46 protein-coding genes, 1 pseudogene and 1 riboswitch (1 of these 48 only partly in view) are annotated in these 57501 nt (G+C 67.8%); of the genes and pseudogenes, 21 read left to right on the top strand and 26 right to left on the bottom strand.

The features are described 5' to 3' along the window. The 3 genes in view from petA to ACN0SE_RS09725 are tightly spaced (at most 19 nt apart) and all read left to right on the top strand, a layout consistent with a single transcriptional unit that may run on beyond the window. Nucleotides 1-468: the 3' portion of a ubiquinol-cytochrome c reductase iron-sulfur subunit gene (gene petA / locus ACN0SE_RS09735; RefSeq protein ID WP_417524319.1), read on the top strand. It extends 96 nt beyond the left edge of the window; the window shows 468 of its 564 coding nt (coding positions 97-564); its start codon lies off the left edge, out of view; its stop codon occupies nt 466-468. 12 nt (nt 469-480) lie between these two features. Beyond that, nucleotides 481-1824, top strand: a complete 1344-nt coding sequence (gene petB, locus ACN0SE_RS09730; protein WP_417524318.1) for a cytochrome b — start codon at nt 481-483, stop codon at nt 1822-1824. A 19-nt stretch (nt 1825-1843) separates the two neighbouring features. Continuing rightward, nucleotides 1844-2638, top strand: a complete 795-nt coding sequence (locus tag ACN0SE_RS09725) for a cytochrome c1 (protein WP_417524317.1) — start codon at nt 1844-1846, stop codon at nt 2636-2638. A 144-nt stretch (nt 2639-2782) separates the two neighbouring features. Here ACN0SE_RS09725 and ACN0SE_RS09720 read toward each other — a convergent pair whose 3' ends face one another. Genes ACN0SE_RS09720 through thiB form a run of 3 tightly spaced genes read right to left on the bottom strand, consistent with a single transcriptional unit; the run spans nt 2783 to nt 5959 of the window. After that, entirely contained in the window at nt 2783-3475 is a 693-nt protein-coding gene (locus ACN0SE_RS09720) for an ATP-binding cassette domain-containing protein (RefSeq protein ID WP_417524316.1), read from the bottom strand. Further along, a complete protein-coding gene (locus tag ACN0SE_RS09715; protein WP_417524315.1) occupies nt 3468-4997 on the bottom strand; it encodes a thiamine/thiamine pyrophosphate ABC transporter permease ThiP in 1530 nt (509 codons plus the stop codon). Before ACN0SE_RS09715 ends, ACN0SE_RS09720 begins: the two co-directional genes overlap by 8 nt. Continuing rightward, on the bottom strand, nt 4973-5959 hold the full coding sequence (gene thiB / locus ACN0SE_RS09710; RefSeq protein WP_417524314.1) for a thiamine ABC transporter substrate binding subunit: 987 nt from the start codon (nt 5957-5959) through the stop codon (nt 4973-4975). Before thiB ends, ACN0SE_RS09715 begins: the two co-directional genes overlap by 25 nt. Before the next feature lie 36 nt (nt 5960-5995). Then, nucleotides 5996-6149, bottom strand: a riboswitch (TPP riboswitch). A gap of 92 nt (nt 6150-6241) precedes the next feature. Here thiB and aroC point away from each other — a divergent pair. Further along, nucleotides 6242-7357, top strand: coding sequence for a chorismate synthase (gene aroC, locus ACN0SE_RS09705; RefSeq protein ID WP_417524313.1), 1116 nt, complete (start codon nt 6242-6244; stop codon nt 7355-7357). A gap of 330 nt (nt 7358-7687) precedes the next feature. Here aroC and ACN0SE_RS09700 read toward each other — a convergent pair whose 3' ends face one another. Next, on the bottom strand, nt 7688-10489 hold the full coding sequence (locus ACN0SE_RS09700; protein WP_417524312.1) for a [protein-PII] uridylyltransferase: 2802 nt from the start codon (nt 10487-10489) through the stop codon (nt 7688-7690). Beyond that, entirely contained in the window at nt 10449-11651 is a 1203-nt protein-coding gene (locus tag ACN0SE_RS09695) for a penicillin-binding protein activator (protein WP_417524311.1), read from the bottom strand. The genes ACN0SE_RS09700 and ACN0SE_RS09695 overlap by 41 nt, the downstream gene beginning before the upstream one ends. 92 nt (nt 11652-11743) lie before the next feature. On the opposite strand from ACN0SE_RS09695, the gene rsmI reads away from it, so the two are divergent. From rsmI to ACN0SE_RS09675, 4 genes are all read left to right on the top strand, one after another. Next, nucleotides 11744-12619 carry a 16S rRNA (cytidine(1402)-2'-O)-methyltransferase gene (gene rsmI, locus ACN0SE_RS09690; protein ID WP_417524413.1) on the top strand — a complete coding sequence of 292 codons (876 nt, stop codon included), beginning with the start codon at nt 11744-11746 and terminating at the stop codon, nt 12617-12619. 18 nt (nt 12620-12637) lie between these two features. Continuing rightward, nucleotides 12638-13042 (top strand): YraN family protein, encoded by a 405-nt coding sequence (locus ACN0SE_RS09685; protein WP_417524310.1) that lies wholly within the window; start codon nt 12638-12640, stop codon nt 13040-13042. A 74-nt stretch (nt 13043-13116) separates the two neighbouring features. Then, nucleotides 13117-14052, top strand: a complete 936-nt coding sequence (gene gshB, locus ACN0SE_RS09680) for a glutathione synthase (protein ID WP_417524309.1) — start codon at nt 13117-13119, stop codon at nt 14050-14052. After that, complete coding sequence (locus ACN0SE_RS09675) at nt 14049-14948, top strand: alpha/beta hydrolase (protein WP_417524308.1); 900 nt, start codon at nt 14049-14051, stop codon at nt 14946-14948. The genes gshB and ACN0SE_RS09675 overlap by 4 nt, the downstream gene beginning before the upstream one ends. Here ACN0SE_RS09675 and ACN0SE_RS09670 read toward each other — a convergent pair. Continuing rightward, nucleotides 14914-16428, bottom strand: coding sequence for a YifB family Mg chelatase-like AAA ATPase (locus tag ACN0SE_RS09670; protein ID WP_417524307.1), 1515 nt, complete (start codon nt 16426-16428; stop codon nt 14914-14916). The genes ACN0SE_RS09675 and ACN0SE_RS09670 overlap by 35 nt on opposite strands. Before the next feature lie 78 nt (nt 16429-16506). Next, nucleotides 16507-17379 carry a glutathione S-transferase gene (locus ACN0SE_RS09665; protein WP_417524306.1) on the bottom strand — a complete coding sequence of 291 codons (873 nt, stop codon included), beginning with the start codon at nt 17377-17379 and terminating at the stop codon, nt 16507-16509. Nucleotides 17380-17588: 209 nt separating this feature from the next. Between ACN0SE_RS09665 and ACN0SE_RS09660 the strand changes: the two genes are divergently transcribed. The 6 genes from ACN0SE_RS09660 (at nt 17589) to ACN0SE_RS09635 (ending at nt 24075) form a co-directional block, all read left to right on the top strand. After that, nucleotides 17589-18467, top strand: a complete 879-nt coding sequence (locus ACN0SE_RS09660) for an RNA polymerase factor sigma-32 (RefSeq protein WP_417524305.1) — start codon at nt 17589-17591, stop codon at nt 18465-18467. Between the two features lie 65 nt (nt 18468-18532). After that, complete coding sequence (locus ACN0SE_RS09655) at nt 18533-19237, top strand: ChaN family lipoprotein (RefSeq protein ID WP_417524304.1); 705 nt, start codon at nt 18533-18535, stop codon at nt 19235-19237. Between the two features lie 76 nt (nt 19238-19313). After that, nucleotides 19314-20507 carry a bifunctional phosphopantothenoylcysteine decarboxylase/phosphopantothenate--cysteine ligase CoaBC gene (gene coaBC / locus ACN0SE_RS09650; RefSeq protein WP_417524303.1) on the top strand — a complete coding sequence of 398 codons (1194 nt, stop codon included), beginning with the start codon at nt 19314-19316 and terminating at the stop codon, nt 20505-20507. A 60-nt stretch (nt 20508-20567) separates the two neighbouring features. Continuing rightward, the gene (gene dut, locus ACN0SE_RS09645) at nt 20568-21005 is read left to right on the top strand and encodes a dUTP diphosphatase (protein ID WP_417524412.1); all 438 of its coding nucleotides are present in this window, start codon (nt 20568-20570) and stop codon (nt 21003-21005) included. Next, entirely contained in the window at nt 21005-22066 is a 1062-nt protein-coding gene (locus tag ACN0SE_RS09640; protein ID WP_417524302.1) for a HesA/MoeB/ThiF family protein, read from the top strand. The genes dut and ACN0SE_RS09640 overlap by 1 nt, the downstream gene beginning before the upstream one ends. After that, the gene (locus tag ACN0SE_RS09635) at nt 22063-24075 is read left to right on the top strand and encodes a M3 family metallopeptidase (RefSeq protein ID WP_417524301.1); all 2013 of its coding nucleotides are present in this window, start codon (nt 22063-22065) and stop codon (nt 24073-24075) included. The genes ACN0SE_RS09640 and ACN0SE_RS09635 overlap by 4 nt, the downstream gene beginning before the upstream one ends. A gap of 81 nt (nt 24076-24156) precedes the next feature. Here ACN0SE_RS09635 and ACN0SE_RS09630 read toward each other — a convergent pair whose 3' ends face one another. From ACN0SE_RS09630 to ACN0SE_RS09590, 9 genes are all read right to left on the bottom strand, one after another. Beyond that, a complete protein-coding gene (locus ACN0SE_RS09630; RefSeq protein ID WP_417524411.1) occupies nt 24157-25125 on the bottom strand; it encodes a TraB/GumN family protein in 969 nt (322 codons plus the stop codon). Nucleotides 25126-25156: 31 nt separating this feature from the next. Next, the gene (locus tag ACN0SE_RS09625) at nt 25157-25600 is read right to left on the bottom strand and encodes a hypothetical protein (RefSeq protein WP_417524300.1); all 444 of its coding nucleotides are present in this window, start codon (nt 25598-25600) and stop codon (nt 25157-25159) included. 29 nt (nt 25601-25629) lie between these two features. Next, nucleotides 25630-27114: a protein adenylyltransferase SelO gene (locus ACN0SE_RS09620; protein WP_417524299.1), complete on the bottom strand. Its 1485-nt coding sequence runs from the start codon at nt 27112-27114 to the stop codon at nt 25630-25632. Nucleotides 27115-27520: 406 nt separating this feature from the next. Next, nucleotides 27521-28036, bottom strand: coding sequence for a peptide-methionine (S)-S-oxide reductase MsrA (gene msrA / locus ACN0SE_RS09615; protein ID WP_417524298.1), 516 nt, complete (start codon nt 28034-28036; stop codon nt 27521-27523). After that, nucleotides 28033-28482 carry a peptide-methionine (R)-S-oxide reductase MsrB gene (gene msrB, locus ACN0SE_RS09610; protein WP_417524297.1) on the bottom strand — a complete coding sequence of 150 codons (450 nt, stop codon included), beginning with the start codon at nt 28480-28482 and terminating at the stop codon, nt 28033-28035. The genes msrA and msrB overlap by 4 nt, the downstream gene beginning before the upstream one ends. Before the next feature lie 94 nt (nt 28483-28576). Beyond that, the gene (xylB, locus tag ACN0SE_RS09605) at nt 28577-30028 is read right to left on the bottom strand and encodes a xylulokinase (protein WP_417524296.1); all 1452 of its coding nucleotides are present in this window, start codon (nt 30026-30028) and stop codon (nt 28577-28579) included. A 118-nt stretch (nt 30029-30146) separates the two neighbouring features. Next, nucleotides 30147-30920 carry an ATP-binding cassette domain-containing protein gene (locus ACN0SE_RS09600; protein ID WP_417524295.1) on the bottom strand — a complete coding sequence of 258 codons (774 nt, stop codon included), beginning with the start codon at nt 30918-30920 and terminating at the stop codon, nt 30147-30149. Continuing rightward, nucleotides 30920-31987 carry an ABC transporter permease gene (locus ACN0SE_RS09595; protein ID WP_417524294.1) on the bottom strand — a complete coding sequence of 356 codons (1068 nt, stop codon included), beginning with the start codon at nt 31985-31987 and terminating at the stop codon, nt 30920-30922. The genes ACN0SE_RS09600 and ACN0SE_RS09595 overlap by 1 nt, the downstream gene beginning before the upstream one ends. 294 nt (nt 31988-32281) lie before the next feature. Continuing rightward, entirely contained in the window at nt 32282-33301 is a 1020-nt protein-coding gene (locus ACN0SE_RS09590; RefSeq protein ID WP_417524293.1) for a sugar ABC transporter substrate-binding protein, read from the bottom strand. A 174-nt stretch (nt 33302-33475) separates the two neighbouring features. On the opposite strand from ACN0SE_RS09590, the gene ACN0SE_RS09585 reads away from it, so the two are divergent. Next, the gene (locus tag ACN0SE_RS09585; RefSeq protein ID WP_417524292.1) at nt 33476-34675 is read left to right on the top strand and encodes an ROK family transcriptional regulator; all 1200 of its coding nucleotides are present in this window, start codon (nt 33476-33478) and stop codon (nt 34673-34675) included. A gap of 3 nt (nt 34676-34678) precedes the next feature. On the opposite strand, the gene ACN0SE_RS09580 is transcribed toward ACN0SE_RS09585, so the two are convergent. The 4 genes from ACN0SE_RS09580 to ACN0SE_RS09565 all read right to left on the bottom strand — a co-directional run bounded on the left by ACN0SE_RS09580 (nt 34679) and on the right by ACN0SE_RS09565 (nt 39421). Beyond that, nucleotides 34679-36286, bottom strand: a complete 1608-nt coding sequence (locus ACN0SE_RS09580; RefSeq protein ID WP_417524291.1) for a GMC family oxidoreductase — start codon at nt 36284-36286, stop codon at nt 34679-34681. Next, nucleotides 36283-36729, bottom strand: coding sequence for a hypothetical protein (locus ACN0SE_RS09575; protein WP_417524290.1), 447 nt, complete (start codon nt 36727-36729; stop codon nt 36283-36285). The genes ACN0SE_RS09580 and ACN0SE_RS09575 overlap by 4 nt, the downstream gene beginning before the upstream one ends. Then, nucleotides 36729-37667: a phytochelatin synthase family protein gene (locus ACN0SE_RS09570; protein ID WP_417524289.1), complete on the bottom strand. Its 939-nt coding sequence runs from the start codon at nt 37665-37667 to the stop codon at nt 36729-36731. The genes ACN0SE_RS09575 and ACN0SE_RS09570 overlap by 1 nt, the downstream gene beginning before the upstream one ends. Nucleotides 37668-37906: 239 nt before the next feature. Next, the gene (locus tag ACN0SE_RS09565) at nt 37907-39421 is read right to left on the bottom strand and encodes a multicopper oxidase family protein (RefSeq protein ID WP_417524288.1); all 1515 of its coding nucleotides are present in this window, start codon (nt 39419-39421) and stop codon (nt 37907-37909) included. Nucleotides 39422-39599: 178 nt separating this feature from the next. Between ACN0SE_RS09565 and ACN0SE_RS09560 the strand changes: the two genes are divergently transcribed. The 4 genes from ACN0SE_RS09560 to ACN0SE_RS09545 all read left to right on the top strand — a co-directional run bounded on the left by ACN0SE_RS09560 (nt 39600) and on the right by ACN0SE_RS09545 (nt 45426). Beyond that, nucleotides 39600-42881, top strand: a complete 3282-nt coding sequence (locus tag ACN0SE_RS09560; protein ID WP_417524287.1) for an adenylate/guanylate cyclase domain-containing protein — start codon at nt 39600-39602, stop codon at nt 42879-42881. Continuing rightward, the gene (locus ACN0SE_RS09555; RefSeq protein WP_417524286.1) at nt 42878-43726 is read left to right on the top strand and encodes a class I SAM-dependent methyltransferase; all 849 of its coding nucleotides are present in this window, start codon (nt 42878-42880) and stop codon (nt 43724-43726) included. Before ACN0SE_RS09560 ends, ACN0SE_RS09555 begins: the two co-directional genes overlap by 4 nt. Then, on the top strand, nt 43723-44112 hold the full coding sequence (locus ACN0SE_RS09550) for a DUF3307 domain-containing protein (RefSeq protein ID WP_417524285.1): 390 nt from the start codon (nt 43723-43725) through the stop codon (nt 44110-44112). The genes ACN0SE_RS09555 and ACN0SE_RS09550 overlap by 4 nt, the downstream gene beginning before the upstream one ends. A gap of 108 nt (nt 44113-44220) precedes the next feature. Next, entirely contained in the window at nt 44221-45426 is a 1206-nt protein-coding gene (locus ACN0SE_RS09545) for an LL-diaminopimelate aminotransferase (RefSeq protein WP_417524284.1), read from the top strand. A 61-nt stretch (nt 45427-45487) separates the two neighbouring features. Here ACN0SE_RS09545 and ACN0SE_RS09540 read toward each other — a convergent pair whose 3' ends face one another. The 6 genes from ACN0SE_RS09540 to ACN0SE_RS09515 form a co-directional block, all read right to left on the bottom strand. Next, a complete protein-coding gene (locus ACN0SE_RS09540; RefSeq protein WP_417524283.1) occupies nt 45488-46588 on the bottom strand; it encodes a thiolase family protein in 1101 nt (366 codons plus the stop codon). Next, nucleotides 46585-47775, bottom strand: a complete 1191-nt coding sequence (locus ACN0SE_RS09535; protein ID WP_417524282.1) for a class I adenylate-forming enzyme family protein — start codon at nt 47773-47775, stop codon at nt 46585-46587. Before ACN0SE_RS09535 ends, ACN0SE_RS09540 begins: the two co-directional genes overlap by 4 nt. After that, the gene (locus ACN0SE_RS09530) at nt 47765-52525 is read right to left on the bottom strand and encodes a translocation/assembly module TamB domain-containing protein (protein WP_417524281.1); all 4761 of its coding nucleotides are present in this window, start codon (nt 52523-52525) and stop codon (nt 47765-47767) included. Before ACN0SE_RS09530 ends, ACN0SE_RS09535 begins: the two co-directional genes overlap by 11 nt. After that, entirely contained in the window at nt 52525-54345 is a 1821-nt protein-coding gene (locus ACN0SE_RS09525) for an autotransporter assembly complex protein TamA (protein WP_417524410.1), read from the bottom strand. Before ACN0SE_RS09525 ends, ACN0SE_RS09530 begins: the two co-directional genes overlap by 1 nt. An 86-nt stretch (nt 54346-54431) precedes the next feature. Continuing rightward, the gene (locus ACN0SE_RS09520) at nt 54432-55874 is read right to left on the bottom strand and encodes a cobyric acid synthase (RefSeq protein WP_417524280.1); all 1443 of its coding nucleotides are present in this window, start codon (nt 55872-55874) and stop codon (nt 54432-54434) included. Between the two features lie 67 nt (nt 55875-55941). Next, complete coding sequence (locus tag ACN0SE_RS09515) at nt 55942-56259, bottom strand: hypothetical protein (RefSeq protein WP_417524279.1); 318 nt, start codon at nt 56257-56259, stop codon at nt 55942-55944. A 404-nt stretch (nt 56260-56663) separates the two neighbouring features. Between ACN0SE_RS09515 and ACN0SE_RS09510 the strand changes: the two genes are divergently transcribed. Then, nucleotides 56664-57122 (top strand): hypothetical protein, encoded by a 459-nt coding sequence (locus tag ACN0SE_RS09510; protein ID WP_417524278.1) that lies wholly within the window; start codon nt 56664-56666, stop codon nt 57120-57122. After that, nucleotides 57119-57501: pseudogene (locus ACN0SE_RS09505) on the top strand (hypothetical protein); the annotation flags it as partial. The gene ACN0SE_RS09510 and the pseudogene ACN0SE_RS09505, both read left to right, overlap by 4 nt.

The raw sequence follows: 57501 nt of genomic DNA, 5'->3' as shown, positions 1-57501 counted from the left end.
CCGCTCGTCAACCAAATGAACCCCTCCGCCGACGTGCGCGCGCTCAGCTCGATCCGGGTCGATGTCTCCGGCGTCGAACCGGGCACGCAGCTGACGGTGAAATGGCTGGGCAAGCCGGTCTTCATCCGCCGCCGCACCGAGGGCGAGATCGAGGAAGGCCGCGCGGTTGACCTGGGCGATCTGATCGACCCGATCGCGCGCAACCCCAACATTTCGGGCGATACCGCGGCGACCGACGAGAACCGCACCCTGGACGAAGCCGGCGAATGGCTGGTCCAGATGGGCGTCTGCACCCACCTCGGCTGCGTGCCGCTGGGCGATGGCGCCGGCGAGTTCGGCGGCTGGTTCTGCCCCTGCCACGGGTCGCACTACGACACCGCGGGCCGCATCCGCAAAGGGCCGGCGCCGGAAAACCTCCATGTGCCGCCCGCCGTCTTCGAAGACGAAACCACATTGCTGCTGGGATAAGGAGCGTAAGAAATGGCTGGTATTCCTCACGACCATTACGAACCGAAGACCGGTGGCGAAAAGTGGCTGCACAAGCGGCTGCCGATCGTTGGTCTGCTGTATGACACGATCATGATCCCCACCCCCAAGAACCTCAACTGGATGTGGATCTGGGGCATCATCCTGACCTTCTGCCTTGCGATGCAGATCGTCACCGGCATCATTCTGGTGATGCACTACACGCCGCATGTCGACCTGGCCTTTGCCTCGATCGAGCACATCATGCGCAACGTGAACGGCGGCCATTTCATCCGCTACCTGCACATGAACGGCGCCTCGCTGTTCTTTGTGGCGGTCTACATGCACATCTTCCGCGGTCTCTACTACGGCTCCTACAAGGCGCCGCGCGAGATCACATGGATCATCGGCATGCTGATTTACCTGGCAATGATGGGCACCGCCTTCATGGGCTACGTTCTGCCCTGGGGTCAGATGTCCTTCTGGGGGGCGACCGTGATCACCGGCCTGTTCGGCGCGATCCCCTTCATCGGCGAGCCGATCCAGACCTGGCTGCTGGGCGGACCGGCGGTGGACAACGCCACGCTGAACCGCTTCTTCTCGCTGCACTACCTGCTGCCCTTCGTGATCGCGGCGCTGGTTGCCGTGCACATCTGGGCCTTCCACACCACCGGCAACAACAACCCCACCGGTGTCGAAGTGCGCCGCACCTCGAAGGCGGAAGCCGAGAAGGACACTGTTCCGTTCTGGCCCTACTTCGTGATGAAGGACCTCTTTGCCCTGGCGGTGATCCTGGTGGTGTTCTTTGCCATCGTCGGTTTCATGCCGAACTACCTCGGCCACCCCGACAACTACATCGAAGCCAACCCGCTGGCGACGCCCGCGCACATCGTGCCGGAATGGTACTTCCTGCCGTTCTACGCCATCCTGCGCGCCTTCACCTCGGAAGTCTGGGTCGTCCAGTTCGCGTCCTTCGTGACCGGCGGCATCGTCGACGCCAAGTTCTTTGGTGTGCTGGCGATGTTCGGGGCGATCGCGGTCATGGCGCTGGCGCCCTGGCTTGACACCTCCTCGGTGCGTTCGGGCCGCTATCGCCCGATGTTCAAGTGGTGGTTCTGGCTGCTGGCGCTCGACTTCATGCTGCTGATGTGGCTTGGCGCCATGCCGGCGGAAGAGCCCTATGCCACCTTCTCGCTGATCGCCTCGGCCTACTGGTTCGCCTACTTCCTGGTGATCCTGCCGCTTCTGGGCGTGATCGAGAAACCGCTGACCCCGCCCGCCACCATCGAAGAAGATTTCGACGCGCATTATGCCCCCAAGACCGGCGGCACCAAGACCGTCGTGTCCCCAGGCGAATAATCGAGAGGCAAAGAGACAGATGAACATCAAGACCCTCACGATCTCTGCCGTCACCGCGCTTGCGCTGACGGCAACCGGGGCCTTCGCCGCCGGTGATGCAGGCCATATCGAGGATGTGGACTTCTCCTTCGAAGGCCCGTTCGGTGCCTTCGACCAGAACCAGCTCCAGCGCGGGTTGCAGGTCTATACCGAGGTCTGCGCCGGCTGCCACGGTCTGCAATACGTGCCGCTGCGGACGCTGGCCGACGAAGGTGGCCCGCATCTGCCGGAAGACCAGGTCCGCGCCTATGCGGCCCAGAACTTCGAGGTGTTCGACGCCGAGCTGGATGATTTCCGCCCGGCCCGGGAGACCGACAACTTCCCGGCCAACACCGCCGCCGGCGCGCCTGACCTGTCGCTGATGGCCAAGGCGCGTGCGGGCTTTCACGGCCCCTACGGCACCGGCATCGCGCAGCTCTTCAAGGGCATGGGCGGCGCCGAGTACATCACCGCGATCCTGACCGGCTATACCGGCGAGGAGAAGACCGAAGCGGGCACGACGCTGTACGAGAACACCGCCTTCCCGGGTGGCTGGATTTCCATGGCGCCGCCGCTCGACGACGGTCTGGTGGAGTTTGCCGACGGTCACGCCAACGACCTACATCACGCAGCCGAGGATGTCTCGGCCTTCCTGATGTGGACGGCTGAGCCCAAGATGATGGCGCGCAAGCAGGCCGGTCTGACCGGGGTGATCTTCCTCGTGCTGCTGTCGGTGCTGCTGTACCTCACCAACAAGCGCATCTGGAAACCGATCAAGTATCGCACCAAGGCGTGAGTTTGCGCTGAAGAGATGTGGAAAGGGCCCTGCTTCGGTGGGCCCTTTTTTTTCGCCGTGCCTGCGCACGTCGACCGACCGGGGGGCTTTGCCCCCCGGACCCCCCAGCGGTATTTGGAAAGAGAAGAAGCAGGGGTTCGGGGCTCAGCTGTCGCCGAGGTAGGCGGTGAGCTGGGCTGTGGGGCTGGCGAAGAACGGGGCCGTGGGCTGTGGTTGGTGCAGGGTACCCTGTGAGACCAGGGCGACCTCGTCTGCGACGCGGCGGGCGTCTTCCGGTGCGTGGCTGACCATCAGGGCCTTGATGCCGCGCTCGGACGCGAGGCGGGCGACGAGGTCGAGCATCTCGGTTCTGAGGGCGGGACCCAGCGCCGAGAAGGGCTCGTCCAGAAGCATCAGCGGGCGGTCCTGCAGGAGGACGCGGGCCAGCGCGGCACGGCCCTGCTGGCCGCCTGAGAGGGCGGCGGGTTTGCGCGGGCCCATGTCCTGCAGGCCGACCTGGGCGAGGGCGGCGTCGATCTGGGCGAGCCGGGCCTTGTCGGGGCGGCGGGTGGTCAGCGCCAGGGCGAGGTTTTCGGTGACGGTGAGATGCGGGAAGAGGTTGTTGTCCTGGAAGAGGATGCTGACCGGGCGTTTGGCGGGGGCGAGATCGGTGATGTCCGCACCGTCCCAGAGGATGCGGCCTGTGGTGGGCGCGAGGAAGCCGGCGATCATGTTGAGCAGGGTGGATTTGCCGGCGCCGGAGGGGCCGATCAGCGCAGTGAAGCCGGCGGTGATCGTCGTGTCGGCGGTGAGGTGGAAATCGTCCTGGTGATAGCCCAGTCGGCGCAGCTCAAGCATTGGTGCGGCCTCCCTTGTCGAAGAGCCAGAACAGCCCGAGGCTGAGCATCAGCAGCAGGAGAGCGGCGCCCTGGGCGGAGTCCATCCGGTAGGCGGCCATCAGGCGGTAGAGTTGCAGTGGCAGGGTGGCGTGTTCGCCATCGGCAAAGAGCGCGATGACGCCCAGATCGCCCATCGACAGCGCGGCGGTGAGACCGGCGGCAAAGCCCAGCGGCCGGCGCAGGCGCGGCAGCAGGACGATGCGCCAGAGGGCTAGGCCGGTGAGCCCGAGGCTGGCGGCGAGGTTGCCGTAGTCAGCGCGGGCGGCGTCGAGCTCGGGGCGCAGAATGCGGATCACGAAGGGCAGGGCCATCAGCGCATTGACCAGCAGGGTGACCGGCAGCGCCGCCTCGGCCGGGCGCATGAAGGGCTGGACGATGAGAAAGAGCCCTGTGCCGAGCACCAGGCCCGAGACCGCGACGCCCAGCAGCCCGGCCAGTTCGCCAGCGCGGGTGGCCAAGGGCAGGGCCAGGGCCAGGGCCAGCGCCGTGGCGCCGAGCGCCACGGTGAGCGAGCGCAGGGCGGCCTGCCAGACTTCGGCGGGCAGGGTCAGGAGGCCGGGCAGGCCGGCGAGGATGATCATCGCCAGCGGCGTCAGCAGGAAGAGCGCGGCGAAGGTGATCCAGAGGGCGTCGGTCAGCCGCGACAGGCGACTGCTGCCGTCCCAGCGGGCCTGCAAGCGGTCGAGGCCGGCGCCAAAGCCGTCAGGTGGCGAGAGCCGGAGCAGGGCCAGCGCCGAGGCGAGACCCAAGGCCAGTTGCAGCAGCGCCAGGGTGGCGGCCTTGGCGAGGTCGAAGTCGAATTTGAAGGCCTGGTAGATCGCCAGTTCCACCGTGGTGGCGCGCGGGCCGCCGCCCAGCGTCAGCGCCACGGCAAAGGAGGTCAGGCAGATCACGAAGATCACCGCAAAGGCGCCGGGCGCGATGCGGCGCAGCATCGGGAGTTCGAGCAGGCGGGTCACCGGCGCGTCCAGAGAGGCGGCAAGGCGGAAGCGTTCGGCGGGGATGGCGAGCCAGCCCTGCAGGATCAGCCGGGTCGCCAGCGGCAGGTTGAAGAAGACATGCGCGAGGATCACGCCGTGATAGCCGTAGATGTCCATGCGCGGCAGGCCGAGGCTGCCGCCGATGCGGTTGACGAGGCCGTTGCCGCCAAAGACGGCCAGCAGGCCCAGCACCGCGACGATCACCGGCAGGATAAAGGGGGCGCCCATCAGCGCGATCAGCAGACCACGGCCGGGAAAGCTCTGACGCGACAGGGCGCGGGCCACCGGGATTGCCAGGGCGACGCTCAGGGCCGCCGAGACCGCGGCCTGCCAGAGGGTGAACCAGAGCGCATCGTACTCCGCCGGGCCCAGAGCGCCGAGACCCCCGGCGCGCCAGATCACCGCCGAGACGGGGCCGATCACCAGGCCCGCCACGATCAGTGCCCAGAGCAGGGGCCAGAGGCGCGGGGCGGCGCTCAGCGGGAGAGCGCGCTGCGCCATGCCTCGATGGCCGTGTCGCGCAGGGCGGCGGCCTCGTCCTCGGTGTAGAACAGCACCTTTTCCGGCGTCGGCAGTTCGCGGAAGCCCTCGGGCCATTTCTCGCGCGGGAGGGCGGCGGGGAAGGACCAGTTGGTGGTCGGGATCATGGTCTGGAACTCCTCGGTGAGGATGTAGTCCATGAACTGATCGGCGAGCTCCGGGTTGTCGGTGGTGGCCAGCTTGGCGGCCAGTTCGACCATGAAGTAATGGCCCTCGGGGAAGATCGCGGCTGCCTTGGTCTCGTCGCCCTCGGCGATGATGTGATAGGCGGGCGAGGTGGTGTAGCTCAGCACCATGTCGGCCTCGCCATCGGTGAAGAGACCATAGCTTTCCGACCAGCCCTTGGTGACGGTGACGATCTTGGGCGCGAGCTTGGCCCAGGCTTCCTCGGCGTCGTCGCCGTAGACCGCCTGCACCCAGAGCACCAGCGCCAGGCCCGAGATCGAAGAGCGCGGGTCCTGGATCACCAGCCGCAGGTCGTCGGGCGCGTTCAGCAGCTCGTCAAAGGAGGCGGGGGGCTCGGCCACCTTCTCCTTGTTGTAGATGAAGGCGGTGTGGCCGTAGTTGAACGGCAGGAAGGTGTCATCGTCCCAGTCGACCGGCAGGGTCAGCGCCGAAGTGTCGAGGCCATGGGGCGCAAACAGGCCGCTTTCGCGCGCCTTCTTGGTGATGTCGGTGTTCAGCCCGATCACCACGTCGGCCTCGGTGCGTTCGCCTTCGAGCAGGATGCGCGGCAGCAGCTCGCCGGTCTTGTACTGCAGGTCGCAGTCGCAGCGGGCCTCGAAGCCGGCCTCGATGCCGGGACCGGGCCCCCATTCGGAATTGAAGTAATCGCCTGCGTAGACGGTGAGCACGGGGGTCTCGGCCGCCGCCATGGTGGCGGTGGTTGCGATCAGCCCGAGAGCGAGGGTGCGTCCCAGCATGGGGGTCTCCACATCTTGGGGCGGAGTGGGGGAGCGCCTTGAGCGGTCGACCTTCCCTCCGCCGGTTCTAGCCGGTTCAGGTTCAACGGGTTCGCAACAGCATCTCAGCCGGTTGTCTGGCGTCGCATCCGGGCGGGAGATGGTGTCCCGCAGCCTGATGAGACGCGCGCCGGCACCCCGAGGTGAGGCCATACCTAGGGCGCGCGCAGGGTTGCTTCAAGCCAATAGTGCTTGAGCGTCGCCGGGCGGGGGCTTAGAGGAAGGGCAAATGGAGGGTCTGACATGAGCTACAATACCTTTGGCCGCATGTTCCGCGTCACCACCTGGGGCGAGAGCCACGGACCAGCACTTGGCGCGACGGTGGACGGCTGCCCTCCGGGGGTGGAGATCGATGCGGCGTTCCTGCAGCAGTGGCTCGACAAGCGCAAACCCGGCCAGAACAAGAACACCACCCAGCGCAAGGAACCTGACGCGGTCGAGATCCTGTCGGGCGTCTTCGAGGGCAAGTCGACCGGCACGCCGATCCAGCTGATGATCCGCAACACCGACCAGCGGTCGAAGGACTATGGCGATATCGTCGAGAAGTTTCGCCCCGGGCATGCCGACATCACCTATTGGCAGAAATACGGTATCCGCGATTATCGCGGCGGTGGCCGGTCCTCGGCCCGCGAGACGGCGGCACGGGTGGCCGCCGGTGGCGTGGCGCGGGCGGTGCTGGCCCATATGCTGCCGGGGCTGAAGATCACCGGCTACATGGTGCAGATGGGCGACAAGCACATCGACCGCGCGCGTTTTGACTGGGAGCAGATCGGTCAGAACGATTTCTGGCTGCCCGATGCCGAGGCGGTGCCGGAGTGGGATGCCTACCTGGGCCATCTGCGCAAGGACGCGCATAATTCGGTCGGCGCGGTGATCGAGGTGGTGGCGCAGGGCGCGCCTGCCGGTCTTGGCGCGCCGGTCTACGGCAAGCTCGACACTGACCTCGCGACGGCGATGATGAGCATCAACGCCGTCAAGGCGGTAGAGATCGGCGATGGCATGGCGACGGCGGCGCTGACCGGGTCCGAGAATGCCGACGAGATCTTCATGGGGCCTGACGGGCCGGTCTATTCATCGAACCATGCCGGCGGCATCCTGGGCGGGATTTCCACCGGTCAGGACATCGTGGTGCGGTTCGCGGTGAAGCCGACCTCGTCGATCCTGACGACCCGCAAGACGATCACCAAGGGCGGCGAGGAGACCGAGATCATCACCAAGGGGCGGCATGATCCCTGCGTCGGTATCCGCGCGGTGCCGGTGGGCGAGGCGATGATGGCCTGTGTTCTACTGGACCATATCCTGATGCACCGTGGGCAGATTGGTGGGGATGTGGGCGAGACCTTGGGGAAGATCGGGTAGTTTGACGATGTGGTGGGCAGGACTGCCCACCTCACGATTTTGCAGCTCGGATCGCTTCTGATGCCGGGCGCGGAACAAGGCCGCAGGCCGCCGCGCATCGCCATGCCGAAGGCATGCCTTCGGCATGACCCGCCCCCCGGCACGGCGATTTGTCTGACGCAAGCGCGTCGATCTGACCTTTTTCGGACTTGGCGGAAATAAAGCGCCAAAGAACCGCTCGAGGAGCGCCGCACCGCGGCCCGACGATGCGCGGCTCGGAGGAGGGCGTAGGGTGGGTTTGCAACCCACCGCACTCCAACGCATGAAAGGTGGGTTGCAAACCCACCCTACTCAGGACACGGCCCGTTCGGCACCTTTCTCGATCGCGGCCCTCAGCTTCTTCTCCAGGGCCGCCTGCTTGGTCGGCGAATGGAACTTCAGCCCGAACATGTCCTTGACGTAGAAGCTGTCCACCACCTGTTCACCATAGGTCGCGATCACCGCCGACGAGATGTAGACGTTGGCATTGGCCAGCGTCCGGGTCAGGTCATAGAGCAGGCCCGGCCGGTCGCGGGTATCGACCTCTATGATCGTGTAGATCTCGGACCCGTCGTTGTCGAAGGTGATATGCGTCGGCACCCGGAAGGCACGCTCGCGCTTCTTGATCTTGTCGCGCGACTTGATTGCCTCGCCGGTCACCACCTCGCCCATCAGCGTCTTGTGGATCATCGACCGCATCCGTGGCAGCTTGGCGGTCTCGTAGGGCGAGCCCTCGGAATCCTGGATCCAGAAGGCTGCGGTGGCAAAGCCGTCCTTGGTGGTGAAGGTCCGCGCATCCACCACGTTGGCCCCCACCAGCGACAGCGCGCCGCACATCCGGCTGAAGATGCCGGGGTGGTCGGCCATGGCAAAGCAGACGCGGGTGGCATCGCGCTCTTCGTCCGGATGGACGTCGATAGCGATGGCATCATCCTCGAGCCCGCGCAGCAGGTTGGCAAAGACCACATGCGCGGTGACATGCAAGCCCTGCCAATAGGGCGGGTAATGCCGCGTCGTCTCGGACTTGACGTCCTTGGCCGGCCAGTCCTGCAGCGCCTCGCGCAGGTGCTTCTTGGCCTCGGCGCCGCGGTTCTCGCGGTTGAGCGCCTCCATGCCGTCCTCGAGCGCCCGCCGGGTCTGGCGATAGAGCGCGCGCAGCAGCGCCGCCTTCCAGTTGTTCCAGGTGCCGGGGCCGACGCCGCGGATGTCGCAGACCGTCAGCACGCAGAGCAGGTTCAGCCGCTCCACCGTCTTTACCGCCTTGGCAAAGTCGCGCACGGTGCGCGGATCGGCGATGTCGCGTTTCTGCGCCATGTCCGACATCAGCAGGTGATAGCGCACCAGCCATTCGACGGTTTCGCTGTCTTTCTTGTTCAGCCCCAGCCGCGGCGCGACGATCCGCGCGATCCGCGCGCCAAGGATCGAATGATCCTCGTCACGGCCCTTGCCGATGTCATGCAGCAGCAGCGCCACGTAGAGCACCCGGCGATCGATCCCGGTCTCGATGATCTCGGTCGAGACCGGCAGCTCTTCGTCCAGCTCGTGGCGCTCGATCTCGGCCAGGTGATGGATCACCTGGATGGTGTGTTCGTCCACCGTGTAGTGGTGGTACATGTTGAACTGCATCATCGCCACGATCGGGGCGAATTCCGGGATGAAGGCCGAGAGCACGCCCAGCTCGTTCATCCGCCGCAGCGCCCGCTCGGGGTTGCCGTGCTTGAGCAGCAGGTCGAGGAACAGCTTGTTGGCCGCCGGATCGCGGCGCATGTCGTCGTCGATCAGCTTGAGGTTGGATTTCACCAGCCGCATCGCATGCGGATGGATCAAGAGGTCAGAGCGCAGGGCCTCTTCGAAAAGCCGCAGCATGTTGAGCTTGTCCGACAGGAACGCCACCTCGTCGGCAATCGCCAGCCGCCCGTGGGTGACGGTATAGCCTTCCTTGACCTTCGGCTTGCGGCTGAAGATCCGCTCCAGCAGGGCCGGGCCCTTGCTGTGATCGGCCTCGAGCGCGGTGAGGAAGATGCGCGTCAGGTCGCCCACCTCGGTGGCATGCAGGAAGAAATCCTGCATGAAATGCTCGACCGCGCGGCGCCCGCCGGTGTCGTGATAGCCCATGGCGGCGGCGACCTCGACCTGCAGGTCGAAGGTCAGCTGCTCCTGCGGCCGGCCAGAGACAAGGTGCAGGTGGCAACGGGTGGCCCAGAGAAAGGTCTCGGCCTTGACGAAGCTGTCGTATTCCTCGGGCTCGAAGACGCCGAGCCGCACCAGATCGCTGGAATGGCCGACGTGGTGGACGTATTTGGCGATCCAGTAAAGCGATTGCAGGTCCCGCAGCCCGCCCTTGCCCTCCTTGACGTTGGGCTCGACCATGTAGCGCTGGCCGCCCTGTTTCTCGTGCCGGGCGTCGCGTTCTTCAAGCTTGGCCTCGATGAACTCGCGCTCGGACCCCTTGAAGAGATCGGCCTCGAGCCGGCGCGACAGGTCCTTGGCCAGCCTCTCGTCACCGGCCAGCAGGCGGTGTTCCAGCAGCGCGGTACGGATGGTGAAATCCTCGCCGCCCAGCCGGAGGCAATCGCGGATCGTGCGCGAGGAATGGCCGACCTTGAGCCGCAGATCCCAGAGGATGTAGAGCATCGACTCGATCACGCTCTCGGCCCAGGAGGTGATCTTGTAAGGCGTCAGGAACAGCAGATCGACGTCGGAATAAGGCGCCATCTCGCCCCGCCCGTAGCCGCCGACGGCGATCAGCGCCAGCCGCTCGCCCTCGGTCGGGTTGGACAGCGGATGCAGCAGCTCGGTCGCGGCGCGCCAGGCGGTCAGCACCAGCTGGTCGGTCAGCCAGGTGTAGCTGCGCTTGGCCGCCTCTGACTCGAGCGGCGTTTCGCGCAGCCTCTCGGCAATCGCCGCCATGCCGGATTTGCGCATCTGCAGCAGCTGGCCGACCAGCTGCTTGCGGAACCCGGCGGGGTCATCCCGGTCGAAGCCGGTCATCAGATCCGCGACCGCGGCGGCATCGAAGATGCGCGCCGCGGGGCAGATCAGCAGGGTCTCGAGACGAGAGGTATCGACCGGTTCAGAAACCGGCGGAACCAAAGCGATTGGGCGCTGGGTCAAGTATCACCACCTTGTTGCCGCGCACGGCGGCCACTGCCAGCGCGCGTTCATTGGTACCATCGGCGCGCAGCCGGAAGACGCCGCCAGAGCCCTGGAAGCCCGCCGTCTGGGTCAAAGCGCCAGCGGTCAGAGCGTCGGATTTGCCGGCACCGACGAGGGCGCCGATGGCAGCGATGCCGTCAAAGGCCAGACCGGCCAGCGGGTGCGGCGCAGAGCCATAGGCGCCCTGGTAGCGGGAGTTGAAGCTGGCGATGCGCGATTGGTCGGGCATGGCGAACCAGCCGCCCTGCAGGCCCGGCAGCGCCAGGGTCTGCGGCGGCACGTCCCAGCGCGCCAGGCCGATGTATTGCGTCGAATCCGGGCCGATGCCGTTTTCCGGCAGCAGCTGCACCAGCAGCGGCAGGGCGCCAGCGGCGTTCGAGGTCAGGAAGACCGTGTCGGACTGCTTGGCGGCGGCGGCAATCCGCGGCATCGCCGCAACCACGCCGGCCTGCGAGAAATCGAAGCCCTCGGAGGACACCACGCGGATGCCGCTCGATCCGGCGGCGGCCTCGATGGCGACCTTGCCGAACTGGCCCTCAACGTTGTTGGGGTGCACGATGGTGACCGATTTCTTGCCCTTGGCGGCGGCATAGCCCATCAGCCGGTTGGCGGTATTGCGGAAGGTCGGCCCGAGGATGAAGACGTTGCCGCCGGCAATTGACGGATTGTTGGAAAAGCTCAGCACGTTGACGTTGTCATCGGCCACTTGGACGCCCACCGCATTGGCGGCCTCGCCAAAGAGCGGCCCGAGGATGATCTTGGCGCCGGCATCGACGGCCTTCTGCGCCTGGGCGGCAGCGGTGGCGGCATTGCCGGCGGTGTCATAGACCCGCAGGTCGATCTTCACCGTGCCGAGATCGGCCACCGCGAGCCGCGCGGCGTTTTCCAGCGAGCGGGCCACGGCGCCGGCACCGGCATCGCTCTTGGGGATCAGCAGGGCAACCGGGACCGGCTGCGAGGTGTCGATGCGCGGGCCGCTGCCGCCACCGCCGCCGGCCAGCCCGCCGATCTGGATGGGGTCACAGGCGGCCAGCGCGACCAGGCCAAGGGCGGCAGCGGCGCTGCGGGCAAGACGGGGCAGGCGCAGCCGCTTGCGGGCGGCAGACAAAACGGCAAACATGGTCTATCTCACTTCGCGGTTGGGTGGCGCGGCGGTGGCCGGGCGGTTCGGCGCGATAATAAACACAGAGCGAGGCGGGTCCAGTGGGGAATGTGACAGAGGGCCAGAAGTGGCAGAGAGACGCCCGCAAGGTGCCGGGCGGGCTGTATTTCGTGGCGGTTCCGATCGGCAATGCGCGCGACATCACGCTGCGGGCGCTCGACCTCCTGGCCGGGGCCGACGTGCTGGCGGCCGAGGACACCCGGGCGCTGCGCCGGCTGATGGAACTGCACGGTGTGCCGCTGAACGGCCGCCAGATCCGCGCCTACCACGAGCACAACGGCGACAAGGTGCGCCCCGGCCTGCTGGCGGCGCTGGAGGAGGGCCAGTCGGTGGCCTATGCGTCTGAGGCCGGCACGCCGCTGATCTCGGACCCGGGCTTCGACCTCGCGCGCGGCGCCGCCGAGGCCGGAGCGCCGGTGACCGCGGCGCCCGGCGCCTCGGCAGTGTTGGCGGCGCTGAACGTCGCGGGCCTGCCCACCGACCGTTTTCTCTTTGCCGGCTTCCTGCCCTCCACGGGCGCGGCGCGGCGCAAGGCGCTGGAAGAGGTCGCCGGCATCGAGGCGACGCTTGTGTTCTACGAATCGCCCCGCCGGGTCAGCGCCATGCTGGGTGATGCCCGCGACATCCTGGGCGCTGACCGCCCCGCCGCCGCCTGCCGCGAGCTGACCAAGAAGTTCGAGGAAGTGGTGCGGGCGCCTCTGGGCACCCTGGCCGACCGCCTGGCCGAAGGCGAGCCGCGCGGCGAATTCGTTGTGGTGATCGGCAAGGGCGAGGCCCAGTCCGAAAGCGCCGAAGACATCGAGACCGCCCTGCGCAAGGCGCTCGAGACCATGTCGGTCCGCGATGCGGCGGATGTGGTGGCCAAGGGGTTTGGTCAGAAGAAACGAATTGTTTACCAAATGGCCCTAGGCTTGGCCAAGGACTGACGACCGGAGGGGCCGGGAATGTCACTGGATATCGGATATGGCGATGTCGGCGCCAGCCGCGCAAGGCGTGGCCAGCGCAACCATCTCGCGGGCAGCAGTGCCGAGGAGGCCGTCGAGCGGCACTACCTTGAGGCAGGCCACGTCGCCCTTGCCCGCCGATGGCGCGGCAAGGGTGGCGAAATCGACCTGGTGTTCGGTGACGGCTTCGGCGGCTTCGTCTTTGTCGAGGTCAAGACGGCGCGCGATTTCGATAGCGCTCTGGCCCGCATCACGCCGCGACAAGTGGCGCGCATCCACCGCGCCGCCGAGGAATTCCTGGCCGATTGCCCCGCCGGGCGCGACAGCGACACCCGTTTCGACGCGGCGCTTGTCGACGGCCGCGGCCGCATCGAAATCATGGAGGGCGCGCTTCTGGGCTATTGATCGGCGGTGCCTGCAGCATTGAACCCACCAGTGGCTTGCGCCATGTAAGGGGCAGACATCAGCAGGGACAGCCCATGAAAATCGCCTTTCAGATGGACCCGATCGGGGCCGTGGACATCAATGCCGACAGCACCTTCCGTCTCGCCGAAGAGGCTCAGGCCCGGGGGCATCAGCTGTTTTACTACCTCCCGGATCAGCTGGCCTATCAAGAAGGCCGGATCACCGCGCGCGGCCATGACCTCAAGGTGCAGCGGGTGCAGGGCGACCATGCCGAGCTTGGCCCCCTGCGCGAGGTCGACCTGGCGGAATTCGACGTCGTCTGGCTGCGCCAGGACCCGCCTTTCGACATGCATTACATCACCCTGACCCATCTGCTCGACCGGCTGAAGGGCAAGGCGCTGGTGGTCAATGATCCCTTCTGGGTGCGCAACTACCCCGAAAAGCTGCTGGTGCTCGACTTCCCGGACCTGACGCCGCCCACCGCCATCGCCCGCGATCTGCAGACCCTGCGCGATTTCCGCGAGCGTCATGGCGATATCATCCTCAAGCCGCTCTACGGCAATGGCGGCGCCGGGGTGTTCAAGCTGGCGCAGGGCGACGGCAACCTCGCCTCGCTGCACGAGCTTTTCGCCAGCTTCTCGCGCGAGCCGCTCATCGTTCAGAAATATCTGCCCGCCGTCAGCAAGGGTGACAAGCGGGTGATCCTTGTCGATGGCGAGCCCGTGGGCGCGATCAACCGCGTGCCGGCCAAGGGCGAAACCCGGTCGAACATGCACGTCGGCGGCCGGCCCGAGAAGGTCGGACTGACCGACCGCGACCGCGAGATCTGCGATCGGATCGGGCCGCTGTTGCGCGAAAAGGGCCAGATCTTTGTCGGCATCGACGTGATCGGCGACTATCTGACCGAGATCAACGTCACCTCGCCCACCGGCATCCAGGAGCTCGAGCGGTTCGACGGCATCAACGTCGCCGAGAAAATTTGGCAGGCGATCGAGGCCAAGCTGGCGTGAGCCTGATCGGCCGCCTGCTCAACCCCTACCTGCGGGTGACCGAGCGGCGCAGGCTGGCCCGCGCAACTGCCCCCGAGACCCTGCGCCGCGCCTTCGAGACCAACGCGCGGCTGCTGTTCTGGCCACCGCGCGGGGCGACATTTGCCGAGCAAGACGTCGCCGGACGGCCCGCCACCTGGGTCGACCGGCAGCGGCCCGGGCCCTTGCTGCTCTATCTGCATGGCGGCGGCTATGTCTTCGGCTCGCCGCGCACCCATCGGGCCATGCTGGCACATCTGGCGCGGCGCAGCGATTGCCCGGCGCTGCTGCCCGATTATCGCAAGGCGCCGGAACATGCCTTTCCCGCCGCCTTCGACGATGCGCTTGGCGCTTATCGCGCGGCGATGGACCATCCCGCCGGCGTGATCCTTGGCGGTGACAGCGCCGGCGGCGGGCTGGCGCTGGCGCTGCTGGCGGAGATTCGGGCTCAGGGGCTGCCCCTGCCGCTGGGTCTTTTTGCCTTTTCGCCGCTGACCGACATGACCTATTCCGGCAACAGCATCCGCACCAATGCCGCGACCGACGTGATCCTGCCCGCCGAGCGCTGTGACGAGATCGCCCAGATGTACCTGCAAGGCGCCGAGGCCGCGGATCGCCGCGCCTCGCCGCTTTTTGCCGATTTTACCGGCGGCCCGCCGGTCTGGCTGACGGCAGGGGACCGCGAGATCCTGCTCGACGACACCCGGCGCATGACAATGAGGCTGCGCGACCAGGGTCTCGATGTGGCCGAGGTCATCCAGCATGACCTGCCGCATGTCTGGCCGATCCTGCACAACCTGCTGCCGGAGGGGCGCGCCACCCTCGACGCCGTGGCGCAGTGGATCAGGCGTCTTTCGCCCCCAGAAGCCGGTAGCTGAGCGCCTCGGCCACGTGCGGCCGGGCAATGCCCTCGGCACCGTCGAGATCGGCAATCGTCCGCGCCACCCGCAGCACCCGGTGATAGCCGCGCGCCGAGAGGCCGAAGCGCTCGGCGGCGGCGAGCAGCAGTGTGCGTCCTTCGGGATCGGGCGTGGCAAAGGCGTCGAGTGCCTTGCCGGCGATGTCGGCATTGACGCGGGTGTCGGCGATCTCGGCATACCGGGTGGTCTGCAGATCGCGGGCGGCGGCCACGCGGGCAGCGACTTCGGCAGAGCTTTCGCCGCTTTCGGGCAGGTCGAGATCGGCGAAAGACACCGGCGGCACGTCGACGCGCAGGTCGAAGCGGTCCATCAGCGGGCCGGAGATACGCCCCATGTAGTCCTCGCCGCATTGCGGCACCCGGGCGCAGGCGCGGGCGGGATCGGGCAGGTAGCCGCATTTGCAGGGGTTGGCCGCCGCCACCAGCATGAAGCGGCAGGGGTATTTCACATGGGCATTGGCGCGGGCGACCATGACTTCGCCGGTCTCGATCGGTTGCCGCAGGGTCTCCAGAACCGTGCGGGGGAACTCCGGGAATTCGTCCATGAAGAGCACGCCGTTGTGCGCCAGGCTGATCTCGCCGGGCTTGGCGCCGCGCCCGCCGCCGACGATGGCCGCCATCGAGGCGGTGTGGTGCGGCTCGCGGAAGGGGCGCGCGCGCGAGATGCCGCCTTCGTCGAGCAGCCCCGCGAGCGAGTGGATCATCGAGGTCTCCAGCGCCTCGGCGGCGGAGAGATCGGGCAGGATGCCGGGCAGGCGGGCGGCGAGCATGGATTTGCCGGAGCCGGGGGTGCCCACCATCAGCAGGTGATGACGCCCGGCGGCGGCAATTTCCAGCGCCCGCTTGGCGCGTTCCTGACCGCGCACGTCGCGCAGGTCCTGGCCACCGGGCGCCGGGCAGACCTCGCCCGGTTCGGCCGGCGGCAGCGGTGACTGGCCGGTGAAATGGCGCACCACGTCCGACAGGGTGGCCGCGCCGATGACCTGCGTCGCGCCGACCCAGGCGGCCTCGGGGCCAGAAGCCCTGGGGCAGAGCAGGGCACGGTCGTCCTCGGCGGCAGCCATGGCGGCGGGCAGCGCGCCGATCACCGGCACCAGCCCGCCGTCAAGCGACAGCTCCCCCAAAGCCACGATGCCGGCGACCGCATCTTCGGGGATGATCTCGAGCGCGGCGAGCAGGCCCAGCGCGATCGGCAGGTCGAAATGCGAGCCTTCCTTGGGCAGGTCGGCGGGCGAGAGGTTGACCGTGATCCGCTTCGACGGCAGCGCGATCGACATCGACGACAGCGCCGTGCGCACCCGGTCGCGCGCCTCTGACACCGCCTTGTCCGGCAGGCCGACGATGGAAAACGCCGGCACGCCGGCGGTGACGGCGCATTGCACCTCGACCGGGCGGGCGGTCACGCCTTCGAAGGCCACCGTGTAGGCGCGCGCGACCATCGTTCCTCCCTCGCTCCTTTTCGTTAACCAACTTGGCGCCCGAAGGGTTGAGGAAGGGTTAATGGCCGGCCGGGAAGGTTACTGCGCGGCCTCAACCATGGCGACAAAGGCGGGCCATGTGGTGGAATCGGCGACGGTCTTGTCGCGGCAGAAGGCGTTGCAGAACCCCCAAGTGCGGTCGCGGAAGGTGAGGTAGTGGGTTACCGGGCTGCCGGAGTAGGGGCAGGTCGCGTTGACCGAGGGGCCGGTTTCGGCGGCCACGGCGGGTTCGGGGGCCGGTCCGGGCCAGGGCGTGGTGGCGTAATCCTTGGCGTAGCGTTCCAACGTCGCGCCGCGCGCCAGACCCATGGCACGGAAGCGGCGGAAGGCCGGGTCGGCGAGGTGACGGGCGACATAGCCGGCCGCCTGTTCGCCCACGGGCAGGCCGTAGCCGGCGATGCGGGCGGCGACCGGGGCGTAAAAGGCATCAGCCACGGAATAAGCGCCGCAGAGCCAGGGGCCGTCGGATTGGGCCAAGGCAAAGGCCCAAAGCTCCTCGATCCGCGCCAGGTCCTCGGCCAGCGTCTCGGGCACCGGCACGTCCTGATAGGCCAATCGCAGGTTCATCGGGCAGAGATTGCGCAGGGTGGCAAAGCCCGAGTGCATCTCGGCCGCCAGAGAGCGGGCGGTGGCGCGCAGCGCGGGGTCCTCGGGCCAGAGACCGGCCTCGGGGTGGCGGCTTGCCAGTTCCTCGGCCAGCGCCAGCGAATCCCAGGCCAGACCGCCGCCGGAGAGCTCGGCACAGGGCACGGTGCGGGCCGGCGGCAGGGCAAGTTGCGCGGCCACGCTGTCGGACCGGTTGAAATCGACCACATTGACATCGCAAGCGATGCCGAAGCGGCGGTACAGCAGCCAGCCGCGCAGCGACCAGCTGGAATAGGCGTAATCGCCGATATGAAGTTTGTCTGTCATGTGAGGAGGTTAGCCGGGCCCTCTCAAGGGGTCCAACGACGTTTTGTGGCCGACCCCATCACCAGGTGTGAACGCCCGACAAATCGACCTGCCTAGGGCGGCGCGCGAAGATTTCGAACCTTTTTGCAAGAAAATTTGGTCTGTGACGGAACCGGATCCGTACATTTGGTGTTCGAAACCTGACAACGACGGAATTGTGGGGATAGAAAATGGCACTCGACGCATTGGATGACAGAACACTGTCCCGCGCGGCCATGAAAGCCGAATTGCTGGACGCCGAGACGGAATTGAGGCTTGCTTACGCCTGGCGCGACGAACGCGACGAAGTGGCCCTGCACCGGTTGATCACCGCCTACATGCGGCTGGCGATTTCCATGGCGTCCAAGTTCCGTCGCTACGGCGCGCCGATGAACGATCTGATCCAGGAAGCCGGCCTCGGGCTGATGAAGGCGGCCGACAAGTTCGACCCCGATCGTGGCGTGCGCTTTTCAACTTACGCGGTGTGGTGGATCAAGGCGTCGATCCAGGATTACGTGATGCGCAACTGGTCGATGGTGCGCACCGGCTCGACCTCGTCCCAGAAATCCCTGTTCTTCAACCTGCGCCGCGTCCAGGCCCGCATCGAGCGCGAAATTGCCGCCGAGGGCGGCGAGCTTGATCGCAACCAGATGCGCCACAAGATCGCCACCGAGATCGGCGTGCCGCTGGCGGATGTGGAGATGATGGAGGGCCGGCTGTCGGGCTCGGACTTCTCGCTCAACGCCACGCAATCGACCGAGGACGAAGGCCGCGAATGGATCGACACCATCGAGGATGATGGTCCCCAAGCCGCCGAGCGGGTCGAGCTGGAGCATGATCTGGCGCAGCTGCGGCAGTGGCTGGTGGCGGCGATGGGCGATCTGAACGAACGCGAGCGTTTCATCGTTCAGGAGCGCAAGCTGCGCGACAAGCCGCGCACGTTGGAAAGCCTGGGCAACGAGCTGAACCTGTCGAAGGAGCGCGTGCGCCAGCTGGAAGCGGCGGCGTTTCAGAAGATGCGCAAGTCGCTTGAAGGACAGAGCAAGGAAGTCCAAGACTTCCTCACATGAGGGCTCTGATCGGTTTATTGTTGGTGAGTTTGACCCCGGTTGCCTTGGCGGCCGGGGTTTTTGACGTGTTTGTGCTGGGCGAGGTGCATGACAACCCCGCGCATCACGCCGAACAGGCGCGGCGGGTGGCCGAGATCGCGCCGGAAGCGCTGGTCTTCGAGATGCTGACCGAGGATCAGGCGGCACGGGTCACGCCGGAACTGCGCGATGACGCCGAGGTGTTGGAGACGGCGCTGGGTTGGGCTGAGAGCGGCTGGCCTGATTTTGCGATGTATTACCCGATCTTTGCCGCCGCTCCGCAAGCGCGGATATATGGTGCGGCGGTGCCGCGAGAGGCGGCCCAGGCGGCGATGCGCGATGGGCATGAGGTGGCCTTCGGGCCAGATGCAGGACGCTATGGTTTGACGGAGGCGCTGTCTGCGGAGGAGCAGGCGCAGCGCGAGGCGCTGCAGCAGGTGGCGCATTGCGACGCCTTGCCGGAAGAGATGCTGCCGATGATGGTTTCGGTGCAAAGGCTGCGCGATGCGGCGCTGGCGCGGGCGGTCGTGCAGGCGCTGGACCAGACCGGCGGGCCGGTAGCGGTGATCACCGGCAACGGCCATGCGCGGCGCGACTGGGGTCTGCCGAAGGTGCTGGAGCGTGTGGCGCCGGAGGCACGGGTCTTTGTCCTGATGCAGGGCGAAGGCGATGTGGTGCCCGAAGGCGGCCATGACGAGGTGGTTTTCGCTCCGCCAGTCGAGCGCGACGATCCCTGTGCGACCTTCCGGTAGCGCGGCTCTTCCGCCCTTGCGGGCGTCCTCGCAAAGGCCGTAGGGTCGGCCCCGATGCAAAGCGCGGAGGCCGGGCATGTTGGCGGGCAAGCGGATACTTCTGATCATCGGCGGCGGGATCGCGGCCTACAAGTGCCTCGAGCTGATCCGGCGGCTGCGCGACCGCGGCGTCTCGGTCACCCCGGTGATGACCCGCGCGGCCGAGGAATTCGTGACCCCGCTCAGCGTCTCGGCTCTGGCCGGCGAGGCGGTGCACCAAGAGCTCTTTGACCTGACGAAAGAGGCCGAGATGGGCCATATCCAGCTGTCGCGGGTGGCCGACCTGGTGCTGGTGGCGCCGGCCACGGCGGACCTGATGGCCAAAATGGCCAACGGCCTGGCCGGTGACCTGGCGACGACACTGCTGATGGCGACCGATACTCCGGTGATGATCGCGCCTGCGATGAACGTGCGGATGTGGCAGCATGCGGCGACGCAGCGGAACCTCGCGCTGCTGCAGGGCGACGGGGTGACGGTGGTGGGGCCGAACGATGGTGACATGGCCTGTGGCGAGTTCGGGCCGGGGCGGCTGTCTGAGGTGCCGGAGATCCTCACCGCGGTCGAGCGGCATTTCGGCGGCGGGCCGCTGGCGGGCAAGCGGGTGCTGGTGACCTCTGGCCCGACCCATGAGCCGATCGACCCGGTGCGGTATATTGCCAACCGGTCGTCCGGCGCCCAGGGCACGGCGATTGCCGAGGCGCTGCTGCGGCTGGGGGCCGAGGTGATCTTTGTCACCGGTCCCGCCGATGTGGCCCCGCCGAAGGGCGTGGTGCTGCGCCGGGTCGAGACCGCGCGCGAGATGCTGGCAGCGGTCGAGGCGGCGCTGCCGGTCGAAGCGGCGGTCTTTGCGGCGGCGGTGGCGGATTGGCGGGTGCGCGGCGCCTCTGACAGCAAGATCAAGAAGCAGGCGGGGCAGCTGCCCAGCCTCGAGTTCGACGAGAACCCCGACATTCTGGCCACCGTGGCGCAGATGAAGGCGGGGCGACCTGCGCTGGTGGTGGGCTTTGCCGCCGAGACCGACGACGTGATCGCCAATGCCACGTCCAAGCGCCAGCGCAAGGGTTGTGACTGGATTGTTGCCAATGACGTGCGACCGGAAACCGGGATCATGGGCGGCGCCGAGAACGCGGTGACCCTGATCACCGAAGAGGGTGCCGAGGATTGGCCGCGGATGGGCAAACGCGCGGTGGCGGAGCGGTTGGCAGAGCGGCTGGCGGCGGCGCTGACGTGAGCGGTGGTGTGGCGTATTTTTGAAAGAGAAGAAGGACGGGGCGTGGTTTCTCTGAAGATCATGTGGGACGCTGGGGCGGATGTGTCGCTGGGCCTGCCGCAATACGAGACGGCGGGCGCGGCAGGGGCGGACCTGCGGGCGCATTTGCCGGAGCAGAGGTCTCTGGTGCTGGCGCCGGGGGCGCGGGTATTGGTGCCGACGGGGCTGAGGATCGCGGTGCCGGAGGGCTACGAGGTGCAGATCCGGCCGCGCTCTGGCCTGGCGCTGAAGCATGGCATCACCCTGGCCAATGCGCCTGGCACCATCGACAGCGATTATCGCGGTCCGCTGGGGGTCATTCTGCTCAACGCCGGGCAGGAGGTCTTCGAGGTCACCCATGGCATGCGGATTGCGCAGATGGTGGTGGCGCCGGTGGTGCGGGCTGCGTTTGATCTGGTCGAGACGCTGGACGAGACGGCGCGCGGGGCGGGGGGCTTTGGCTCTACCGGGCGCGGCTGATGCTTCTGGTGCTGGCGATGGCGGCAGCGATCTGGGGCGCCGGTTGGGCGCTGGGCCTGCCGCGGGCGGCGCGCTGGCCCTTGATCGGGTTGCTGTTTGTCGCCGTGCTGGGCATTCAGTTCCTCTTTCCCGAAGGTCATGCGCTGCGCCGGGCCACCGGCGGCGAGCCGGCGCTCTGGCTGTTGCTGGCCGGGTTCGTTGCCCTGATCCTGGCCTATCGGCATGTTCTGGGACGGCTGCGCCAGCGGGCCCTGACCCGGGAGGGGCCGGCGCCGCAGCCGGCAACGGACGGCCCGATAAGTGAGGCCGAGCTCGAGCGCTACGCCCGCCACATCGTGCTGCGCGAGCTGGGCGGACCGGGGCAGCAGCGGCTGCGCCGCGCCCGGTTGCTGGTCATCGGCGCCGGCGGGCTGGGCGCGCCGGCGCTGCAATATCTGGCGGCTGCGGGCATTGGCACCATCGGCGTGATCGACGATGACGTGGTCGAGAACGCCAACCTGCAACGCCAGGTGATCCACCGCGACGGCGATATCGGCACGCCCAAGGTCTTCAGCGCCCAGGCCGCGATGATGGCACAGAACCCCTATGCCCGGGTGCTGCCCTATCACCGGCGGCTGACCGAAGAGGTCGCGGCCGAGCTTTTCGACGAGTACGATCTTGTGCTCGACGGCAGCGACAACTCCGAGACGCGTTATCTGGTCAATCGCAGCGCGGTTGCGGCCGGCATCCCGCTGATCTCCGGCGCGTTGTCGCAATGGGAAGGCCAGCTCTCGGTCTTCGACCCGGCGCGCGGCACGCCCTGTTACCAATGCATCTTCCCCGAGGCCCCTGCGGATGGCCTTGCCCCCTCCTGCGCCGAGGCCGGGGTGCTGGGCCCCTTGCCCGGCGTCGTCGGCGCGATGATGGCGGTCGAGGCCATCAAGGTGCTGGCCGATGCCGGCGCGCCGCTGAGGGGCGAGATGCTGATCTATGATGCGCTCTGGTCCGAGACCCGCAAGATCGGCCTGAAACGGCGCGAGGGTTGCCCGGCCTGTGGCGGAACAAAAGGAACGAGTCAATGACGAACCCCCTGCTTGACACCTGGACCGGCCCCTTCGGCCTGCCGCCCTTCGAGACGATCGAGGACAGCCATTTCGGCCCGGCGCTCGAGGCCGCCCTGGCCGAGGACCTGGCCGAGGTGGAGGCGGTGGCCAACTCCCCCGAAGCGCCCTCGTTCACCAACACCATCGAGGGACTGCTGCGCTGTGGCGCGACGCTCGACCGGGTGACCGGCGTCTTTTTCAACCTCGCCGGCAGTGACAGCACTCCGGCGCGCGAGGCACTGATGCGGGAGTTCTCGCCCAAGCTGGCGGCGCATGCCTCGGCGATCTACGGCAACCGGGCGCTGTTTGACCGCATCCGCCAGCTATGGCAGGCGCGCGAAACGCTGGAGCTGACGCCGGAACAGGCGCGCGTGCTGATGCTGGTGCACCGTAACTTCATTCGTGCAGGGGCGGCGCTGCAGGGCGCCGAGGCCGACCGGATGAAGGCGATCAAGGAACGCTTGGCGGTGCTGGGCACCAGCTTCACCCAGAACCTGCTGGCCGATGAGCGCGACTGGTCGCTGCCGTTGTCGGAGGCCGACCTCGACGGGCTGCCGGGCTTTGTGGTCGAGGCCGCGCGTGCCGCCGGCAGGGACCGCGGTGCCGAAGGGCCGGTTCTGACCCTGTCACGCTCGCTGATCGTGCCCTTCCTGCAGTTCTCGCCGCGATGCGACCTGCGCGAGCTGGCCTACAAGGCCTGGGTGGCGCGAGGCGCCGGGGGCGGCGAGACCGACAACCGGGCAATCGCCGCCGAGATCCTGAAGCTGCGGCAGGAGCGCGCGCAGCTGCTGGGCTACCAGGATTTCGCCAGCTACAAGCTCGAGACCGAGATGGCCGGCACCCCCGACAAGGTGCGCGAACTTCTGATGGCGGTCTGGGAACCGGCCAAGGCCCGGGCCGAGGCGGATGCCAAGGTGCTGGAGGCGATGATGCACGCCGACGGCCTCAACGCCGATCTCGCCCCTTGGGACTGGCGCTACTACGCCGAGAAACGCCGCAAGGCCGAGCATGATCTCGACGAGGCGGCGCTGAAACCCTACCTCTCGCTCGACCGGATGATCGCCGCCGCCTTCGACTGCGCCTATCGGCTCTTCGGTCTGTCCTTCACGCCGCTTGATGTGCCGCTCTATCACCCCGACGCCCGCGCCTGGGAGGTGACGCGCAACGGCGATCACGTGGCGGTCTTCATCGGCGACTATTTCGCCCGCGGCTCGAAACGCTCCGGCGCCTGGTGCTCGGCAATGCGGATGCAGAGCAAGTTCCCCGAGGTGCAGCGCCCGGTGGTGGTCAACGTCTGCAACTTCGCCAAGGGCGACCCGGCGCTCCTGTCCTACGACGATGCCCGCACGCTGTTCCACGAGTTCGGCCATGCGCTGCACCAGATGCTGTCCGACGTGACCTATGACATGGTCGCCGGCACCTCGGTGGCGCGCGATTTCGTCGAACTGCCCAGCCAGCTCTTCGAACACTGGCTCGAGGTGCCCCAGGTGCTGCGCGCCTTTGCAACCCATGTCGAGACCGGCGCAGCGATGCCGCAGGAGATGCTCGACAAGGTGCTGAAGGCCGCCAATTTCGACCAGGGCTTTGCCACGGTGGAATATGTCGCCTCGGCGCTGGTTGACCTGGCCTTCCACGAAGGCGCGGCGCCCGAAGACCCCATGGCCCGGCAGGCCGAGGTGCTGTCGGGGCTGGGCATGCCTGCCGCCATCGGCATGCGCCATGCCACGCCGCATTTCGCCCACGTCTTCGCCGGCGACGGCTATTCCTCGGGCTACTACAGCTACATGTGGTCAGAGGTGATGGATGCCGACGCCTTCGCCGCCTTCGAAGAGGCCGGCGGCGCCTTCGATCCCGAAATGGCGGAGAAGCTCGAGAAACACATCCTCTCCGCCGGCGGCTCGCAAGAGGCCGAGGCGCTTTATCTCGCGTTCCGCGGCCGGATGCCCGGGGTCGACGCCCTGCTCAAGGGCCGGGGTCTGGCCGCCTGACCCCCTGCTTCCTCTTGCCGAAAATACCCTCGGGGGAGTCCTGCAAGGACGGGGGCAGAGCCCCCAATCTCCCCCAGGGCCTCAGAATTCCAGCCGCTCGAGTTCGTAGCCCCGCGCTTGCAACTGGTGGAGCAACCCGCTCTCGCCCATCAGATGCGCCGCGCCGACCGCCACCATCAGGCGCATTTCCGGCGCCGCCTCGATCACCTCGATCCAGGCCAGGTTGCGGCGGGTCAGCAGCTTGTCCTCCATCTCGTCGAGCATTGCCGTGGTCTCGGCCTCGGGCAGGTCGAGATGGGCAAAGGTCATCATCCGCGACAGCTGCCAGTTGTCCGAATGGGCCTCGTCAAAATAGCTGTTCACCGTGGTCACCAGCAGGTCGGCGCCGGTGGCCTCGGGAAAAACCCCAAGCCGCAGCATGTCGAGCTGCTCTTCCAGCGGCTCCTCGTTGAAGACGCGGAACACCGTGTCATAGCTCTCGATCGAGCTGCGCGGCACGCCCTCGGCCTTGGCCACCGCCTCGATCCGCGCATCGAGCCCGCCGCCGTCCTGCAACAGATCCATGGCGCAGCCCGGCAGGGCCAGCACTAGCGACAGGTACCAGGGCTGCATCTTCGCCGCCATCACCGGCGGGATGCCGCGGCTGCGCGCGGCCTCGGCCAGCGCCTGCCAGTCGTCTTCTTCCAGCAGTTCCGGCAGCGAGGTGTCCTGCAACAACAGCAGCGAGGTATCGGCGGCGAGGTTGCGCTCCAGCGCCTTGCGGTCTTCCTCGACGGCCTCGAGGAAGAGGTGTTCGGCGGCGGCAATGTCCGGCGTCAGCCGCTCCAGCACCGGCGCCAGCCGCGGGTCGGGGATGTGGATCGTGCCCACCAGGTCGATCACCCGATCGCCGCGCCGGGCACGCCAGCGGTTGCCCTCGGCAAAGGGGGTCTCTTCCGCGGCCGTGCCCAGCGCCGCATGTTGCGCCTCGGTCAGGCTGGCGCGCAGGTCGGTGCCATCGCAACTGGCCCAGAGCGCCTGCGGCAGCAGGGCGACGAGGACGGGGATCACAAAGCGCAAGATGGAACCTCCGGCAGGGGCCTCAATGGACGGCCGTGATGGCGTGGGACGTGCCGTTGAAGTCAAAGCTGTCGCCCGCGCCCAGCCCCTGCATCGCCTGAAAGATCGGTGCGGCGGGCGAAATGCCCATCACCGTCTTGCCGTCGAGCTCGAACTCCGGGGTGGCGACGCAGACCACCAGCACCCGGCCGTCCAGCTCGACGGCGGCGCCCGGTTCGACCTCGGTCTTGGCACCGAAGTCGATCTGGTTGAGCCGTTGCAGCCGGGCTTCGTCGTCATGCATCGCCTCGTCCCAGGCCGCGGCCAGTTCGCCGTTGGATTCGGCGCGTGACTGCTGGTCCCGCTCCAGCGGTTCGTCGCCGGTGACGCGGGCCTCGGCCACCAGGGTCTCGTATTTCTCGCGCGCGGCATCGTAATCGGCGCGGGTCAGCTCGAGAAGGCGGGTCTTGAGGGCTGCTTTGTCCATGTCTGCTCCGTTCGTGTCTGTTGAGGGGGTCAGGTGCCGCAGAAGGTCTTGTAGGGGCCGAAATCGGCGGGCGGCGGGCCGGCATACTCTTCCAGCCCTTCGCGTTCCTCGTAAGGCGCGCGCAGCACCTCGAGCAGCCGGGTGATCGGGCCCATGTCGGCGTCGGTCTCGGCAGCGGTCAGCGCCTCTTCCACCTTGTGATTGCGCGGGATGTAGACCGGATTGACCGCCTCCATCGCCGCCTTGCGCTCGTCCGGATCGCGGCCCTCCTGCGCCAGCCGTTCGCGCCAGTGTGGCAGCCATTCGCGGATCGCGGTGGCATCGTCGAAGAGATCGGTGAGCGGTGTCTCGTCACCCTCGGCGGCCTGCGGCAGGCGGCGGAAAAACAGAGTGAAATCGACGTTCTGGCCGGCCATGGCGGCGTAGAGCGCATTGACGAAGCCGAGGTCGTCGTCGTCCTCGCGCGGCAGGAGCCCGATCTTGGCGCGCGCACCGGCCAGCCAGTGGGCGGAGTAGATCTCGGGGAAGTTCTCGAGCTCTTCGGTGGCCAGCCGGATCGCCGCGTCCTGATTGTCATGCAGCAGCGGCACCAGCGTCTCGGCCAGCCGCGCCAGGTTCCACTGCGCGATCACCGGCTGGTTGCCATAGGCATAGCGTCCGCCGTGGTCGATCGAGGAGAACACCGCCTTTGCGTCGAAGCTGTCGATAAAGGCGCAGGGGCCATAGTCGATGGTCTCGCCCGAAATCGTCATGTTGTCGGTGTTCATCACCCCGTGCACGAAACCCACGTGCATCCACTGCGCGATCAGCGCCGCCTGCCGGGCAATCACCGCGCGCAGGAAGGCGAGGTAGCGGTCGTCGCGGCCGGCGAGCTCGGGGTCGTGGCGGGCGATGGCGTAGTCGGCCAGTTGCCGCACCCGGTCGCGCTCGCCCCGGGCGGCAAAGAACTGGAAGGTGCCGACACGCAGGTGGCTGGCGGCGACGCGTGCCAGAACCGCGCCGGGCTTGGGCGTTTCGCGCCAGATGGTCTCGCCGGTGGTCACCGCGGCCAGCGCGCGGGTGGTGGGAACGCCAAGCGCCTGCATCGCCTCGCCGATGACAAACTCGCGCAGCACCGGGCCAAGCACCGCCTTGCCGTCCCCGCCACGCGAAAACGGCGTGCGGCCCGAGCCCTTGAGATGCAGGTCGCGGCGCCGGCCCTGGCGGTCGAGCACCTCGCCCAGCAGGATCGCCCGGCCATCGCCCAACTGCGGAGAGAAGCCGCCGAACTGGTGGCCGGCATAGGCCTGCGCCAGGGTCTCGGCGCCCTCTGGGGCTGCGGCGCCCGAGAGGATCGCGGCACCTTCGTCGCTGTCGAGGGCATCGACGTCGAGATTCAACTCCTGCGCCAGTTCTGCGTTCAGCAACAGGATGCGCGGCTCGGGCACCTTGTCGCCCTCCCACGGGACATAGAATCCGTCCAGCTCGCGGGCGTAGCTGTTGTCGAAGGTAAAGCGGGGGGCGTGATGTGTCATGGGATACAAGGTGTGTCGCCGCGCGGAGATTTCCAAGGGGCGATTGTGGGGTGAGGGCGGGAAGTTGGGGTTGGGACCTCGCCGGTTCGCTGGTCATGAGGCCCCGGGTCAAGCCCGGGGCGGGGTTGGGCAAGTGGCGGGCGTTCGGCACTGACGTCATCCCGGGCTTGCCCCGGGATCTCCTGAATAACTGCCCACCTATGACTGGAGACCCTCGGGTCGAGCCCGAGGGTGACGTGCGCGAGAGGGCGGCGTTTGCGAGGGCGTCAACATTCAGACGAACGCCGTCCCGGGCTTGATCCGGGACCTCGCCGGAGGTTGTCGATGCGCCGGCCATGAGGCCCCGGGTCAAGCCCGGGGCGGTGTCGCTAAAGGGCAAACCCGACCCAGAACCTCACGCCGAGACCTACTCCGCGGCATCCCGCCGCGGCAGGACCCAGTGTTTGCGCGGGAAGTGGCAGGTGTAGCCGCCGGGGAAGCGCTCGAGGTAGTCCTGGTGCTCGGGCTCGGCCTCCCAGAAGTCGCCGACAGGCTCCACCTCGGTCACCACCTTGCCGGGCCAGAGGCCGGAGGCCTCGACGTCGGCGATGGTGTTCAGGGCCTCGGCCTTCTGCGCCTCGTCGACGTAATAGATCGCCGAGCGATAGCTCATCCCCCGGTCATTGCCCTGCTGGTTCACAGTGGTCGGATCGTGGATCTGGAAGAAGAACTCAAGCAGCTGGCGATAGGAGATCTGGGCGGGATCATAGACGATCTCGATCCCCTCGGCATGGGTGCCGTGGTTGCGGTAGGTGGCGTTCGGCACGTCGCCGCCGGTATAGCCGACGCGGGTGGAGTGCACCCCGGGCAGCTTGCGGATCAGGTCCTGCATGCCCCAGAAACATCCGCCCGCCAGCACGGCGCGCTCTGTCGTGTTGCTCATTGGGTCACCTCCTCGACCTGGTCCAGGTAATCGCCGTAGCCCTCGGCCTCCATGTCGTCGCGGTGAATGAAGCGGAGCGAGGCGGAATTGATGCAGTAGCGCAGCCCGCCACGGTCACGCGGGCCGTCGGGGAAGACGTGGCCGAGGTGGCTGTCGCCATGGGCCGAGCGCACCTCGGTGCGGATCATCCCGTGGGTGGTGTCACGCAACTCGGTCACATGGGCGGGCTCGATCGGCTTGGAAAAGCTCGGCCAGCCGCAGCCGCTCTCGAACTTGTCTGACGAAGCAAAGAGCGGCTCGCCCGACACGATGTCGACGTAGATCCCCGGCTCCTTGTGGTCGTTGTACTTGCCGGTGAACGGGCGCTCGGTGCCGTTCTCCTGGGTCACCCGGTATTCCTCGGGGCTGAGCGCGGCGATGGCGTCGGTGGATTTATTGTATGTCACGGGGGTTCCCTCCGTTTGCTCTGTTGCAGCGAATGTGGGGTGGCCGGCGGGATTTGTCCAATATCTGTCAGCGCCGTCACGCCGGCGTGAGCGGTCAGGCAGGCGAGCCCAGGGGTTTGAGCGCCGCATAGAGCGCGCGGTACTGGTCCAGCCGCGCGGCATGGCGCTGGGCGGTCTCGGGGCGCGGGGTGAAGCTGCGGTCGCTCTCGGGCTGTCGGTCGAGGTCGTCGAGGCTGGCCGCGCCGATCGCCACAGCCGCCATGCGCGCCGCCCCCAGCGCCGGGCCGGTCTCGGCGCCGGCGCCGCGCTGCAGGGTCAGTCCGGTGGCGTCGGAGATGGTCTGCAGCAGCAGGTCCGACCTTGTGCCGCCGCCGATGGCCAGCAGCGGTTCGGGGATCTCGGTGGTACGGCGCAGCGCCTCGGCCCCGTCGCAGAAGGCATAGGCGATGGCCTCGACCACCGCGCGCATCATCTCGCCCGCGCCGGTGGCATCGCCCAGACCGCAGAAGCTGCCGCGGATGCGGCTGTCGCCATGCGGCGTGCGCTCGCCGGTTAGGTAGGGCAGAAAGAGCGGGATGTCGTCGTCGGCGGTCTCGGCCCTGGCCAGAAGGTCGGCGACGCTCTGGCCGGTGACTTCGGCAAACCAGCTCATCGGCCGGGCGCCGTTCAGCATCGCCGCCATCTGGAACCACTGGCCGGGCAGGCAGTGGGCAAAGGAATGCAGGCCGGCCTCGGGCGCGGCGCGGTAGCCATCGGTGGTGACGAAGATCTGCCCCGAAGTGCCGAGCGAGATGAAGCCGCGGCCGGGTTTGACCGCACCCACGGACACCGCGCCCGCCGCCGCATCGCCGCCGCCGACGGCCACCGGCAGGCCGGCGGGCAGGCCCAGCGCCTCGGCGGCCTCGGGGCGCAGATGCCCGGCGAGGTCGGTGCCCTCCAGCGGCTCTGGCAGCCAGGCGGGATCGGTGGCGGTAGCGGCGCAATGATCGGGCGACCAGCGCCGCGCGGCCTGATCGAACCACCATGTGCCGGCGGCGTCGCAGCCGTCGGTGACATGGGCGCCGTGCAGCCAGAGACCCAGGTGATCCTTGGGCAGGCAGATGCGGGCGATGCGGGCGTGGAGATCAGGCTCATGGGCGGCCAGCCAGGCGAGCTTGGGGGCGGTGAAGCCGGGCATCGGCCTGACGCCGGCAACAGCCGCCAACTCGGGGTGGTCGCGGTCGAGCGCCGCGCAGACCGCCTCGGCGCGGCCATCGTTCCACAGGATCGCCGGGCGCAGCACGCGGTCGGTGGCGTCCAGCAGCACCGCGCCGTGCATCTGGCCCGAGAGGCCGATGGCGCGCAGGCCGTCCAGCGGATGAACCCGCCCCAGATCGCGCACTGCCTGGATGGTTGCCTGGCGCCAGCTCTCGGGGTCCTGCTCGCTCCAGCCCGCGCGGGGCGATTGCGTGGTGAGCGGAGCCGAGGCGCTGCCTATCAGGGCGAGGTCGCCGCCCACGAGCGAGGCCTTGACCGCCGAGGTGCCGATGTCGATGCCGAGATACATGAGATGCCTTCCTTGATCGTCCCGACCTTGCGACAGCACCCGCGGCCAAGGCAAGAGACCAACGCAAGACGCCCCGGCCGCAAGGCCGGGGCGTTGTTTGTCGGGGCGGGCGGGGCGCTCAGGCCGCCTGTGCGCCCTCGGGCACCTTGGCGCCGGTCATGAAGGCCACCGCGTCGGACATGGTGTAATCCTTCGGATCGATCACGCAGAGCCGCTTGCCCAGCCGGTGGATGTGAATCCGGTCGGCCACCTCGAAGACATGCGGCATGTTGTGCGAGATCAGGATGATCGGAATGCCGCGCGACTTCACGTCCTGGATCAGCTCCAGCACCTTGCGGCTTTCCTTGACCCCCAGCGCCGCCGTCGGCTCATCGAGGATGATCACCTTCGAGCCGAAGGCCGCCGCCCGCGCCACCGCCACGCCCTGACGCTGACCGCCGGAAAGCGTCTCGACCGCCTGGTTGATGTTCTGGATCGTCATCAGCCCCAGTTCGGACAGCTTCTCGCGGGCAAAGCGCTCCATCTCCTTGGTGTCGAGCTTGCGGAGGTATTTGCCCATCCAGTCCTTGCGCAGGATCTCGCGGCCCATGAACATGTTGTCGGTGATCGACAGGGCGGGCGACATCGCCAGCGTCTGATAGACCGTCTCGATCCCGGCATTGCGCGCATCGATGGGCGAGGCGAACTTGACCGGCTTGCCCTCGAGCTCGACCTCGCCTTCGTCGGGGATGACCGCCCCCGACACCGCCTTGATCAGCGTCGATTTGCCGGCCCCGTTGTCGCCGATCACCGCGAGGATCTCGCCCGGGTAGAGCTCGAAGTCGCAATGATCCAGTGCGGTGACCTTGCCATAGCGTTTGACGAGGTTCGTTCCCTTGAGAATAGGTTGCATCACGCGGTCACCTTTCTGATCCACTGGTCCACGGCCACGGCGGCGATGATGAGTGCGCCGATCAGCAGGAAGGTCCATTGCGGGTTGGCCCCGGCCATCCGCAGGCCCAGTTCGAAGACGCCGACGATCAGCGCGCCGAAGAAGGCTCCGAGGATCGAGCCGCGCCCGCCGAAGAGCGAGATGCCACCGATCACCACGGCGGTGATCGCCTGGATGTTGCCGATCACGCCGGTGGTGGCCGAGGGCGAGACCGAGCCGAAGCGGCCGATCATCACCCAGCCGGCCAGCGCGCAGATGAAGCCCACCAGCATGTAGACCGACATCAGCGTCTTGTGCACGTCGACACCGGCCAGCTGCGCGGCCTCGGGGTCGTCGCCCACGGCATAGACATGGCGGCCCCAGGCGGTGGCGCGCAGCGCATAGGCCAGCACGGCGACCAGCGCGATCATCAGGAAGACGCCCAGCGTGAAGCGCGCGCCGCCGACATCGAAGGTGGTGCCGAGGAACTGCAGGAAGGGGGCCTCGGCCTCGATGTCCTGTGACCGGATCGTCTCGTTCGCGGAATAGAGGTAGGTCGCGGCCAGAACGATCTGCCACATGCCAAGCGTCACAATGAAGGGCGGCAGCTTCATGCGGCTGACCAGCCAGCCGTTGCAGGCGCCGATGCCGGTGCCGACGATGAGACCGACGATCACCGCGATGAAGGGCGGCATGCCGTAGTCGAAGGAGACCTTGCCCATGACCACGGTGCAGAGCACGGCAATCGCGCCGACCGACAGGTCGATGCCGGCGGTCAGGATGATCAGCGTCTGCGCCGCGGCCAGCACACCGACGATCTGCACCTGTTGCAGGATCAGCGTCAGCGCGAAGGGCGAGAAGAACTTGGAGCCCAGCACCAGCCCGAAAATGACGGTGGCGGCGACCAGAACGATCAGCGGCACCAGCGCCGGGGTGGAGTGAAGGGTGTCGTGGAACTTGCCCACGAAGCCCTTGTGCGGCTCGTCAAAGGAGGCGACGTCGCTTGCCGCTCCCTTGGTGACCGCTTCGTAATTGTCCGCGTTGGACATGGATGCCTCCCGGAAGATCAGATGGAACGCTTGGCGTTCGGGAATAGGACCGGGGGCGGGCAGGTGACCCGCCCCCGGGATGTGTCAGCTTGCGTGTATAGATGTCGTTGCGTCAATCGCCGTGGCGGAGTGGAACCCGGTGATGGCGTGGCGCGCCTCGCGTCCCGGACCTGACCCTGCATTCCCCGGAGGGGGATCTTTCGGCCGGACTTGAGGGGAGGCCCCGGATCAGGTCCGGGGCGCGGGGCGCGCAAATCGATGCCGGACCGCCCGAGGACGGCCCGGCCGATCATATCAGCCCCAGCAGAGGTCCTTGCCTTCGGCAACCGAGATGGACTCGACGCCGTCGACCGGCTGGTCGGTGACCAGCGCGACGCCGGTGTCGAAGAAGTCCTTGCCTTCCGAGGCCGAGGGTTTCTCGCCGTTTTCGGCCCATTCGGCGATGGCTTCGATGCCGAGCGATGCCATCTTCAGCGGATACTGCTGCGAGGTGGCACCGATCACGCCGGCTTCGACGTTTTCCACGCCGGGGCAGCCGCCATCGACCGAGACGATCAACACGTCGTTTTCACGACCGATGGCTTTCAGCGCCTCATAGGCGCCGGCAGCGGCGGGTTCGTTGATGGTATAAACCACGTTGATCGAGGGATCGGTGGCCAGCAGGTTCTCCATCGCGCGACGGCCGCCTTCCTCGTTGCCCTGGGTCACGTCGTTGCCGACGATGCGCGGGTCATCCTCGTCGCCCCATTTGCTCGGGTCTTTCAGGTCGATGCCAAAGCCCTGCAGGAAGCCCTGGTCGCGCAGCACGCCGACGGTGGGCTGGCTGATGGCGAGGTCGAGCATGGCGATCTTGGCATTGGCGGCCTCGTCGCCCAGCTTGGCGGCGGCCCATTTGCCGATCAACTCACCGGCGAGGAAGTTGTCGGTGGCAAAGGTCATGTCGGCGCTGACGATCGGATCGAGCGGCGTGTCGAGGGCGATCACCAGGATGCCGGCGTCGCGGGCCTGCTGGACCGAAGGCACGATGCCGGAAGTGTCGGAGGCGGTGATCAGGATGCCCTTGGCGCCATTGGCGATGCAGGTCTCGATCGCCTGAACCTGGGTTTCATTGTCGCCGTCGACCTTGCCGGCATAGGAGTTCAGTTCGATGCCCAGCTCTTCGGCCTTGGCGGTCGCGCCTTCGCGCATCTTTACGAAAAAGGGGTTGGTGTCGGTTTTGGTAATGAGGCAGGCAGACACCGAGTGGCTGCCGGCATTGGCGGCGCCGGCCATAGCTGCGCAGGTCACGGCTGTGCCGAGAAGAAGCTTTTTCATGATGTCCTCCCAAAGACATGTAATAGTGGCGGTCACTGGACCGACCCTCCCGTCTCGCCCATGGTGAGCGAGAGCATGAGTATAAAAGCTGATTCGCGGCGTTGCGTCAATTAATAAATCACTTTGATTTATTAATTGACGCGTGTAAAGTTTGGTAGGCAGGAGGAGCGATTCATGACGCAGGAAAACAGCCGGAGCTTCAGCAGTGGTGTCAACCAGAGCGGAGTGCGCGATTATAACGAGAGGCTGTTGCTGTCGATGATCCAGCGGCTCGGGCCGATGCCGGGCAGCGACATGGCCAGGCAATCCAATCTGTCCGCCCAGACGGTTTCGGTGATCCTGCGTTCGCTCGAGGCCGACGGCCTGCTGATCAAGGGCGAGCCGCAGCGGGGACGGGTGGGCAAGCCGCGCATCCCGATGGCGCTCAACCCTGCCGGTAGCTTCTCCTTCGGGCTGAAGATCGGCCGCCGCTCCGCCGATCTGGCGCTGATGGACCTGATGGGTGAGGTGCGGGCGCAGACCCATATCCAGTATCACTACCCCGATCCCGACGGGCTTCTGACCTTTCTGAAGGACGGGATCGAGAGCATGTCGGCCGAGCTCGACCCCGAGCAGCGCGACCTGATCTGCGGCATCGGCATTGCCGCGCCCTTCGAGCTGTGGAAACGGCACGAGATCATCGGCGCCGACGACCGCTCTTATGACTCCTGGCACGGCCGCGACATCGTCAAGGAGGTCGCGGGCTTCTCCGATCTGCCGATCTCGCTGATCAATGACGCCACCTCGGCCTGTTATGCCGAGAACACCTTTGGTCAGGGCCGCAAGTTCCGCGATTACGCCTATTTCTTCATCGGGGCCTTTGCCGGCGGCGGCGTGGTGCTCAATGGCGCGGTCTACGAGGGCCACCGCGAGAACGCCGGCGCTCTGGGCTCGCTGATCACCCGCGACGCCGAGGGCCGGCCGGCGCAGCTGATGGACCGGGCCTCGATCTTCTGGCTCGAGGCGGCGATCCGCGATGCCGGGCAGGACCCCAAGTTGCTCTGGACACAAGGCGCCAACTGGTCCGACTTCGAGACGCAGGTCGGCCCCTGGATCGAGATGGCGGCGCAGGAACTTGCGATGGCGGCGCTGTCGTGCTGCGCGGTGATCGACTTCGAGGCGATCCTGATCGACGGCGCCTTTCCCGCAGCGGTGCGCAAGCGGCTGGTCCACCGGGTGGCGGAACTGTCGCGCGATATCGAGACCATCGGGCTCTATCGCCCCGAGTTCGCCGAAGGCCACGTCGGTGCCAACGCACGGGTGCTGGGCGCGGCCTACCGCCCCATCGCCTCGCAGTATTTCCTGGGCTCCGGCGGGCTGAGCTCCAGCCTCTGACCTCTAGCCCAGGATATGTTCGGCCGTGCGCATCGCCAGCGCGGCAATGGTCAGCGTGGGGGCGTTGACCGGCATGGTCACATGCGCCGATGACCCCATGATGTAGAGGTTCGGATGTTGATGCGCCTGCTGGTGCGCGTTGACGACCGAGGTTTCGGGATCGGTGCCCATCCGTGCCGTGCCGCCGATGATCGCGTTCGACAGATAGACCTCGTTCGAGGTGATCTCGGTCGAGCCCAACCGCTCCAGAACCTCCCGGTTGATCCCCATGGAAATTTCCATTCCCGCGCGGGTGTAATCGTCGATGCTGTAGGCAATCCGCGCCTTGGGCAGCCCGGCGCTGTCACGTTCGTCAGACAGCGTCAGTCTATTGTCGGGGTCCGGCAGGATTTCTCCGCTGGAATTGAGCCGCAAGTGGCGCGAGACGATGCGGTTGAGCTCGGCGACCAGCGTCTGGCCGAGGTATCCCTTGGAAATAAGGTCCCTGGCGACCTCGGTGCCGTCGGAATTGCCGGAATGACCCGAATTCATGAAGCTGGTGCCGATGGCGGCGTGAGAGGAGCGGAATTCGCCGTCGCGCAGCTCGATCAGGCCGGAGGTCTGCTGCGGGCCGCGATAGGGAAAGACCGGATCGCGGGTCACGCCCTTGGTGTCCTGGTTGGCCTGGGTAATCAGGTAGCGCCCCACTGCGTCAGAGCCGTTGGCGACGCCGTTGGGCGCGTTTTCCTGCGCCGACATCAGCAGCAGGCGCGGGTTCTCGATCGCATGGCAGCAGAGCGCGTAGACATTGGCGGTCACCCGGGTTTCGCTGCCGTCGGGGCGGCGCACGTCGACGCCGGTGACCTGACCGTCGGGGCCTACGTGGATCATCGTCACCACCGCCTCGGTGATGATCTGCGCGCCCGCGGCCTCGGCCTTGTCGGCGATCACCGAGCCGTCGAGCTTGGCGCCGATCGGGCAGATCGGCACGCAGGTGTTGTTGCCGCAGCAGGGCGGGCGGTCGTCGAATTGTACCGAGTTGCGGGCATGGCTGAAGATGCCGGAGTGCAGCCCCATCTGCTTGAGCGCGATATCGACGCGGCTGTCCATGTAGGAGGCCGGGATCGGCGGCATCGGATAGGGCTCGGTCCGGGGCGCGCCCCAGGTGTGCTCCATGCTGCCGGCGACGCCCCAGATCTTCTCGGCGCGGACATAATAGGGCGTCAGATCGTCGTAGCTGACCGGCCAGTCGAGGGCGACGCCATAGGTGCTCTTCATCCGGAAATCGGCCGGGCGCAGCCGGTCGGCAAAGCCGGTCCAATGCCAGGTCGAGCCGCCGTAAATCCGCAGGTAGGCGCCGACGAACTCCATCGGCCCGGCCTGGTCGTAGAAGCTGGCGTAGCCGCCATCCTCGGGGTGCGGCGCCCAAGGGTTCGACGGGTAGGGCGCTTGCGGCCCCTTGACCGGGTTGTTGGTAAAGACCGACATCCAGTCGTGACGCGGCTTCTTCGGCCCGGCCTCGAGCACTATGACCTGGCGGCCGGCCTGCGCCAGTTCCAGCGCCAGATGCGATCCGGCCATGCCGGCGCCCACCACCAGCACATCGACACTTTCCGGCACGGGCGTCGTCATCGCTCGGGCTCCTGCCAATGGCCAAAGGGCCCGCCACACAGCCCCGGTGCGGTGGCAAAGGTCAGCGCCTGCCAGCCCAGGCAATAGTCGTAGTATCTCACCTCGCCATCGACCTCGCCGGTAAAGAGGAAGGTGGCGATCCAGCGCATCTGGTCGCCGGCCCGCAGGCTGGCGGCCTTGCTCATCGCCCCGAGGTCGGGGCGGCGACGCGCGAGGTCCACCAATGAGAACATCGCCTCGGTACCGAAGCCGCGGGCAAACTCGGTCTCGCAGGCCTCTGAAAGGACAGGGGGCAGATAGGTGGTGCCGCCGATGGCACGGATGATGTCGCGGAAGATCGCCAGATCATCCTCGACCCCAAGCCGTGCGCTGGCGCCGGCGGGGGCCAGCGCCATGGCGGCGCCCAGGATGCGGATCACGTCACGGCGGGCAAAGCGCTGCATCAATAGGTCCTCACCAGCGCCAGACCACGGGCGCGGTCCGAGGCGCTGTCCTTGTCGAGCATCGCCTTGTAAAGCAGCGGCATCGGGACCCAGGCCGGCGGATACTTGTAGCCGGCAACATCCAGCACCAGCACGGAATCGCTGGCCTCGTGATAGGCGGCAATCGGTGAAACATGCCCGCCGCCGTCCTGACCGACGATGCCGCGGTTGTAGTTCAGGATCACCCGCACCGCCGGGTCCGACAGCGCCGCAAGGATCTTGTCGCGCATCGCGTCGAGGTCATGGTCGTCGGCAAAGATCGTGGTCGGATTGACGTTAAGGTGGGTGAGATATGCGCCGATCTCCGCCAGGGTCAGCCCGTCGGTCACCACCCCTTCGAAGGTTTTGACCTGCTGGTTGGCCTCGTTGAAGATGTTCTCCTGGGTGAAATAGGGGTAGGGATAGCGTTTCGGATCGATCGGCCGTTGCAGCTTGTCCTCGAAGGAATTGAGCACCGCGGCCATGGTGGCGATCGAGCAGAAGGTCAGGAACTTCTCGCTTTCCACGTAGGGCGCGACGAGGAAGTAATCCTTGTTGAACTGGCTCTGCAGCACCCGGTCTCTGCCATCGGGCGAGGTGAGATAGACAAGCCGGTCGTCGGCGCCAGCGGCGGCGGCCTTGACCAGATGGGTGATCGGTGCGTTCGAGACGGTGGAGGCATCGGTGCCGAAAAAGCCCGCCAGCAGGTCGATCTCGGCATCGCTGAGCTGTGCAGCCACCGCCTGCATGACATCGGCGGTGCCGCCGCTGCGCTGGCCGGATTTGTAGGCGTGCAGGGCGTTGTGCAGATAGGTCTGCGACTGGCCGTGGATGATCGGGATGTGGTCGATATGGGCGACGCCGTCAACGGAATGGCAGCTCAGGCAGGTCTCGGCCTGAAAGGTTTGCTCGGCTGCCACAGGGAGCGCCAGAGAGAGCGCGGCAACGAGACCCGCCGCCAGTTTCGCCCGCCAATTGTTGAAAGGTGCGCCCGGATGCCCGACCTCCCCCCCGGGAGCGCATCTGTTGAAGGACCAGCGGTCTGCGCGACAATGATGCTCTTCAGAACATGGGTTTGCCCAGGCGTTACCGCCCTCCAGAGGCCGGGCATGGCCCATCCGCGCCTTCCGCGGAAACGCGGTGCTTTCATCGAAACGGGTCATGGCAAAATCCTTACGTTCATCATCATGCCGGCGTCCTCATGCGGCAGGATGTGGCAATGGGTGACGAAATCGCCGTCGAAATCCTCGAACCGCGAGCGAAGGGTCAGCGTCCCCGCCGCCGGCACCACGAAGGTGTCGTACCAGGGCCGCTCGGGCACCGGTTCGCCGCTGATCGCCACCACCTGGAAGGGGTTGATGTGGATGTGCATCGGATGCGGATAGGCGGTGGTGTTGACGAAGGTCCATTCCTCGGCGGTCCCGAGCTTTGGCTCGAGATGCCAGACGTCGGGGTCATAGGATTGGCCGTCGATGGTGAAGGCCAGGTCAAAGACCGCCCGTCGGTCGCGCCGCTCGCCCAGCACGACGGTGCGTTTGCGCACGATCTCGGCGTCGGTGATGTCGGGCGGGGTGGCCGCGCGCGCCGGCATCAGCCGCGAGCGTTTTTTGCCGGGCTCCACATGCACCCGGGCGATGGTGCGCGCGTCCAGATCGACCAGCCCGTGGCGATAGGGCTGGCGCACCATGTCATGCAGACCGGGCGCCAGCCCCTCGACCACCACATCGGTCCGGTTGCCAGGGGACAGGAGCAGGCTGTCCACCTCGACCGGTTCGCGCAACGGCGTGCCGTCACGGCCGACGACAATGGCCTTCAGCCCCATAGCCTTGAAATCCAACGGACAAAACTGGAAATCGTTGGCCAGCAGCAGACGCCAGAACTGCCGCTCGCCCTGGCGCAGCCGCAGGGTGGGGCGATACTGGCCGTTCAGCGTGAAGATCCGCGGCGCGCTCAGCGACATGAACTGGCGCGGATCGTCGAACGCCGCCGCGTCGCTGCCGATCACCGTCTGGATGATGATCTGCCGCTCGGGCAGGCCGGGCGGCACGTAATCCTCGGGCTCGATCAGAATCATGCCGGCCATGCCGCTGCCGATCTGCGCCGCCACCGAGCCGTGCCAATGCGGGTGATACCAGAAGCTGCCCACTGGATGGGTGTCGGGGATCTGCACGCGGTAGTTGAACGCCTGCCCCGGCTCGACGGTGAGAAAGACGTTGTCGCTGCGGCCCTTGGGGCTCACGTGCAGCCCGTGGAAATGCAGGTTGGTGGTGTTGAGATCATGCGGCGCCACATGGCTGTTGCCGGGCGGGCCGCAGATATCCTCGGCGCTCAGCCCGGGATATTCGGCAAGGTCCGGCACCGGCAAAGGGTTCGGCGGCAGGGCGTTTTCCAGCCGGATGTTCATCGCGTCACCGGGGCGCAGCCGCAGCGTCGGACCGGGCAAGCCGCCGTTATAACGGCGCAATTTGCGCGGCTTGTCATCCACCAGCGCCTGCGACAGGGTCGGTTTGAGCGTCGCGGTCAGGGTGCCGTCGACGCTGCGGATCTCGGCCGGGTTGGCCAGGTCGCCCGCCCCGCCCAGGCCAAAGCCCGAGAGCGCATCGGCCACCGCCCGGCCCGACCAGCCAAAGGCCACCGCCCCGCCCAGCGCCGCGCCCGCGGCGCCGAGTGTCAAGATCTGCCGGCGATTGTGCATGGGCTCATCCTTTGCTGCCGCCCATTTTGTCACCGATCCTTAAAAAAAGCGACATACCTATATACCGTTAGGGGCGGTAACCGGCTATAAGTGTGAGTAACATCACTCCAAAGTTCTTTCAGTTCATTCGCTCGTTCACGATCGTCCGGGGAAACGCTTGCAGGTTGAAGACTGGCTTCGCAGCCATGGGCTCGAAAAATATGCGTCGCGCTTTGCAGAGCACGAGATCGGCCTCGATATCCTCGGGACGCTGACCAATGCGGATCTGCGCGAGATCGGCCTGCCGCTCGGGGCGCGCAAGCGGGTTCTCAAGGCGATCGAGGACTTCCAGTCCGACACCGAAGTGACCAATGGCGCGGCCCGGCGCGAGGCTGATGCCGGCGAGCGGCGGCAGATCACCGTGCTGTTCTGCGATCTGGTGGATTTCACCGGCCTTGCCACCGCGATGGACCCTGAGGACCTCGAGGCGCTGATCGCCCGCTTTGTCGAGACCTGCCGCACCGAGGTGGCGCGCTGGGGCGGGCATGTCGGCAATTACCTTGGCGACGGTCTGCTGGTCTATTTCGGCTGGCCGCAGGCCTACGAGGATGCGCCGCAGCGCGCCGCCCATGCCTCGCTGGCGCTGGTACAGGCGGTGGCCCGGCTCCAGGCGCCCTCGGGCCGGCCGCTGCAGGTGCGTGTCGGCATGGCGACCGGGCTGGTGCTGGCGGGGCGCAAGATGGACTCGGGCTCGGTGCAGCTCGACACCGTCTTCGGCAAGACCCCCAACCTCGCCGCCCGGCTCGAAGCCCTTGCCAATCCCGGCGAGGTGCTGATCGACCGGGCGACGGCGGCGCTCCTGCCGGAGCCGCGTTTTGCGATGACCGATCTCGGCGCGCATCTGGTCAAGGGGTTCACCACCGAGGTTGGCGTGGTGCGGCTCGAGGGGGCCTCGATCCAGACCGCGCCCAGCCGGGCGCGCAGCGCGCGGCTGGGCGAGGCGCCGATCGAAGGCCGCGCCAGACCGATGGCCCGGCTGACCGGCTGGTGGCAGGAGGCGGCCACCGGCGAGGGGCTGCGTCTTGTCCTGCTCGAGGGCGAGGCCGGCATCGGCAAGAGCCATGTCAGCGCGCATTTCCTGCGCGCCTGCCGCGCCGCCGGCGGGCAGGCCCACGAGCTGCAATGCTGGCCCTACAACGACAATGCCACGCTCTATCCGGTGATGGCCTGGCTCTGTGAACGGGCCGCCGTGCTGCCCGACGCGCCGATCGAGACCCGCCGCGCGGCCTTTGCCATGCTGGCGGCGCAGCAGGGGCTGGCGCCCGAGGTCTACCTCAGCGGGCTGGGCGATCTGCTCGATCTCGACCCGGCGCTGCTGGTGCAAACCTCGGAACTGCGGCGCACCGCGTGGTTCGGGGCCCTGACCGACATCCTGCGCGCCGAATGTACCCGGGCGCCGCTGCTGCTGGTGATCGAGGACATGCATTGGACCGATCCGCTGACCGACCAGCTGCTGGCGCATCTGGCCGAACATGCCGCCGACCTGCCGCTGGTGATCCTGGCCACCGCCCGGCCGGAATACGCGCCGCCCTGGGCCGGGCGTCTGCCGGTGCGGCGGATCGAGCTCACGCGCGTCGGCCGGGGCGCGGCCGAACGCATGGTGTCGCAACTGGCCGCCGGGCTGGCGCCCGAGCTGCGGCGCAAGATCGTCGAAGCCTCTGACGGCGTACCGCTGTTTCTGGCCGAGCTGACCCGCGACATTGCCAAGCGCAGCGACGACGGCAGCGGCGAAGCCACGCTGACCATCCCCGCGACCCTGCAGGGCGTGCTGGCCGCCCGTCTGGAATCCGCCGGCGAGGCGCGGGCGGTGGCGCAGGTCGCCAGCTGCATCGGCCGGGTCTTCGACCCCGGCGTGCTGGCGCGGGTGATGGGCCGCGACCTGTCGGAACTGGCGCCGCTGCTGGAAACGCTGGAATCGCTGGCGCTGATCGAGGCGATCGAGGCCGGCGATCCGCGCTACATCTTTCGCCACGCGCTGATCCAGGAGGCGGCCTATCAGTCGCAGCCCAAGTCGCGCCGCCGCGCGATCCACGGCGCGATTGCCGACACCCTTGCGGTAAGCCCGACCGCCGATGACCTGGTGCTGGCCAACCACCTGACCGCCGCCGAGCGTTACTCGGAAGCCGTGGCGCGCTGGAAAGGCGCCGGCAGCCGCGCCGCCCGCCGCTCGGCCCAGGGCGAGGCGATCGAGCATTTCCGCCGTGGCCTCGGCCTGCTCGACAAGCTGCCCGCCGGGCGCGACCGTGATGCCCGGCGGCTGGCGATGCTGCTGGCGCTGGGGCCGGTGCTGTCCTCGCACGACGGCTACGGCGCTGAGCCGGTCGGCGCGCTTTATGCCGAGGCGGCGACACTGGCCGATACCGTCGGCCGTCAGGCCGAACGTTTTGCGGTGCGCCGCGGGCTCTGGATGTACCGGCAGATGAGCGCACAATATCCCGCCGCCGAAGAGGTGGCGCAGGAGATGAAGGCGCTGACCGGCGGCGAGGCGCCGAATGCTGCCCTGGCGCTCGAGGCCGAGCGCGCACTGGGCGCCACCGCCTTCATGCTGGGCAACCTGCGCGAGGCGCGGCACCACCTGGAACACGCGATCCAGGGCTATGCCAAGGGCGCCGGCGCCGGCAACATCGCGCTTTACGGCGACGATCCGGGGCTGGGTTGCATGGCCTATCTGAGCAGCGGGCTGTGGTACCTGGGCGAGCCCGAGGCGGCGCTGCGCTGCTGCGACGACATGCTGACCATCGCCCGCAGCATCGAACATCCGTTCTCGCTGGCCCGCTCGCTGACCTTTTCCGCTTTCACCTATCACTTGATGCAGGATTTCGACCGGCTGCTGCCCACCGCGCAGGAGGCCGCCGAACTGGCCGAGCGCTTCGAATTTCCCTTTCACGAAGGGGTAGGGCGCATTCTCTGGGGTTGGGGGCTGTGCAAGCTGGGCGACCATGAGCGCGGCCGCAGCACCATCGACACCGGCTTTGCCCGCTACGAGGCGTCGGGCTGTCACATGTTGCAGCCGCTCTACCTCACCCTGAAGGCCGGTCTGGCGCAGGAATGTGCCATGCCGTCAGAGGCCTGGGCGATGTCGCAGCAGTCGCTGGCGGCGCTGGAACGCAGCCAGGAGAACCTGGTCAGGCCAGAGGTGCTGCGGGTGCATGGCGAGCTTCTGGCGCAGCGCGGCGACGTGGCCGAGGGGCTCTGGCACATCGATCAGGCGCTGGCGGTGGCGCAGGGCCAGGCCTCGGTGTTCTGCGAGCTGCGGGCGCTGGTCTCGGCCTGCCGGATCGATCCGTCGCGGGCGCCGGCGCTGGCCGCCGCCCTGGCGCGCTTCCCGGACGAGATGACCACGCCGGACCTCGCCGATGCCCGCCGCGCGCTGGCCGAGCTGCAGGGCGCGACCTGGTGAGCAATCGCGCGACGCATGACATCTGGAACGGCCAGTCCGGTGCCGATTGGGCGCAGCACCAGCGCGACCTCGACCTCTTTCTCGCCGGCTCGATGGCGCGGCTTGCGGAGCTGCTGCCGCTGGCCCCCGGGGCGCGCGTGCTCGAGATCGGCAGCGGCGCCGGCAGTTTCAGCCTCGATCTGGCCCGCGCGGTGACGCCGGGGGGGGAGGTCCTTGGCCTCGACATCTCCGATCCGCTGCTGGCGCTGGCGCGACGCCGGGCCGAGGGGCAGGCGGGTCTGGCCTTTCGCAAGCTCGACATCCAGACCGAGCCGCTGGACGCGGGCGGCTTCGACATCTGCACCGCGCATCTCGGCATGATGTTCTTTTCCGACCCGGTGCTCGCGCTGTCGCGTATCCGCACCCGGCTGGCCCCCGGCGCGGTGATCGCCTTCAACGGCTGGGCCGGGCGCGACAACCCGTGGTTCTCGATCCCTCTCGGCGTGGCCGAGCGGCATCTCGGCCCGATGCCGCCTTCGCCGCCCAGCAAGACCCCGCCGCCGGGGCCGCTGGCGTTTTCAGATGTGATCTATGTAACAGGGCTTTTGCGCGAGGCCGGCTATCATGATCCCCAAGGCTGGCAAGAGACCTTTTCGATCCGCCATCCCGGAGGACTGAACGCCGTGATGCAGACCCTATCCTACGTCGGACCGATTTCGACGCTCTATCGGCTGAAACAGCCCGACGCCGCCCAGCGGTCGCGGATCGCGGACGAAATCCGCGAGGCATTTGCCCCCTTCATCGACTCCACCGGCGCGCTCGACATGCCGGGGACCCTGTCGTTCTATCAGGCAACAGCCTCGTGAGCCTTGAGGTCCAGTGGCTGCTTCTGCTGATCCTCGGCTTCCAGGTCAAACATCTCGCCGGTGACTACCTGCTTCAGACCCCCTTCATGCTGGCCGGCAAGGGCAGCTACGGTCATCCCGGCGGGCTCTTGCATGCGGCCATCCACGGCGGGCTGAGCGCCGGGCTTCTGGCGGTGGCGGGGGTGGCTTTCGGGGTGATCCTCGGCCTCGCCCTGGCCGAAATCGTGCTGCATTATCACCTCGATTGGGGCAAGGAACGCTGGCTGCGCCAGCGCGCGCTGACCACCGCACAGCCGCGGTTCTGGATGGCGCTGGGCGCCGACCAGTTCCTGCACCAGCTGACCTATCTGGCGATGGCCGCGCTGGCGCTGGGGCTGGCCGACTGAGGCAAAAAATGGCGCCTGCGGCCGGTCGCGGCGCAAAACAGGCTACCAACCGGCGGCGACGGCGGGTAAGCCATGGCGCATCATCCCAACAGAAGCCGAAATACTCCCATGTCTGATGAATTCTACCGCCTGAGCCTGTTGCCGCCCTATGTCATTGCCGAGGTCACGGCGATGCGCGCGGCGGCGCGGCGCGAGGGCCGCGACGTGATCGATCTGGGCATGGGCAACCCCGATCTGCCGCCGCCGCAGCATGTCATCGACAAGCTGATCGAAGTGGCGCAGAAGCCCGACGCGCACGGCTATTCCCAGTCCAAAGGCATCCCCGGGTTGCGCCGCGCGCAGGCGAACTACTACGGCAACCGCTTCGGCGTCACACTCGACCCCGAGACCGAGGTGGTCGTCACCATGGGCTCCAAGGAGGGCCTCGCCTCGCTCGCCACCGCGATCACCGCGCCCGGCGACGTGGTGCTGGCACCCGATCCGTCCTATCCGATCCATACCTTCGGCTTCATCATGGCCGGCGCGACGATCCACGCGGTGCCGACGACGCCCGACGAGTTCTATTTCCAGAGCCTCGAGAAGGCGATCGCCGATTGCCGCCCCAAGCCCAAGGTGCTGGTGGTCAATTACCCCTCGAACCCGACGGCCGAAACGGTGGACCTGGCGTTCTATGAACGCCTCGTGGCCTTTGCCCGCGAAAACAGCCTCTACGTGATCTCGGACCTGGCCTATTCCGAGCTTTATTACGACGGCAAGCCGACCCGCTCGATCCTCGAGGTGCCGGGCGGCAAGGACGTGGCGGTGGAGTTCACCTCGCTGTCGAAGAGCTATTCCATGGCCGGCTGGCGCATGGGCTTTGCGGTGGGCAACCCGCGGCTGATCGCGGCGATGACCCGGGTGAAATCCTACCTCGACTACGGCGCCTTTACCCCGATCCAGGCGGCGGCCTGCGCGGCGCTGAACGGTCCGCAGGACATCGTGGCCGAGAACCGCGCCCGCTATCAGAAGCGCCGCGACGTGATGGTCGAGAGCTTTGCCCGCGCCGGCTGGGAGATCCCGGCGCCGGCCGCCTCGATGTTCGCCTGGGCGCCCTTGCCGCCGGCGCTGGCGCATATGGGCTCGCTCGAGTTCTCCAAGGAGCTTCTGACCCATGCCAATGTCGCGGTGGCGGCGGGCATTGGCTACGGGCCGCGCGGCGAAGGCTATGTGCGCATCGCCATGGTCGAGAACGAACAGCGCATCCGTCAGGCGGCGCGCAACATCCGGCGGTATTTCCAGAAGGTGGGGATCAATACGCCGACGCAGGGCGACTGAGGTCACCCCCCGGGGGGCCAGCCCCCCGGACCCCCCGGCGGTATTTTCAAAGAGAAGAAGATCAGGTCGGTGCCGGGCGGGCCCTGGTGCGCAACAGCAGGGCGGTGCCGAGGCCGCCGGCCGAGGCGATTGCGGCGAGGCCTGTGCCGGGTGTGGCGCGCAGCTGGTGAAACAGGTCGACGGCGAGGATGGTGCCGCTGGCGCCTATGGGGTGGCCGCGGGCGAGGGCGCCGCCGTTTGCATTGACGATCTCGCGGGGGAGTTTGGCGCCCTCTTGGCAGGCGATGGCCTGGACGGCGAAGGCCTCCATGATCTCGGCGCTGACGAGGGTGTTGCGCGGGGTGTCCTGCAGCACCGCCTCGATGGCGGCGACGGGGGCGAGGCCGGGCATGTCGGGGGGGCCGCCGAGGGTCTTGCCGGCGAGGATTTCCGCGCTTTGGCCGCCTTGCGCCAGCCTGTCTGACACCACCAGAACGAAGGCCGCGGCATCGGCGGCGACGGCCATGTTGGCGGCGGTGATCGTGCCGTGGACCTCCGGCGCACGAGCGCAGAGCCGGGGGGTGAGGGCGCGGGTGAACGGGTCGCTGGCGAGGCCGGCAATCTCGACGATCCCGGGAGGTTGGAAGGCGAGCGCCTTGCGATGGCTCTCGATGGCCCAAGCGTCCTGGGTGTCGCGGTTGATCCCGAGGACTTGCGCAAGGCGGTCGGCGGCTTCGGCCATGGCGGGGTCGCGCTCGGGCCAGGGGGTGAAGCGGGCCTGGTCGTAGGGTTCGGGCGGGCGGCCGTCGGCGAAGGTGCGCAGGCGCTGGGGGCGGCGGGAATAGCTCTCGGCGCCGCCGGCGATCACCACGTCATGCAAGCCGCTCTGCACCATGGCCGAGGCCAGGAGCAGCGCGTCGAGGCCGCCGGCGCATTGCCGATCTATGGTGAGCCCGGCGACGCACTCGGGCAGGCCGGCAGCCAGGGCGGCGACGCGCGCCGGGTTGCCGCCGGCGCCGAGGGCGTTGGACAGGATCAGTTCGCCGACGTCTTCCGGTTCCAGACCGGCGTCGGCCAGAAGTGCGGCGATCACCGGCACCGCGATCTCGTGCGGCTCCAGCGTGGCGAAGGCACCGTTGCGCGGCGCCACGGCGCTGCGGCGGGCGGCGAGGATGTGGCTCATGCCTTAACCCTTTGTGCCAGCGCCGCGAGGTCGGGTTTGCCGGCGGGCAGGAGCGGCAGTTCGGCGAGGGGAATGAAGCGGTGTGGCACGGCGTGCGGGGGCAGGGCGGCGCGACAGGCGGCACGCAGGGTCGCCTCGGGGGCGGCGCCCTGGACAAAGGCGATCATCCGGTGGCCGCGCGCGGCGTCAGACCGGGGCACAACGGCGCAGGCGGTGACGCCGGGGACCTGTGCCAGAACCGACTCGATCTCTTCGGGAAAGACGTTGTGATCGGCGACGGTGACCATGCGGCTCTTGCGCCCGCGCAGGAAGAGGTGGCCCGCGGCGTCCTGGTACCCCATTTCGCCGATGCTCAGCCAGGCGCCGTCGCGCCGGGTGTCGGAGGCGCTGCCGCTGGCGTAGCCCTCGAAGAGATAGGGGCTGGCGACCCAGATCTCGCCGGTCTCGCCGGTGGGCGCGTCGATCTTCAGCGACACGCCGGGGTAGGGGCGACCGACCGAACCGGCGGGTGTGGCTGCGTCGCTCAGGGTAATGAAGCTGGTCTCGGAAGCGCCGAAGAAGGCGCGGAGGTCGGCGTGGCGGAAGCGCGTGCGCAGCTGGTCAGCGAGTGCCTGATCAAGCGGGCCGCCGCCGCAGAAGATGTGCCGCAGAGCGGGGAAGGCGGCAAGGCCCGCCGCCTCGGACCCGCGCAGCAGCAGGCGCAGTTGCGTGGGGGTGGCGTAGAGCACGGTGATGTAGGTCTCGACGATGAAATGCGCCTGTGCGCGGGGCCGCATCCCGACAAGCGAGGCGACGTCGGCGCCGAGGTGAAACCCCTCGAGCAGGGCATAAAGCGTGAGCGAATGGCGGAGGTCGCCGAGGGTCGCATAGCGGTCGTCGGCGCCGATGCCGAAGACCTCGGCGGTCACCGCGAAGGACCGCTGCCAGCTCTCGGGCCGTCGGCGGATCACCTTGGGCGCGCCGGAAGAGCCTGAGGTCTCGCAGAACAGCATCGCAGGGCCATCCTCGCGCAGCGGGCCGCGGGCCTGGGACAGCCGCAGGCTGCCGCCCTGCGCCACAGCCGCGCGCAGGGCGGCCAGGCCGGGCGCGTCGGGCGTCAGCAGGGCGCTTGCGGGCGATATGACAAAGCCTTCCGACATGGTCCCGTTCTGGCACATCCCGCGCGCCGAGGCGACGTCAGTAATCACGCTCGTAGAAGATGCCCAGACCGGTGTCGCCATCGCTGCCCAGCCGGCCGCGCACGGTGACGGTGTCGGTCAGGTCGAGGTTCAGGTTGATCTCGCTGGTGCCATCGCTCGAGACGGTGACATCGGTGTAGACCCGCTCGGAGATGTACTTGCCGACGCTGGCCTCGGTATTGCCCTCGGCATCGGTGGCAATGTCGAGATCGTCGACCCCCAACCCTTCGCGCAGGGTGCCGGTCAGCCCCAGCCCGCCCTGGCCCGAAAGCGTGCGGATCGCCGCCGCCAGTTGCACCGCCTGGAAGGCCGAGATCGAGGTCACGTCGCGCCCGAAGAGCAGGAGCGACAGCGCCTCTTCCTCGGGCAGCTCCGGCGAGGAGGTCACCGTCAGGTCGGGTTCGGAGGCCAGACCGTCGAGCCGCAGGGTGACGTCGACATCCTCGACCTGTGTCGTGGCGGCAAAGGAAACCACGGGATCGAAGCTGCCGCGGATCTGCACGTCGCCCTGGGTCAGCGTCAGCCGGTTGCCCAGGAGGTCGAGCCGCCCGCGGATCAGGGAGAAGCTGCCGATCGGCACGATATCGTTGGTCGAGCCGGTGAGCCGCAGGCTGCCGCCCAGCTCGGCGTCGAGGCCGCGACCGCGCACGAAGACCTGGTTGGGCGCGCGCACCAGCAGGTCGAGCGGATAGCTCGGCCCGGTGTTGCGCTGGCCCGAGGGTACAGGTTCGAGCCCGGCAAAGCGCAGGGTCTGGCGCACCTCGGCGGGCGGGTTGACGTGGCGCAGCCCGTCGAGCGCCGAATAGGAGGGGCCGATGTCGGGAATGCGCAGCTCGGCGGTGGCAATGTCGATAACCCCGCCGATGCGCGCGCCGCCGGTGAGCGGCCCGGTCAGGGTGACGCGCCCGCCCAGCCGGGCCTCGTAGAGGTCGGCGTCGCTGAGCAGCACGTTGACAAGATCGGCGGTCAGATCGGCGGTGAAGGGCGGTTCGAGCGCGATCGGCCCGGTCAGACGCAGCTGCCCGCCGCTCGAGATATTGCCGGTCAGCGCCAGCTGCGCCCGGGCGCCGGCGAGGTCGGCCTGGCCGGTGATCCCGTCGAGCGACAGGCCCTGCGCCGGCAGCGCCAGCCGCGCATCTGCGGTGCTGAGCCGGCCCGAGACCGAGCTGAGCGCCGGAGGACCGTTGACCGCGAGGTTGAAGCTGACAAAGCCGCTCAGCGCCTGACCCTGCAGGCGGCGGTTGACCAGTGCCAGCGGCACCCGACCCTCGGTCGAGATGTCGAGGCGCGAGAAATCCTGCGCCACGCGGCCGCGCGCCGCGACTGTGATGCCGCCGGGCCCGGTGCCCGACGCGTCGATGCGCCAGTTGCTGCCCTGCTGATCGGCGGTGCCGGTCAGGGTGGCGGGGCCGGGCAGGTCCTCGACCAGCAGGCCGAGGTTGGCGACGGCGACCCGGTAGGTCAGGCTGGTGCTGCCGGCACCGAAGCCGCCGGTCAGCCGCACGTCCAGCGCCGCGCCGTCAAAGACCACGTTGCGGAAGCTGATCGCGCCGCTGGCGTTGCGCGCGACCGAGACGTCGAAGCGCGAGGTGCCGCGCAGCAGCGGCTCGATCACCGGCACGCCAAAGACCGGGCTGGTGACGGTGCCGTTGGCGTCGATGTCGAAGCTGCCGGCAAGGGCGTCGACCGAGCCTTGGGCCGTCAGCGCCAACGCACCACCCAGCTGTCGACCGGCCAGCGGCGAGAAGGCCGCGAGGCGGGCAATGCGGGCTTCCAGCCGGCCGGCGGCGCGCAGCTCGCTCTGGCCGTCGCCGGTGATGGTGCCGTCAAAGCTTGCGCCGGTGTCGCCGGGCAGCCTTGCGTCGGCGTTCACCTGCCAGACCGCATCGCGGCGCGAGGCGGTGCCGGTAACGCTGGCCGGCCCCGGCAGATCGGGCAGCACGACGCCAAGGTTGATGACCGAGACGCGATAGGTCAGGTCACCGCTCTGCGGCCCAAAAGAGCCGTCGAGATCGGCTTGCAACTGGTCACCGTCGATCACCGCGCGGCGGATGGTGATTTCCTGGCCGACGGCCCCCACGGCAGAAAGGTCGAACTCGGTGGTGCCGCGCAGCAGCCCCTCGGCCACCGGCACGCCGAAGCGCGGGTTGCGCAGGCTGCCGCTGGCCTCGACGTCGAAGCTTTTCGCGACCAGGTCGCCGCGCCCGTCGATCACGACCGAGGCCGCGCCGGCGAGGTCACGCCCGGCGATCTCGGAAAAGGCCGCAAGCTCGGTCACCCGGGCCTCGGCATGGCCGGTGATCAGCAGCGAGGTCTCGCCATCGCCGGAGATCGTGCCGGAATAGCTGGCGCCGGTGCCGCCGGGCAGTTGCGCCTCGGTGTCGATCTGCCAGACCGCGTCCTGCCGCACCGCGGTGCCGGTCAGCGTGGCGGGGCCCGAGAGATCGGGCAGGGCGCGGCCGAGGTCGTCGATCGTCAGGTCAAAGGCCAGGTCGCCGGTCTCGGGGCCGAAGCCACCGGTCACGGTGGCGTTGATCGCCTCGCCGTCGATGACGGCGTTGCGAATGGTGATCACGCTGCCGATGGCGCCTTCGGCCGAGAGGTCGAACTTGGTCAGCCCGGGCAGCAGCGCCTCGGCCTGGGGCACGCCGAAACGCGGATCGCGCAGCGAGCCTTCGGTGCTGAGGTCGAAGCTCTTGGCAAGGATATCGGCCTCGCCCTCGAAGGTCAGGTTGGCCGCGCCCGAGAGTTCGCGCCCGGCCAGCGCCGAATAGGCCGCCAGCCGCTGCACCACCGCCGCCGCCTGACCGGAGATGACCAGCCGGGTCTTGCCGTCGCCCGACACCGCGCCGCGATAGATCGCGGTGGTCTCGCCGGGCAGGGCGGCATCGGCCTCGATGCTCCAGGTGTCGCCGTCCTGAGCCAGCTTGGCGGTGATCTCGGCGGCGCCGTCGAGGCCGGGAACGGCGCGCGACAGGTCTGGCACCTGGGCGGTGATCTCGGCCGAAGAGGTGCCGGTGCGCAGGTTGGCCTTGCCGGTGATGCTGGCGTGATTGGTGCGCACGGTCAGCGGATCGGCGCGCAGGCCGGTCTCGTCGCGGGTCACGCCGAGGCGCAGGATGCCGGCACCTTCGAGCAGCGGATCAAGCTGGGGAATGCCGGTGCCGAGGTCGGTGGTGCCACCGTCGAGCACCAGCTCGGTAACGCCGGTCAGCGGCTGGATGCGGCCGGTGATCGCCAGGTCGGCAGCGCCGGTCAGCGCCACGCCGGCCAAATCGGCAAATCGTGCCAGCGACTGTGCCGACAGTTCGAGGTCTGGGGCCACGGTCAGCGGGTCTTCGCCCTGCAGGCCGCTGATCACCATGCTGCCGGTCAGGCCATAGTCGGCGCCAGTCAGGGCAATGTCGCGCAGGCGCAGCGGTGCCTCGGCGGCCCAGCCGAAGTTGAGCGCGCCGCGCAGCTGCTGGCCGATTGCGCGGGCCAGTGCGGCATCCGCCGGCGCAATGCCCTCGGCATTGACCGAGAGCCCGCCGGTCACGCTGCGGGCGTCACGCTTGATACTGCCGGTGCCGTCGAAGGCCAGGCGCTCGATCTTCAGGCTGGCCTGCTGGTAGCCGCGGGCCGAGCCGTTCAGCGACCAGACATCGCCTGCGGCAGCGTCGAACCGCGCCTTGAGGCTGACGCCCGAGACCGAGGTCAGATCGCCGGGCAGCGGCAGGATCACCGTGTCGCCCTCTGGCGGGGTAATCTCGGCATCCAGCGTAAAGGTCTCGGGCCAGCCGTCGGCGGCAATTCGGGCTTCGCCGGCGATGGTCATGGCGGCGGCCTCGATGCGCAGGGCATCCAGGCTCATCGCGCCATCCGAGCGGCGCTGGCCCGAGGCCACAAGCGCCACGTCGCGGCCAAGGAATTCGCTGAACTGCGGCGCAAAGACCGGGGCGATATCGCCCGACAGGTCGGCGTCAAAGCCGGCGGCGCCATCTTCGGTGCTGCTCAGGCGGACCTGGCCGCTCAAGCGTTCCTCGCCGGCGGTGGCCAGCAGGATATCGGCGGTGAAATCGCTGATCGGGTCGTCGCCCTTGACGCTCAGCGCCACCGAGGGCTTGCCCGGCAGGTCGAGCAGGTTGGCGGCGATGCCGTTCTCGGGCTCGGTCAGCGACAGGTCGAGCTTCAGCTCGCGGCTGGCGTTGTCAAAGGCGGCATCGACCGAGAAGCTGCCCTCTCGGTCAAGCCGCTTGACCTCGAGCTTGGTCTCGCCGGCGCCACCGGCCAGTTGCGCGGTGCCGCCGAATGACATCTCGGCGGCCTCGCCAAACAGCGCCTCGCCCAGGATCGCGCGGTCGATCCGCATCTCGTCGATCTGCACCGAGACCGGCAGCTCCGGCAGGGCAAAGACCGATCCGCTGGCCTCCGGCGTCGGCAGGTCGCTCTCGGCGGGCAGGGGCTTGCGGGGCAGGGCGATTTCCTCGACCGAGATCTCCTCGATCTCGACCCTTCCGCGCAGCAGCGCGCTGCGGTTCCACACCAGGCCCACGCCCTTGGCGGTGAACCAGGCGCCCTCGGGGTCGGTGACGGTGATCGTCTCGATCGTCGCCCGCGAACTCAGCGCCCCGGCAAAACCTTCGAGCCGCACCTCGCGCCCCGGCGCCGAGAGCGCATCCTCGAGAATGCCCTGGATGAAGCCGCGGTCGCTCTCACTGGTCTGCGCGCTGGCCGCAAAGGGGGTGAGAAACAGAAGACAAAGCAGGAGAATCCGCATCAGAAGGCCTGACCAATCCCAATGTAAATTTGCATGCCGTCGCCGGTCTCTCCGGCCACGGGCCCGGCCACGTCGAGCCGGATCGGGCCGACGGGCGTCTTGTAGCGCAGGCCGAGGCCGGCGCCGGCATGCCAGTCGCCCGCTTCGAACATGTCAGCGCCGACGTAGCCGGCATCGGCAAAGGCCACCACGCCGATCTTGTCGGTGACACCGTAGCGCAGCTCGCCCGAGGCGGCGGCAAAGGACCGTCCGCCCAGCGAGGTGCCGTTGTAATCGGCATCGAGCGACTGGTAGGGCTGGCCCCGCACGGTGCCGCCGCCACCGGAATAGAACAGCATGCCCGGCGGTGCATCCTCGGCCTCGGGACCGGTCAGCGCGCCCAGCTGCAGGCGGGTGGCGGTCACGAGGCGCTCTTCCTCGCCAAAGGCGCGGTAGGCGCGGCCATCAAAAGTGAGATGCGCGCCGGGCTGGCCCTCGACGGTTTCATAGAACGGCGTCACCGCCCCGCGCAGGTAGAAGCCCTCGGTGGCATCGAGCGGATCGTCGCGCTTGTCATAGGTCAGCGCCACCGGCAGCGAGATGATCTGCAGGGTGCGCTTGGTCTCGGGCTTGGCATAGCGGTCGGTGACCTCGGAATGGGTCAGCCCGATGCCCAGTTCGCCGGTGAGAAATTCGTTGAACTCGCGCGAGACGCCGACCGTCAGAGTGGCCTTGCGCTCGAGGTAGTCGGGCTCGTCCAGATAGGCGAGGCTGCCGGTGGCAAAGAACAGCGTGTCGGCGCCATAGACCGCCGGCTTGTCGAAGCGGAAGGACAGCTTGTAGTCGATGCCCTCGGTCTCGAGCCCGATCTGGCTGACCGAGCCTTCGACGCGAAAGCGTTCGGCCCCGCCCAGCAGGTTGCGGTGCAGCCAGAAGCCCGAAAGGTTGAGCCCGTCGAACGAGGAATACTCGATGCCGCCGCCGATCCGGCGCGGCTTGCGGTCGATGACGGTCACCTCCATGTCGATGGTGCCATCGGGGTTGATCGCCTCGGCCTGTTCGACCTGCACCGACTGGAAGGTGCCGGTCTTGCGCAGGCGGGCGCCGGCGCGCTCGACCTCGCTGGTGGCGTAATGCTCGCCCTTGGGGATGCCGGCGATCTGGCGCACGCGGGATTCGCGCACGTCGGTCTTTCCGGAAATCACCGTGTCGCCAAAACGCGCCCGCGCGCCCTGGGCGATCTTGAGGTCGACGTCGAGCTGCGCCACCGGGTGGCGGGCGGCAATCGACCGCTCGGAGATCTCGGCCTTGGGATAGCCGCGCTCGCGCCAGTCGCGCACCGCGGTTTGGGCGGCGTCGCGCACAACGGTGGCCAGCGCCGGTTCGCCGGTGCGAAAGCCCTCGACCGGCGGATTGTCGCCAGCCAGCGGTCCGATCTGTGCCCGGCCCAGCCGAAAGCGCTTGCCGGGGTCGACGAAGATGACCACCTCGCCGATCGCGGCAGGCACCTGAAAGGGGTCGATCGTCGCGGCCTCGCGCCCGTCGACCTTGATGCGCACGACGGCGGAATAGAACCCCTGGGCATAAAGCGTCTCGACCAGCCGGGTGTAATCGGCCCGCGCCGCCGCGACCACGTCACGCGGCGGGGTCTCGCTGGTTTTTTCCAGCGAATTCAGGACGGAAGAGCCCTGCAGGCTTTTCGCCAGCGCCTCCGTCTCTTCGGCCTCGCCAAGGCCCACGATCTGCAACTGCACCCGCTCGAGCGCCTGCGCGCCCAGCGGCAGGCTCATCATTGCGGTTCCCAGCGCTGCGCCTGCGAAAAACCGGCCGATCTTGAACATGCTCACTCCCTGCCCCGCCGTTTTTTTCCAGCTTATGACAGAGGCGGATAAGTCACCATGGGCAATGGCTGCAGGGGGGCGAGGTTTTAGCCCGCTGTGGCGAGCAAAGCATCCATGTCGAGATGGGTCTCGAGATGATCGGCCAGCGCATCGAGCGCCGCGTCGACGCCGGCGTCGTAGCCGGCCTTTGACACCACCCCGAACCGCGCCAGAAATCCCGCGCGAAAGCCGTCGTCGCAGAACATCCCGTGCAGGTAGGATCCCTGCACCCGTCCATCGCTTGAAACCGCGCCTTCGGGCGTTTCGCCGATATGGGCAAAGGGGCGGGCGCGGTCGGGGCCGTCGCTCTGGCCCATGTGGATCTCGTAGCCGGCAAAGCCCAGCCCGCTGGCCACATGCACCGCGCGGGTCTCGGCCAGCCGCTTCTGCGGATGCATCACCGTGTCGATCCGCAACAGCCCGAGGCCCGGATCGCTGCCCGGCGCGCCCTCGAGCCCCTCCGGGTCGGCGATGGTGCTGCCCAGCATCTGATAGCCGCCGCAGATCCCGAGTATATGCCCGCCGCGCCGGTGGTGCGCCGCCAGGTCGATGTCCCAGCCTTGGGCGCGCAGGAACGCAAGGTCGCCGCGGGTCGACTTGGTGCCCGGCAGGATCACCAGATCGGCGTCGCCGGGAATGGCGCGGCCGGGGCCGAGCATGGTCAGCCGCACGCCGGGTTCCTGCGCCAGCGGGTCAAGATCGTCGAAATTGGCGATCCGCGACAGGCAGAGGCAGACCACATGCAGCCCGCCCTCGCGGCGCGGCGCATCGACGTCCAGCGCATCCTCGGCCGGCAGCTTCCACGCCTCGGCAAACCAAGGCAGCACGCCAAAGCCGCGCCACCCGGTGCGCCGGGCAATCAACGCGTAACCGTCGTCAAAGAGCCGCGGGTCGCCGCGGAACTTGTTGATCATGAAACCACGCACCATGGCGGCATCCTCGGGGTCGAGCACCGCCTGGGTGCCCACCATCTGCGCGATCACCCCGCCCCGGTCGATATCGCCGCAGAGCACCACCGGCACCCCCGCGGCGCGGGCAAAGCCCATGTTGGCGATGTCGTTGCGGCGCAGGTTGACCTCGGCCGGGCTGCCGGCGCCCTCGACAATCACCAGATCATGCGCGTCCCGCAACCGGCCGAAGCTCTCGAGCACCGCACCCATCAACTGTGGCTTCAGCCCGGAATATTCCCGCGCCCTGGCCGAGGTCAGCCGCTTGCCCTGAACGATCACCTGCGCGCCGACGTCGGTTTCGGGCTTGAGCAGCACCGGGTTCATGTCGACCAGCGGCGCCAACCCGCAGGCCCGCGCCTGCAGCGCCTGCGCTCGGCCGATTTCGCCGCCATCGGCGGTGACGGCGGCGTTGTTCGACATGTTCTGCGGCTTGAAGGGCGCGACGTTGAGGCCCCGCCGCCGCGTGGCGCGGCAGAGCCCCGCCACCAGCATCGACTTGCCGACGTTGGAGCCGGTGCCCTGGATCATCACTGCGGTCATATGCGGCGCCTCGCTAGCAGAGTTATGCCCCTGCTAGCCGCCCCCGCGCTGCTTTGCCAGCCCCGGGTTACGGCCGGCGGGGCGCAGCTGCGGCCAGCGCCTGATCCACCTCTGCCGCTGTCAGCCTGTGCCCCTCTGTGCCGAGGCAGCGGGCGATCTCTGCAGCGTCCGGTCGGGCCGGGCGGTCGCCGCGCTGCGGGCGTTGGCCTGGCTCTGGCCGCTGCGGCAGGCAGGAGGCCAGGGCGCTCTCCGGCACCCCCAGCGCCTCGGCCAGGCGGGTGGCCTCGATCTGCGGCGGTCGCGGCTGCTGCGCGACAGAGGCGCCGGCCAGCAGCGAGAGGCCGCCGAGAAAGAGGATGGCAATGTATTTCGGTCCGCTCTGCATGGTCTGTCCTTTCTCGCGGGACGCAGCCCCCGCCGCCGGGCGACCGGCCCGGACCCCGGCTCCGTGAGTGGCGCCGTCAGCTCCTTGGGGGCATCGGGACAAGCGGGGCCGTCGGCCTGCTACCTGCGGCAGGGGCTGCGGAGTGATCAGACCGCCCGCCCTTCGGACGATCCGGGTCTGAAACGGCCCGCGCCGCCCGTTCCGTCGCAAACTGTCGAAAGTTTTTTGAAAAACCGCCCGCCCAAACGCAAAAGACCGGGCCGAAGCCCGGTCTTTTTGCACCACCCCGAAGAGGGGGGATTTGGTGGACCTGACAGAAGAGGAATCGAACCTTCTTTTTCAGGTTCTTGAGGAATGGGAAAGCCATCTCGCGCACTTAGACCTTAAGGGTCTGGAGCGTGACCATGACAAAACTAACCCATAAATTCAATAACGTAGATGGCCCCGCGCCCGTCGAGAAGTCGCCAGCTAGTAAACCGACGCCGTTTTCCCTGCGGCTAAGCTTCGACGAACGGGCGCGGCTGGAACAAGACGCGGCGGGCATGGCGCTCGGCGCGTATATCAGAGATCGCCTGTTTGGCGAGGATGCCGCGCCGCGTCAGTCGCGCGGCAAGTCTCCTGTCAAGGACTACGCGGCCCTTGGGCGCGTTCTGGCGGCTCTGGGTGCTTCGCGCCTGTCCAGCAACCTCAATCAGCTAGCAAAGGCCGTGAATACAGGCTCGCTACCCGTCACGCCGGAAACCGAAGAAGATTTGCGGCAAGCGTGCAAAGACGTTCAGGCCATGCGGCGCGATCTGCTGATCGCGCTCGGCCTGCATGAATCGGGGTCGGCGTCCAAAGCAGGCATGGACTTGAAGCCGTGATCCTCAAGGCGAAAGAGCGCGGCGGCGGCGCACAACTCGCGCGATACCTGCTCTCGATGCGGGATAACGATCATGTCGAACTGCACGATGTGCGCGGTTTTGTCAGTGACGAATTGCTCGATGCCTTTCGCGAGGTCGATGCGATTGCCAGAGGCACGCGCTGCGAGAACTATCTCTTTTCGGCAAGCTTGAATCCTCCTGGCGGGGCGGCGGTCAGCACGGAAGACTTCGAGAAGGCCGCCGATGAGGTCGAGCGCAGCCTCGGCCTCGAAGGTCAGCCGCGCGCCATCGTCTTTCATGAATGTCAATCGGCATGCAATTTTGACCCCCTATCGGCGTCCAAAAATGACCCCCTGTTTGGCGCACGTGTAGCTGGCCC

The organism is Marinovum sp. (assembly GCF_048263515.1).
GTDB lineage: Bacteria > Pseudomonadota > Alphaproteobacteria > Rhodobacterales > Rhodobacteraceae > Marinovum.
The sequence above is the reverse complement of the archived record's forward strand: the minus strand, read 5'-3'. Positions and strand labels throughout refer to the sequence as shown.

What these genes read in the sequence shown, in the direction of transcription:
- petB (WP_417524318.1), top strand. Translation starts at nt 481, where the DNA reads ATGGCTGGTATTCCTCACGACCATTACGAACCGAAGACCGGTGGCGAA.
- ACN0SE_RS09725 (WP_417524317.1), top strand. Translation starts at nt 1,844, where the DNA reads ATGAACATCAAGACCCTCACGATCTCTGCCGTCACCGCGCTTGCGCTG.
- ACN0SE_RS09720 (WP_417524316.1), bottom strand. Translation starts at nt 3,475, where the DNA reads ATGCTTGAGCTGCGCCGACTGGGCTATCACCAGGACGATTTCCACCTC.
- ACN0SE_RS09715 (WP_417524315.1), bottom strand. Translation starts at nt 4,997, where the DNA reads ATGGCGCAGCGCGCTCTCCCGCTGAGCGCCGCCCCGCGCCTCTGGCCC.
- thiB (WP_417524314.1), bottom strand. Translation starts at nt 5,959, where the DNA reads ATGCTGGGACGCACCCTCGCTCTCGGGCTGATCGCAACCACCGCCACC.
- aroC (WP_417524313.1), top strand. Translation starts at nt 6,242, where the DNA reads ATGAGCTACAATACCTTTGGCCGCATGTTCCGCGTCACCACCTGGGGC.
- ACN0SE_RS09695 (WP_417524311.1), bottom strand. Translation starts at nt 11,651, where the DNA reads ATGTTTGCCGTTTTGTCTGCCGCCCGCAAGCGGCTGCGCCTGCCCCGT.
- ACN0SE_RS09685 (WP_417524310.1), top strand. Translation starts at nt 12,638, where the DNA reads ATGTCACTGGATATCGGATATGGCGATGTCGGCGCCAGCCGCGCAAGG.
- gshB (WP_417524309.1), top strand. Translation starts at nt 13,117, where the DNA reads ATGAAAATCGCCTTTCAGATGGACCCGATCGGGGCCGTGGACATCAAT.
- ACN0SE_RS09670 (WP_417524307.1), bottom strand. Translation starts at nt 16,428, where the DNA reads ATGGTCGCGCGCGCCTACACGGTGGCCTTCGAAGGCGTGACCGCCCGC.
- ACN0SE_RS09665 (WP_417524306.1), bottom strand. Translation starts at nt 17,379, where the DNA reads ATGACAGACAAACTTCATATCGGCGATTACGCCTATTCCAGCTGGTCG.
- ACN0SE_RS09660 (WP_417524305.1), top strand. Translation starts at nt 17,589, where the DNA reads ATGGCACTCGACGCATTGGATGACAGAACACTGTCCCGCGCGGCCATG.
- coaBC (WP_417524303.1), top strand. Translation starts at nt 19,314, where the DNA reads ATGTTGGCGGGCAAGCGGATACTTCTGATCATCGGCGGCGGGATCGCG.
- dut (WP_417524412.1), top strand. Translation starts at nt 20,568, where the DNA reads ATGTGGGACGCTGGGGCGGATGTGTCGCTGGGCCTGCCGCAATACGAG.
- ACN0SE_RS09640 (WP_417524302.1), top strand. Translation starts at nt 21,005, where the DNA reads ATGCTTCTGGTGCTGGCGATGGCGGCAGCGATCTGGGGCGCCGGTTGG.
- ACN0SE_RS09635 (WP_417524301.1), top strand. Translation starts at nt 22,063, where the DNA reads ATGACGAACCCCCTGCTTGACACCTGGACCGGCCCCTTCGGCCTGCCG.
- ACN0SE_RS09625 (WP_417524300.1), bottom strand. Translation starts at nt 25,600, where the DNA reads ATGGACAAAGCAGCCCTCAAGACCCGCCTTCTCGAGCTGACCCGCGCC.
- ACN0SE_RS09620 (WP_417524299.1), bottom strand. Translation starts at nt 27,114, where the DNA reads ATGACACATCACGCCCCCCGCTTTACCTTCGACAACAGCTACGCCCGC.
- msrA (WP_417524298.1), bottom strand. Translation starts at nt 28,036, where the DNA reads ATGAGCAACACGACAGAGCGCGCCGTGCTGGCGGGCGGATGTTTCTGG.
- xylB (WP_417524296.1), bottom strand. Translation starts at nt 30,028, where the DNA reads ATGTATCTCGGCATCGACATCGGCACCTCGGCGGTCAAGGCCTCGCTC.
- ACN0SE_RS09600 (WP_417524295.1), bottom strand. Translation starts at nt 30,920, where the DNA reads ATGCAACCTATTCTCAAGGGAACGAACCTCGTCAAACGCTATGGCAAG.
- ACN0SE_RS09595 (WP_417524294.1), bottom strand. Translation starts at nt 31,987, where the DNA reads ATGTCCAACGCGGACAATTACGAAGCGGTCACCAAGGGAGCGGCAAGC.
- ACN0SE_RS09590 (WP_417524293.1), bottom strand. Translation starts at nt 33,301, where the DNA reads ATGAAAAAGCTTCTTCTCGGCACAGCCGTGACCTGCGCAGCTATGGCC.
- ACN0SE_RS09585 (WP_417524292.1), top strand. Translation starts at nt 33,476, where the DNA reads ATGACGCAGGAAAACAGCCGGAGCTTCAGCAGTGGTGTCAACCAGAGC.
- ACN0SE_RS09580 (WP_417524291.1), bottom strand. Translation starts at nt 36,286, where the DNA reads ATGACGACGCCCGTGCCGGAAAGTGTCGATGTGCTGGTGGTGGGCGCC.
- ACN0SE_RS09575 (WP_417524290.1), bottom strand. Translation starts at nt 36,729, where the DNA reads ATGCAGCGCTTTGCCCGCCGTGACGTGATCCGCATCCTGGGCGCCGCC.
- ACN0SE_RS09545 (WP_417524284.1), top strand. Translation starts at nt 44,221, where the DNA reads ATGTCTGATGAATTCTACCGCCTGAGCCTGTTGCCGCCCTATGTCATT.
- ACN0SE_RS09540 (WP_417524283.1), bottom strand. Translation starts at nt 46,588, where the DNA reads ATGAGCCACATCCTCGCCGCCCGCCGCAGCGCCGTGGCGCCGCGCAAC.
- ACN0SE_RS09530 (WP_417524281.1), bottom strand. Translation starts at nt 52,525, where the DNA reads ATGCGGATTCTCCTGCTTTGTCTTCTGTTTCTCACCCCCTTTGCGGCC.
- ACN0SE_RS09525 (WP_417524410.1), bottom strand. Translation starts at nt 54,345, where the DNA reads ATGTTCAAGATCGGCCGGTTTTTCGCAGGCGCAGCGCTGGGAACCGCA.
- ACN0SE_RS09520 (WP_417524280.1), bottom strand. Translation starts at nt 55,874, where the DNA reads ATGACCGCAGTGATGATCCAGGGCACCGGCTCCAACGTCGGCAAGTCG.
- ACN0SE_RS09515 (WP_417524279.1), bottom strand. Translation starts at nt 56,259, where the DNA reads ATGCAGAGCGGACCGAAATACATTGCCATCCTCTTTCTCGGCGGCCTC.
- ACN0SE_RS09510 (WP_417524278.1), top strand. Translation starts at nt 56,664, where the DNA reads ATGACAAAACTAACCCATAAATTCAATAACGTAGATGGCCCCGCGCCC.